General features: G+C 73.2%; 47 protein-coding genes and 3 tRNA genes (2 of these 50 cut by a window edge). 34 read left to right on the top strand and 16 right to left on the bottom strand.

Translation table 11 applies throughout. The annotated features are described in order from the left end of the window. Both AC5R91_RS11105 and AC5R91_RS11100 read right to left on the bottom strand, forming a co-directional pair. A protein-coding gene (locus AC5R91_RS11105) for a class I SAM-dependent methyltransferase (protein ID WP_495397943.1) crosses the window boundary here: on the bottom strand, positions 1-85 show its 5' portion. It extends 1868 nt beyond the left edge of the window; only the first 85 of its 1953 coding nucleotides appear in the window; it begins with the start codon at positions 83-85; its stop codon lies off the left edge, out of view. Positions 86-487: 402 nt separating this feature from the next. Beyond that, positions 488-558 (bottom strand) — tRNA-Gly (locus AC5R91_RS11100). A gap of 47 nt (positions 559-605) precedes the next feature. On the opposite strand from AC5R91_RS11100, the gene AC5R91_RS11095 reads away from it, so the two are divergent. The 5 genes from AC5R91_RS11095 (at position 606) to clpX (ending at position 5599) form a co-directional block, all read left to right on the top strand. Beyond that, positions 606-678: transfer RNA gene (locus AC5R91_RS11095), tRNA-Pro, on the top strand. Between the two features lie 55 nt (positions 679-733). Further along, entirely contained in the window at positions 734-2227 is a 1494-nt protein-coding gene (gene tig / locus AC5R91_RS11090) for a trigger factor (RefSeq protein WP_495397059.1), read from the top strand. 269 nt (positions 2228-2496) lie between these two features. After that, positions 2497-3138 carry an ATP-dependent Clp protease proteolytic subunit gene (locus tag AC5R91_RS11085; RefSeq protein ID WP_011603085.1) on the top strand — a complete coding sequence of 214 codons (642 nt, stop codon included), beginning with the start codon at positions 2497-2499 and terminating at the stop codon, positions 3136-3138. 55 nt (positions 3139-3193) lie between these two features. Then, positions 3194-3874, top strand: a complete 681-nt coding sequence (locus AC5R91_RS11080; protein WP_495397058.1) for an ATP-dependent Clp protease proteolytic subunit — start codon at positions 3194-3196, stop codon at positions 3872-3874. A 426-nt stretch (positions 3875-4300) separates the two neighbouring features. Continuing rightward, complete coding sequence (gene clpX / locus AC5R91_RS11075) at positions 4301-5599, top strand: ATP-dependent Clp protease ATP-binding subunit ClpX (protein WP_495397056.1); 1299 nt, start codon at positions 4301-4303, stop codon at positions 5597-5599. Positions 5600-5675: 76 nt separating this feature from the next. On the opposite strand, the gene AC5R91_RS11070 is transcribed toward clpX, so the two are convergent. Next, complete coding sequence (locus AC5R91_RS11070) at positions 5676-6968, bottom strand: bifunctional folylpolyglutamate synthase/dihydrofolate synthase (RefSeq protein WP_495397055.1); 1293 nt, start codon at positions 6966-6968, stop codon at positions 5676-5678. A 154-nt stretch (positions 6969-7122) separates the two neighbouring features. On the opposite strand from AC5R91_RS11070, the gene AC5R91_RS11065 reads away from it, so the two are divergent. The 10 genes from AC5R91_RS11065 (at position 7123) to AC5R91_RS11020 (ending at position 23598) form a co-directional block, all read left to right on the top strand. Then, positions 7123-8580: a folylpolyglutamate synthase/dihydrofolate synthase family protein gene (locus AC5R91_RS11065; RefSeq protein ID WP_495397054.1), complete on the top strand. Its 1458-nt coding sequence runs from the start codon at positions 7123-7125 to the stop codon at positions 8578-8580. A 103-nt stretch (positions 8581-8683) separates the two neighbouring features. After that, positions 8684-9097 (top strand): nucleoside-diphosphate kinase, encoded by a 414-nt coding sequence (gene ndk / locus AC5R91_RS11060; RefSeq protein WP_011603090.1) that lies wholly within the window; start codon positions 8684-8686, stop codon positions 9095-9097. Between the two features lie 603 nt (positions 9098-9700). Continuing rightward, positions 9701-10732 carry a rod shape-determining protein gene (locus AC5R91_RS11055; RefSeq protein ID WP_009739818.1) on the top strand — a complete coding sequence of 344 codons (1032 nt, stop codon included), beginning with the start codon at positions 9701-9703 and terminating at the stop codon, positions 10730-10732. 280 nt (positions 10733-11012) lie between these two features. Next, positions 11013-12038, top strand: a complete 1026-nt coding sequence (mreC, locus tag AC5R91_RS11050) for a rod shape-determining protein MreC (protein WP_495397053.1) — start codon at positions 11013-11015, stop codon at positions 12036-12038. A 6-nt stretch (positions 12039-12044) separates the two neighbouring features. After that, entirely contained in the window at positions 12045-12587 is a 543-nt protein-coding gene (gene mreD / locus AC5R91_RS11045; RefSeq protein WP_495397051.1) for a rod shape-determining protein MreD, read from the top strand. Beyond that, positions 12584-15040 (top strand): penicillin-binding protein 2, encoded by a 2457-nt coding sequence (gene mrdA / locus AC5R91_RS11040; RefSeq protein WP_495397050.1) that lies wholly within the window; start codon positions 12584-12586, stop codon positions 15038-15040. The genes mreD and mrdA overlap by 4 nt, the downstream gene beginning before the upstream one ends. 154 nt (positions 15041-15194) lie before the next feature. Continuing rightward, on the top strand, positions 15195-16430 hold the full coding sequence (gene rodA, locus AC5R91_RS11035; RefSeq protein ID WP_495397049.1) for a rod shape-determining protein RodA: 1236 nt from the start codon (positions 15195-15197) through the stop codon (positions 16428-16430). 83 nt (positions 16431-16513) lie between these two features. After that, positions 16514-18580 (top strand): TIGR03960 family B12-binding radical SAM protein, encoded by a 2067-nt coding sequence (locus AC5R91_RS11030; RefSeq protein WP_495397047.1) that lies wholly within the window; start codon positions 16514-16516, stop codon positions 18578-18580. Then, positions 18564-19325, top strand: coding sequence for a TIGR03936 family radical SAM-associated protein (locus AC5R91_RS11025; protein WP_495397046.1), 762 nt, complete (start codon positions 18564-18566; stop codon positions 19323-19325). The genes AC5R91_RS11030 and AC5R91_RS11025 overlap by 17 nt, the downstream gene beginning before the upstream one ends. A 115-nt stretch (positions 19326-19440) precedes the next feature. Further along, positions 19441-23598 (top strand): Rne/Rng family ribonuclease, encoded by a 4158-nt coding sequence (locus AC5R91_RS11020; protein ID WP_495397045.1) that lies wholly within the window; start codon positions 19441-19443, stop codon positions 23596-23598. 137 nt (positions 23599-23735) lie between these two features. On the opposite strand, the gene AC5R91_RS11015 is transcribed toward AC5R91_RS11020, so the two are convergent. Then, entirely contained in the window at positions 23736-24329 is a 594-nt protein-coding gene (locus AC5R91_RS11015; protein ID WP_495397044.1) for an MFS transporter, read from the bottom strand. 447 nt (positions 24330-24776) lie between these two features. Here AC5R91_RS11015 and rplU point away from each other — a divergent pair, with 447 nt between their 5' ends. From rplU to proB, 4 genes are all read left to right on the top strand, one after another. Further along, positions 24777-25094, top strand: a complete 318-nt coding sequence (rplU, locus tag AC5R91_RS11010; RefSeq protein WP_495397043.1) for a 50S ribosomal protein L21 — start codon at positions 24777-24779, stop codon at positions 25092-25094. A gap of 5 nt (positions 25095-25099) precedes the next feature. Next, on the top strand, positions 25100-25369 hold the full coding sequence (gene rpmA / locus AC5R91_RS11005) for a 50S ribosomal protein L27 (protein ID WP_009739808.1): 270 nt from the start codon (positions 25100-25102) through the stop codon (positions 25367-25369). A 220-nt stretch (positions 25370-25589) separates the two neighbouring features. Continuing rightward, a complete protein-coding gene (gene obgE / locus AC5R91_RS11000) occupies positions 25590-27236 on the top strand; it encodes a GTPase ObgE (protein WP_495397042.1) in 1647 nt (548 codons plus the stop codon). Between the two features lie 8 nt (positions 27237-27244). After that, positions 27245-28357 (top strand): glutamate 5-kinase, encoded by a 1113-nt coding sequence (proB, locus tag AC5R91_RS10995; protein WP_495397041.1) that lies wholly within the window; start codon positions 27245-27247, stop codon positions 28355-28357. 72 nt (positions 28358-28429) lie between these two features. Here the strand turns inward: proB and AC5R91_RS10990 are convergent, their stop codons facing one another. Next, positions 28430-31567, bottom strand: coding sequence for an AAA family ATPase (locus AC5R91_RS10990; RefSeq protein ID WP_495397040.1), 3138 nt, complete (start codon positions 31565-31567; stop codon positions 28430-28432). Continuing rightward, on the bottom strand, positions 31567-32802 hold the full coding sequence (locus tag AC5R91_RS10985) for an exonuclease SbcCD subunit D (protein ID WP_495397039.1): 1236 nt from the start codon (positions 32800-32802) through the stop codon (positions 31567-31569). The genes AC5R91_RS10990 and AC5R91_RS10985 overlap by 1 nt, the downstream gene beginning before the upstream one ends. A 193-nt stretch (positions 32803-32995) precedes the next feature. Here AC5R91_RS10985 and AC5R91_RS10980 point away from each other — a divergent pair, with 193 nt between their 5' ends. The 3 genes from AC5R91_RS10980 (at position 32996) to AC5R91_RS10970 (ending at position 36832) form a co-directional block, all read left to right on the top strand. After that, positions 32996-34255, top strand: coding sequence for a glutamate-5-semialdehyde dehydrogenase (locus tag AC5R91_RS10980; protein WP_495397038.1), 1260 nt, complete (start codon positions 32996-32998; stop codon positions 34253-34255). A 163-nt stretch (positions 34256-34418) separates the two neighbouring features. Next, on the top strand, positions 34419-35306 hold the full coding sequence (locus AC5R91_RS10975; RefSeq protein WP_495397037.1) for an AAA family ATPase: 888 nt from the start codon (positions 34419-34421) through the stop codon (positions 35304-35306). A 95-nt stretch (positions 35307-35401) separates the two neighbouring features. After that, entirely contained in the window at positions 35402-36832 is a 1431-nt protein-coding gene (locus AC5R91_RS10970) for a vWA domain-containing protein (protein WP_495397036.1), read from the top strand. A 44-nt stretch (positions 36833-36876) separates the two neighbouring features. Here the strand turns inward: AC5R91_RS10970 and AC5R91_RS10965 are convergent, their stop codons facing one another. Continuing rightward, positions 36877-38202, bottom strand: a complete 1326-nt coding sequence (locus AC5R91_RS10965; protein ID WP_495397035.1) for an acyltransferase family protein — start codon at positions 38200-38202, stop codon at positions 36877-36879. Positions 38203-38328: 126 nt separating this feature from the next. Further along, a complete protein-coding gene (gene pgm / locus AC5R91_RS10960; protein WP_495397034.1) occupies positions 38329-39996 on the bottom strand; it encodes a phosphoglucomutase (alpha-D-glucose-1,6-bisphosphate-dependent) in 1668 nt (555 codons plus the stop codon). Positions 39997-40310: 314 nt separating this feature from the next. On the opposite strand from pgm, the gene nadD reads away from it, so the two are divergent. From nadD to AC5R91_RS10940, 4 genes are all read left to right on the top strand, one after another. Further along, positions 40311-40883: a nicotinate-nucleotide adenylyltransferase gene (nadD, locus tag AC5R91_RS10955; RefSeq protein ID WP_495397942.1), complete on the top strand. Its 573-nt coding sequence runs from the start codon at positions 40311-40313 to the stop codon at positions 40881-40883. A gap of 196 nt (positions 40884-41079) precedes the next feature. Further along, positions 41080-41529: a ribosome silencing factor gene (gene rsfS / locus AC5R91_RS10950; RefSeq protein ID WP_495397033.1), complete on the top strand. Its 450-nt coding sequence runs from the start codon at positions 41080-41082 to the stop codon at positions 41527-41529. Then, complete coding sequence (locus AC5R91_RS10945; protein ID WP_495397032.1) at positions 41526-42227, top strand: histidine phosphatase family protein; 702 nt, start codon at positions 41526-41528, stop codon at positions 42225-42227. The genes rsfS and AC5R91_RS10945 overlap by 4 nt, the downstream gene beginning before the upstream one ends. A gap of 79 nt (positions 42228-42306) precedes the next feature. Further along, positions 42307-42380, top strand: a tRNA-Ala gene (locus AC5R91_RS10940). Between the two features lie 538 nt (positions 42381-42918). Here the strand turns inward: AC5R91_RS10940 and AC5R91_RS10935 are convergent. Both AC5R91_RS10935 and AC5R91_RS10930 read right to left on the bottom strand, forming a co-directional pair. Beyond that, the gene (locus tag AC5R91_RS10935) at positions 42919-43578 is read right to left on the bottom strand and encodes a tetratricopeptide repeat protein (RefSeq protein WP_495397031.1); all 660 of its coding nucleotides are present in this window, start codon (positions 43576-43578) and stop codon (positions 42919-42921) included. Between the two features lie 81 nt (positions 43579-43659). Next, entirely contained in the window at positions 43660-44109 is a 450-nt protein-coding gene (locus tag AC5R91_RS10930) for a MarR family winged helix-turn-helix transcriptional regulator (RefSeq protein WP_495397941.1), read from the bottom strand. 405 nt (positions 44110-44514) lie between these two features. On the opposite strand from AC5R91_RS10930, the gene AC5R91_RS10925 reads away from it, so the two are divergent. From AC5R91_RS10925 to nhaA, 5 genes are all read left to right on the top strand, one after another. Next, the gene (locus AC5R91_RS10925; RefSeq protein WP_495397030.1) at positions 44515-44892 is read left to right on the top strand and encodes a hypothetical protein; all 378 of its coding nucleotides are present in this window, start codon (positions 44515-44517) and stop codon (positions 44890-44892) included. A 200-nt stretch (positions 44893-45092) separates the two neighbouring features. Then, entirely contained in the window at positions 45093-45497 is a 405-nt protein-coding gene (locus AC5R91_RS10920; RefSeq protein WP_495397029.1) for a hypothetical protein, read from the top strand. Positions 45498-45877: 380 nt separating this feature from the next. Continuing rightward, a complete protein-coding gene (locus AC5R91_RS10915) occupies positions 45878-46192 on the top strand; it encodes a hypothetical protein (protein ID WP_495397028.1) in 315 nt (104 codons plus the stop codon). Between the two features lie 6 nt (positions 46193-46198). After that, the gene (locus tag AC5R91_RS10910) at positions 46199-46552 is read left to right on the top strand and encodes a hypothetical protein (RefSeq protein WP_495397027.1); all 354 of its coding nucleotides are present in this window, start codon (positions 46199-46201) and stop codon (positions 46550-46552) included. A gap of 126 nt (positions 46553-46678) precedes the next feature. Beyond that, positions 46679-47956, top strand: a complete 1278-nt coding sequence (gene nhaA, locus AC5R91_RS10905) for a Na+/H+ antiporter NhaA (protein ID WP_495397940.1) — start codon at positions 46679-46681, stop codon at positions 47954-47956. Here the strand turns inward: nhaA and AC5R91_RS10900 are convergent. The 6 genes from AC5R91_RS10900 to AC5R91_RS10875 all read right to left on the bottom strand — a co-directional run bounded on the left by AC5R91_RS10900 (position 47953) and on the right by AC5R91_RS10875 (position 56149). Further along, positions 47953-48942: an acyl-CoA thioesterase gene (locus AC5R91_RS10900; protein WP_495397026.1), complete on the bottom strand. Its 990-nt coding sequence runs from the start codon at positions 48940-48942 to the stop codon at positions 47953-47955. The genes nhaA and AC5R91_RS10900 overlap by 4 nt on opposite strands. A 161-nt stretch (positions 48943-49103) precedes the next feature. Next, the gene (locus AC5R91_RS10895; protein WP_011603123.1) at positions 49104-50603 is read right to left on the bottom strand and encodes a class I adenylate-forming enzyme family protein; all 1500 of its coding nucleotides are present in this window, start codon (positions 50601-50603) and stop codon (positions 49104-49106) included. 12 nt (positions 50604-50615) lie between these two features. After that, on the bottom strand, positions 50616-50930 hold the full coding sequence (locus AC5R91_RS10890; protein WP_011603124.1) for a hypothetical protein: 315 nt from the start codon (positions 50928-50930) through the stop codon (positions 50616-50618). A 735-nt stretch (positions 50931-51665) separates the two neighbouring features. Continuing rightward, entirely contained in the window at positions 51666-54260 is a 2595-nt protein-coding gene (locus AC5R91_RS10885; protein ID WP_495397025.1) for a sensor domain-containing protein, read from the bottom strand. 151 nt (positions 54261-54411) lie between these two features. Further along, positions 54412-55056, bottom strand: coding sequence for a TetR/AcrR family transcriptional regulator (locus tag AC5R91_RS10880; protein ID WP_495397024.1), 645 nt, complete (start codon positions 55054-55056; stop codon positions 54412-54414). Positions 55057-55126: 70 nt separating this feature from the next. Further along, positions 55127-56149, bottom strand: a complete 1023-nt coding sequence (locus AC5R91_RS10875) for an NADPH:quinone oxidoreductase family protein (protein ID WP_495397939.1) — start codon at positions 56147-56149, stop codon at positions 55127-55129. 118 nt (positions 56150-56267) lie between these two features. Between AC5R91_RS10875 and AC5R91_RS10870 the strand changes: the two genes are divergently transcribed. From AC5R91_RS10870 to AC5R91_RS10860, 3 genes are all read left to right on the top strand, one after another. Further along, on the top strand, positions 56268-56513 hold the full coding sequence (locus AC5R91_RS10870) for a DUF2630 family protein (RefSeq protein WP_041939026.1): 246 nt from the start codon (positions 56268-56270) through the stop codon (positions 56511-56513). A 108-nt stretch (positions 56514-56621) separates the two neighbouring features. Further along, positions 56622-57401 (top strand): SDR family oxidoreductase, encoded by a 780-nt coding sequence (locus AC5R91_RS10865; RefSeq protein WP_495397023.1) that lies wholly within the window; start codon positions 56622-56624, stop codon positions 57399-57401. Between the two features lie 22 nt (positions 57402-57423). Next, on the top strand, positions 57424-57671 hold the beginning of the coding sequence (locus tag AC5R91_RS10860; RefSeq protein ID WP_495397022.1) for a glycosyltransferase. 1090 nt of this gene lie beyond the right edge of the window; only the first 248 of its 1338 coding nucleotides appear in the window; it begins with the start codon at positions 57424-57426; its stop codon lies off the right edge, out of view.

The raw sequence follows: 57671 nt of genomic DNA, 5'->3' as shown, positions 1-57671 counted from the left end.
GGGCATGCAGCCGGGCGCGCAGCCGGACGGTGTTCAGCCCGATCCCGATCCCGACCGCCACCGGTAGCCAGCCGCGGCGCCTCATGACCATCTGTACTCCTTCGGGCGGTCCGGTGGTGGTCACGGGCCGGTGTCGGGGGGAAGCTCCCGAAAATACGCCCGGCCATCCGGCGCGCCTCGGCGAGACCCTCGATTGATCCGTCTGCGGACGATGACCGCCGACATCGTCCCCGGCCACGCGACATGCCGGCCGACATGCCGGCTCGGCATGTCGATGGGCGCGGGCCGAGCCGGCCCCGACGCCGACTCCGGCCGGGTGCGTGGGCGTGATCGTCGCCGAACCGGCGCGGGGGTCTCACGGGCGGGGGATCCGACCTCGGACACCCGCGGGCGGGTGGATTTGGTGGGGATCCAGGATTCGCCGTTCGCCGCGGCGCAGGGCGCCCGGCGCGATGCCGACCACAGCCGGGGTGGGGGGAGCCTGAAGAGCGGGTGACCGGGATCGAACCGGCATGGCCAGCTTGGAAGGCTGGGGCTCTGCCATTGAGCTACACCCGCGAGGTGATCGGTGCGAGCTTACCCCGTAAGATAAGCGAGCAACGCCTCGGGGCGTAGCGTAGTGGCTAGCGCGCCTGCTTTGGGTGCAGGAGATCGGGAGTTCGAGTCTCCCCGCCCCGACCGATAGCCTCGGCGTGTCACCCCGTCCAACGTCGTACCAGGAGACCGCCGCGCCGTGAAGGCCACCAAGGAGACCCTCAGCCCGACCCGGGTCAAGCTCACCGTCGAGGTGCCCTTCGACGAGCTCAAGCCCTCGCTCGACGCCACCTACCGCAAGCTGGCCCGCCAGGTCCGCGTCTCCGGCTTCCGGCCGGGCAAGGTTCCGCCGCGGATCCTCGACCAGCGCCTCGGTCGTGGCGTGATCCTGGACGAGGCGGTCCAGGAGGCGCTGCCGCAGCTCTACTCCGAGGCCGTGCAGGCCGAGGAGGTCGACGTGCTGTCGCGCCCCGAGGTGGACATCACCGAGTTCGCCGACGGCGGCCAGCTCGTGTTCACCGCCGAGGTGGACGTCCGTCCCGAGGTGGCGCTGCCGGAGTTCGCCGACCTGTCGGTCACGGTGGACGCCGTCGAGGTCACCGACGAGCAGGTCGAGGAGCAGCTCGGCGCACTACGCGACCGGTTCGCCCAGCTTCAGCCGGTCGAGCGGGCGGTGCAGACGGGCGACTTCGTCTCGCTCGACCTGTCCGCGCAGGCCGACGGCAAGCCGATCGAGGGCGCCGAGGCGACGGGGCTGTCCTACGAGGTCGGCAGCGGCAACCTCATCGAGGGTCTGGACGAGGCGATCGTCGGTGCCGCCGACGGCGAGTCCCGCACGTTCACCACGGAGCTGCTGGCGGGCGAGCAGGCGGGCCAGCAGGCCGAGGTGACCGCGACGGTGCGCGGGGTCAAGGAGAAGGAGCTCCCCGCCCTCGACGACGACTTCGCCACCACCGCCAGCGAGTTCGACACGCTCGACGACCTGCGCGCCGACGTGCGCAGCCGGCTGGAGCAGTCGCGGCGCACCGAGCAGGTCGGGCAGGCCCGGGAGAAGCTGCTGGAAAGCCTGCTGGAGCGGGTCGAGGTACCCGTCCCGGACTCCCTGCTCGTGGGCGAGATCGAGGCCCGGGAGCACCGGCTGTCCCACGAGCTGGAGAACATCGGCACTGACCGCGCGACCTACCTGGAGACGCTCGGCCAGTCCGCCGAGGAGTTCGACGCCGAGGTCCGCGAGACCGCGGGCAAGGCGATCCGCTCCCAGTTCATCCTCGACGCGGTCATCGACGCCGAGTCGATCGGCATCGACCAGGGCGAGCTCATGGAGCAGGTGATCTACCGCGCCCAGCGCTCGGGCCTGCAGCCCGACGTCTACGCCCAGCAGCTCGCCCAGGGCGAGGGGCTGCAGGCGCTGATGGCCGACGTCCTGCGGACCAAGGCGCTGTTCCTGCTGCTGGAGAACGCCAAGGTCGTCGACGGGGAGGGCAACCCGGTGGAGCTCGCGCTCCCGGCCCGCCCGGCGCCGGACGCCGACGAGGACGACGACCACGAGGGCCACGACCACGAGGGCCACGATCACGAGGGCCACGACCACGACCACGCCGACCATGACCACGCCGGTGGCGAGGCCGCGGCGGAGTCGGCCGAGGCACCGGCCGCGACCGCGGCGGGCGACAGCGGGGACCGCGACATCTGACCTTGCGGCAGACCGGGGCGGCTCGCGGCGCACCGATCTCGGCTCTCCAGGCGGCCCCCGGACTCGGTCCGGGGGCTGCCTGGCGTTACCGGCGGCCCTCGGGGGGCCCTCGCCGGAGACCGGCGGGCGGTGTCGCGCGGGCGTCCGGACTGGCCGGTCCTCACGCCCAGCGCGAACATCGAGCCTGAAGGGCGAGAACTTGCGCGTGTCACAGATAGTGTCGAGCCGGTCAATCAGCCGCCCCATGTGAGGAAGCCGAGGAGCTGACCGTGAGTAACCTCGCAGTTCCGCGCCTACCAGTTCCGGGTCCGGAGCTCCGTTCGCCCGGCCAGGGTGGACCCGCCTTCGACGACCAGGTGTTCAACCGCCTGCTGGCCAACCGGATCGTCTTCCTCGGATCGGTGGTCGAGGACTCGATCGCCAACGCGATCTGCGCGCAGCTACTGCTGCTCAACGCGGAGGACCCGACCCGGGACATCTTCCTCTACATCAACTCGCCGGGTGGGTCCGTGAGCGCCGGTATGGCGATCTACGACACCATGCAGTTCGTCGAGAACGATGTCGCGACGGTGTCGCTCGGCCTCGCCGCGTCGATGGGCCAGTTCCTGCTCTGCGCCGGGGCGCCGGGCAAGCGCTACTCGTTGCCGCACGCGCGGATCATGATGCACCAGCCGTCGGGAGGGATCGGGGGTACCGCCTCCGACATCGCCATCCAGGCGGAGCAGATGCTCTACACCAAGCGGATGATGCAGGAGCGCATCGCGTTCCACACCGGGCAGCCGATCGAGCAGATCGAGCGCGACTCCGACCGGGACCGGTGGTTCACCGCCGAGGAGGCCAAGGACTACGGGTTCGTCGACCACGTGGTCCAGCAGGCCCGCCAGGTTCCCAGCGAGGGGCCGGTGAGCTGAGCGGGCAGCCCGCTCACCGGACCGAACCCGTCATCCGTCCCCGGAGGCAGCCATCATGTTCCACGAGACGCTCTACCAGCAGATGAGGTCTGAGCAGGCCCGCCAGGCCGCCGGCCAGCCGCAGGGCCGCTACGTCCTGCCGAACATCATCGAGAAGACCTCCCGCGGCGAGTACGGCATGGACCCGTACTCGAAGCTGCTCAAGGAGCGGATCGTCTTCCTCGGCGTGCAGATCGACGATGTGTCGGCGAACGACGTGATGGCGCAGTTGCTGTTCCTGGAGTCGGAGGATCCGGACCGGGACATCTCGATCTACATCAATTCGCCGGGTGGGTCGTTCACGTCGTTGACGGCGATCTACGACACGATGCAGTTCGTGCGGCCGGACATCTCGACGATCTGCATGGGGCAGGCGGCGTCGGCGGCGGCCGTGCTGCTGGCGGCGGGGACGCCGGGTAAGCGGTTCGCGCTGGAGAACAGCCGGATCCTGATCCACCAGCCCTCGGCGCAGGGGGAGGGCCAGTCCAGCGACATCGAGATCCAGGCCCGCGAGATCCTGCGGATGCGTGCGCTGCTGGAGCGGATGCTTGCCACCCACACCGGCAAGAAGGAAGAGGACATCCGCAAGGACATCGAGCGGGACAAGATCTTCAGCGCCGACGAGGCCAAGGAGTACGGCCTGATCGACGAGGTCATCAAGACCCGCAAGTCCTCGCGGCTCGCCACCACGCGCTAGCGGCGGGTCCCGGACGCGTGCTGGACGACGGGCGCTCACCGGCCTCCCGGCGCGGGCCGGGGCGCCGGTCGGGCGCCTCGCGCGCCCACCGGCCGAGGCCTCGCGCGGCGCGATGCCGCGCGAGGTCGGCGGCGTGGCGCGGGGCGGTCGGGGGCCGGTTCGCGCGACGCGCCGACAGGTCGAATGCGGTCAGCGTCTCGACGTCCGTGACGCGTTGGCCTTATGGGACTGCGCGGACGCGCGAGGACGGCCATGGTGACCGTAGGCTGACCGGTATGAGCCGAGCGATAGGGCACTCACCGGGCCGCTCGGCGGGGTACCGTCCCCACGGGGATGGTTGCAGGCAGACACGCGACGACCGGGCGGTGTCAACCGCCCCTGACACGCAGGCGACACCATCGTCTGGACGAAGGGACTGAGTCCTCGGTGGCACGCATCGGTGATGGCGGTGACCTGCTCAAGTGCTCGTTCTGCGGTAAGTCGCAGAAGCAGGTGAAAAAGCTCATCGCCGGCCCTGGCGTCTACATCTGTGACGAGTGCATCGATCTGTGTAACGAGATCATCGAGGAGGAGCTCTCCGAGTCCTCCGAGCTGAAGTGGGACGAGCTCCCCAAGCCCCGCGAGATCTACGAGTTCCTCGACAGCTACGTCGTGGGGCAGGAGACGGCGAAGAAGACCCTCTCCGTCGCGGTCTACAACCACTACAAGCGGGTGCAGGCCGGTGGCTCGGGCGGGGGCGGCGGCGCCGAGGGCGGCAAGGCTGAGGTCGAGCTCGCCAAGAGCAACATCCTGCTGCTCGGCCCGACCGGGTGCGGCAAGACGCTGCTGGCCCAGACGCTGGCGCGGATGCTCAACGTCCCGTTCGCCATCGCCGACGCGACCGCGCTGACCGAGGCGGGCTACGTCGGCGAGGACGTCGAGAACATTCTGCTCAAGCTGATCCAGGCCGCCGACTATGACGTCAAAAAGGCCGAAACCGGGATTATCTATATCGACGAGGTCGACAAGATCGCCCGTAAGTCGGAGAATCCCAGCATCACCCGGGACGTGTCCGGCGAGGGCGTCCAGCAGGCCCTGCTGAAGATCCTGGAAGGGACCACCGCGAGCGTGCCGCCGCAGGGCGGTCGCAAGCACCCGCACCAGGAGTTCATCCAGATCGACACGACGAACGTCCTGTTCATCGTGGGCGGGGCCTTCGCCGGGCTGGACCGGATCATCGAGTCGCGGATCGGCAAGAAGTCGCTGGGCTTCCGTGCCGTGCTGCACGGCAAGGACGACCCGGACGCCTCCGACGTCTTCGGCGACATCATGCCCGAGGATCTGCTCAAGTACGGCATGATCCCGGAGTTCATCGGCCGGCTGCCGGTCATCACCAGCGTGTCCAACCTGGACCGCGAGGCGCTGATCCGGATCCTCACCGAGCCGAAGAACGCCCTGGTCCGGCAGTACAAGCGGCTGTTCGAGCTGGACAGCGTCGATCTCGACTTCACCTCCGACGCGCTGGAGGCCATCGCCGACCAGGCGATCCTGCGCGGCACCGGCGCCCGCGGCCTGCGGGCGATCATGGAGGAGGTGCTGCTGTCGGTGATGTACGACATCCCGAGCCGCAAGGACGTCGCTCGAGTCGTCGTCACCCGCGAGGTCGTCCTGGAGCACGTCAACCCCACGCTCGTGCCGCGGGACGTCGCCTCGAAGCGGGCGCCCCGCCAGGAGAAGTCTGCCTGAGGCCGTAGCCGGGCCGGGGCGGGACGGGACTCCAGCGCCCGCCCCGCCCCGTCCCGGCTCCGGATCAGCCCGGCGACTACCCCGCCAGCGCCCGCCGCGCCTCGGTGAGGTGGTAGAACGACCCGGTCACCAGGATCGCCCCGGTCGTCCCCGCCCGCCGCCGGGCGAGCCGCACCGCGGCCGCGATCCCGGGGACGCTCTGCGCGGGGATCGCCCACCGCCGCGCCGCCGCAGCGACCTGCTCGGCCGGGATCGCCCGCGGGGACGCCGGTTCGCAGCAGATCAGCGAGTCGATCCGCTGACCGCGCAGCTCCGCCAGGGTGGCGGCGAAGTCGTGGCCGCGCAGCGCGCCGTAGACGACCGTCCAACGCCGTGCCGGGAACTCCTCGGTGAGCGAGCGGGCCAGCGCCGCCGCCGCCGCCGGGTTGTGGGCGCCGTCGAGCACGCGCAACGGTGCCGTCCCGACGATCTCCAGCCGGCCGGGCGCCCGCACCGAGCCGAGGCCGGCCCGGACCGCCTCGGCGGGCAGCGGCCGGCCGAGGAACGCCTCCACCGCCGCCAGCGCGCACGCGGCGTTCGCCTCCTGGTAGGCGCCGTGCAGCGACAGCAGGACGTCGTCGTAGCGACCGGCGGGGGTGCGCAGGTCGCCGCGGCGGCCGGCGGGGTCGGGACGGCCGCCGGACATGGCGAAGTCGCGGCCGAGGCGCAGGACCCGGGCCGCCGGCGTCCGCGTGAAGACGTCGTCGAAACGGGCGTCGACCTCGCCGAGCACGAGGTCCGCGCCGGGCTTGACGATGCCGGCCTTCTCCCGGGCCACCCCGGCCAGGCTCCCCGCGTAGTCGAGATGGTCCGCGCCGATGCCGGTGACGACCGCGACGCGGCCGTCGGCGATGTTCGTGGCGTCCCACCGGCCGAGCAGCCCGACCTCGACCACCGCGGCGTCGACGGCCTGGTCGGCGAACCAGTGGAACGCCGCGGCCGTCAGCAGCTCGAAGAAGGTCGGGCGGTCCGCCATCGGCGCGGCCGCGTCCACCGCGGCGCCGACGCAGCGGGCGAACTCGCCGTCGTCGATCGGCCGGCCGTCGACGACCAGCCGCTCGTTCGTCCGTTCCAGGTGTGGGCTGGTGTACTGGCCGACGCGCAGGCCCGCGGCGCCGAGCAGGGCCGAGGTGATCCGCGCCGTCGACGTCTTCCCGTTCGTGCCGGTCAGATGGATCATCGCGCCCCGGTTCTGCGGGTCGCCGAGCCGGCGGGCCAGCTCTCGCATCCGGTCCAGGCTCGGCACCGGCGGCTCGGCCGTGATCGCCTGCTTCTCCAGGTCCACCGAGCTGGCCAGGGCGGCGCATGCCGCGTCGTAGGTCCACGTCACCTGCTGTTCCCGCCTCCTTCACCCGCGCTCGACAGTAGCGACTCGCGCAACCCGGACGAGTTGGCTGTGCGGCCGGCGACAGTCGACGGGCAGGTCGGTGGGCCGCCGGGGTGCCCGGGGACGGCCGGTCGTCCGGACTCGTAGGATCGGGGCCGTGACAGGCGCCGCGGCGAACGCCGGCACCACCTCGACGTCCGGCGATGCCGCCTGGGCGGGTCCTGCGCGGTTTGCGGCCGCGCACGCGCAGCGCGCCGCCGTCGCGGTTCCGCCGGGACTGGCCCGGCTGCGCCGCCTGCTGGACCTGCTCGGTCAGCCGCAGCGGGCCTTCCCCAGCATCGTGGTCGCGGGGTCCGTCGGGAAGAGCTCCACCGTGGCCGCCATCACCGCGCTGCTCGACTCGTTCGGCCTCCGCGCGGGCTCCCTGCGGTCGCCCGGCTGGCTCGGCAGCGCCCAGCAGGTGGGCCTGACCGGCGCGGCGATCTCGCCCGAAGTGCTCGAGGCCGCCTTCGCCGACATCGCGCCGTACCTGCCACTGATCGAGGACGACGGCCAGCTGAGCGCCTTCGAGCTGCTCGCGGCCGTCGCCTTCGCCGCGTTCGCGGACGCCCCGGTCGACGTGGCCGTCGTCGAGTCGGGCTGGGACGGCTCCGCGGAGCTCGGCGACCTGGCCGACCTGCTCGACGCGCCGGTGGCCGCGATCACCCCGGTGACGGCCGTCGGCGCGGACGGCGTCGCCGGGGTGAGCCCGCTCGACGCCTTTGACACCGCCGACGCCGTCGACGCCGCCGTGCTCGCCGGCGACACTGACGCCGCCGAGGCGGAGCTCGCCCGGATCGCCGCTCGGGTCGGCTCGGCCATCCGGGCGGACACCCTCGTCGTGCTCGCCCAGCAGGTCCTGCCGGTCGCGCAGGCGTTGCTACGGCGGGCCGCCGGCAGCGGGGCGACGGTGGCCCGGGAGGGCATGGAGTTCGGCGTGCTCGGCCGCCGCATCGCCGTCGGCGGGCAGATGGTCACGCTGAAGGGGCTCGGTGGCACGTATGACGAGCTCTTCCTGCCTCTGCACGGCGCCCATCAGGCGCACGACGCCGCCGTCGCGCTCGCCGCCGTCGAGGCGTTCCTGGGCGGTGGTCGCGGCGCCCTCGACCTCGACGCGGTCCGGGCGGGCCTTGCCCAGGTGGACGCCCGGGGCCGGCTGGAGGTCGTGCGCCGATCACCGACGATCGTGCTCGACGTCGCCCAGGACCCCCTCGGCGCGGCGGCCCTCGCGGGCGCGCTCGACGAGGCGTTCAGCTTCGACGTACTCGTCGGCGTGGTCGCCGTCGACGGCGACGAGGCGCTCGCCGCCCGGATCCTGGCCGCGCTCGAACCGGTCCTCGCCACCGTGGTCGTCACGACCGGGGCGACGGCGGCGGCGCTGGGCGTCGACGATCTCGCGGCCGTGGCGACGGGCGTGTTCGGCGCCGACCGGGTCGAGATCGCCCCCCGGCTCGACGACGCGGTCGACGACGCGGTCCGGCTCGCCGAGGAGGACGCGGACCTGGGCGGAGCCGGCGTGCTGGTGACTGGTTCGGCCCCCGTTGTGGGTCGGGCGCGGGCGTTGCTGCGGTCCTGAGTTGGCCCGGTTCGGCCATGGTGATGGCGCGGGCACCCTGTAAGTTGACACCGGGCCCGCGGGCCCGTCGAGACGACGAAGTCGATGATCGAGAAGGAGTACCGTGTCCGCCGAGCGCACCCTCATCCTGGTCAAGCCCGATGGCGTCAGCCGTGGCCTCGTCGGTGAGGTGGTCGGCCGGCTGGAGCGCAAGGGGCTCACCCTGGTGGCCCTGGAGCTGCGCACGCTGGAGCGCTCCGTCGCCGAGACGCACTACGGCGAGCACGCCAGCAAGCCCTTCTTCGGTGAGCTGGTCGACTTCATCGTCTCCGGCCCGCTGGTCGCGCTGGTCGCCGAGGGCCCGCGGGCCGTCGAGGCATCGCGTGGGCTGATCGGCGCCACCGACCCGGTGAAGGCCGCGCCAGGCTCGCTGCGCGGCGACTACGCGCTGGAGATCGGCCAGAACCTCGTGCACGGCTCCGACTCGCCGGAGTCCGCCAAGCGCGAGATCGACCTGTTCTTCCCCGGCCTGAGCTGACCTGCGTGAGCTCGTCAGTCCCCACCCGTCCGGCGGGTGCGGACTGACGGGCGCCCATCCTTACTAGCACGGATGGGTGAGTGGTCGCGGCGTGGTCCCGGGCGGACCGGACCGCGCCGTGCGCTCACCGGATTCGGGTGAGTTCCCGGGCGCCGCGCGGCCCCCGGATCCTCTCGTCCGCGGAGCCGTAAACCGGAGTTTGCCGATCGCGGCCTGCCATTTCGCGCCTGCATTGCGTTCTTGGCCGCCCGTCGGGGCCTCGTTGAGGCGCGTTGCGTACCGGGACTGTTACCCATTGATGCCCGCTGGGTCGATCTGACCCAAGGGTGACACGAGCCGCCCCGCGACCGGCCGGGGCGGCGGGGGGCTGCCCGGCGGTCTACCCTTCAAGTACTTGCCCGGAGCGTGTCCGGTGGGTCGCAGTGACCGGCTGTGACGGTCGGTTGCCGCGGTCGTTTCCGCGTGGGGCGCTCCGGGTCGTCCTGCCCGATCTACGAACCCTGTACGTGTTCCACGCGCTTCTCCGGCTCCCTGGCTGGCCGTGCCGTCGGCCGCGCCGGAGGCGGCCAGGACCGCATCCCCCGGGAAGGTCGGTACCCGACGATGTCCAGTTCGCTGTCGTTCCTCGGTCGTGACATGGCCGTCGATCTCGGTACCGCCAACACCCTGGTGTACGTGCGCGGCCGCGGGATCGTCCTCAACGAGCCGAGCGTGGTTGCCATCAACACCACGACCTCGGGCATCCTCGCGGTCGGTACGGACGCCAAGCGGATGATCGGCCGGACCCCCGGGAACGTGGTGGCCGTGCGCCCGTTGAAGGACGGCGTCATCGCCGACTTCGAGACGACCGAGCGGATGCTGCGGTACTTCATCCAGAAGGTGCACCGGCGGCGCCACTTCGCCAAGCCTCGCCTGGTGGTCTGCGTGCCGTCGGGGATCACCGGGGTGGAGCAGCGGGCCGTCAAGGACGCCGGTTACCAGGCCGGCGCCCGCAAGGTGTACATCATCGAGGAGCCGATGGCCGCCGCCATCGGGGCGGGCCTGCCGGTGCACGAGCCGACCGGCAACATGGTCGTCGACATCGGCGGCGGAACGACCGAGGTCGCCGTGATCTCGCTGGGGGGCATCGTCACCAGCCAGTCGATCCGTACCGCGGGCGACGAGCTGGACGTCGCGATCATCTCCTACGTGAAGAAGGAGTACTCGCTGATGCTCGGCGAGCGCACCGCCGAGGAGATCAAGATGGCGATCGGTTCGGCGCACAAGGTGCCTGACGAGCCCAGCGCCGAGATCCGCGGGCGCGACCTCGTCACCGGCCTGCCCAAGACGATCGTGGTGACCGCGGAGGAGATCCGCAAGGCGATCGAGGAGCCGGTCAACGCCGTGATCGACGCGGTGAAGGTGACGCTGGACCGCTGCCCGCCGGAGTTGTCCGGCGACATCATGGACCGCGGCATCGTCCTGACCGGCGGCGGTGCCCTGCTGCGCGGGCTCGATGAGCGGCTGCGGCACGAGACCGGCATGCCCATCCACATCGCCGAGAATCCGCTGCACTCGGTGGCCATGGGCTCGGGCAAGTGCGTCGAGGAGTTCGAGGCGCTTCAGCAGGTACTGATCTCGGAGCCGCGGCGGTAGCGGGCCGCGGCCGCAACCCCCGGCGCGCCCGCTCCCGGGCGGTGTCCGGGACGTCCCCGCCAGTGGGGAATTTCGTGTCAGATCCGGGAACGTCGCGACGATGTGGATCGTCCGACCACAGCGACGGACCGCGCGCGGCGGCCGGCTCCGGCCGTCGCCACCGGCCCGTCGCCACCCGGCCGGTGCCGTGCCCGCCCCGCGGTGAGCGGGCAGGTGCCCCGTGCCGCCCGGCGCCTGCCGTGCGGCGGCGCGGGGCCTGAGAGCTTGTTCGGAGGCTGCTGTGGGGCGTGACACGAGGCGATCCCGCCTGGTGATCGTCGCCCTGCTCATCGCCGCCTTCACCCTGATCACCCTCGACTACAAGACCGGCCGCTCCGCCAGCGGAGCCCGGGGTGTCGTCCACTCGGTCCTCGGTGGCGTCGAGGACGGCGTGACCGCGGTGACCCGGCCGATCGGCCGGACCGCCTCGTCGCTGGGCCACCCGAACCGGTACCACGACCGCGCCGACCGGCTGGCCCAGGAGAACGCCGGGCTGCGTCGCCAGCTCGCCGACAATGCCGAGATCGGCCGGATGTCCAAGCAGCTCGGCGATCTGCGGCTGATCGCGGACAAGGGCCAGTACTCGATCGTGCCGGCCAAGGTCATCGCGGTCGGCGACGTGAGCGGCACGGACTGGACCGTCACCATCAACGCCGGCCGGGACGACGGCGTCGACGTCGACAAGACCGTCCTCAACGCCGACGGGCTCGTCGGCACGATCTCCTCCGCCACGGCACACACCGCCGTGGTCCGCCTCGCCTGCGATCCGGGCAGCCGGGTCGGCGCCCGCCTGGAACGCACCCAGTTGCTCGGCGCCGTGGCGGGCGGCCAGGGGCCGAGCACGTTGACCTTCACCCTGTACGACGCCTCCTACCGGGTGCAGAAGGGCGACCGGCTGGTGACCTTCGGCAGCATGGACTACGTCGCCGGCGTGCCGATCGGCGTCGTCACCAAGGTCACCGACGTCGGCGGGCTGTCCCGGACGGCGGAGGTCAAGCCGTACGTGTCGGTCGGGACGCTCGACCTCGTCGGCGTGGTCGTCGGCCGGCCGGCGGCCGACCCGGGCGACCGCCTGCTGGCGCCGCAGTCGGTGCCGACCCAGCCGGCACCGACCCCGCCGGCCGCCCAGCCACCCGCCTCCGGAACGACCGCCTCCGGCACGGCCACTCCCGGCACGGCCACTCCCGGCACGGCCACTCCCGGTGCGGCCACTCCCGGAACGGCCACTTTCGGCGCCGTCCGCCCCGGCCAGGGCGGGACGGGCTGAGCCGGCATGTGGGACATCGCCGGCTCCGCGGACACCCTGCGCGCCCGCAGCTTCGTCGCCGCGATCACGCTGCTGTCGGTCGCGCTCGTCGTGCAGGTCTCGATCGTCGCCCGGTTGGGCCTGCCCGGCGGCCGGCTGGATCTCGTGCTCATCCTGCTGGCGGCGATCTCGCTGATTGAAGGACCGCTGGTCGGGGCGGTCAGTGGGTTCGTGGTCGGGGTGTTGGCCGATCTGGCGTCAAGTCACGTTCTCGGCCAGTCTGCTCTCGTTATGTGTCTGGTCGGTTACGCTGTCGGCCTGGTGATGGATGCGGCGGAGCGGTCGGTGGCGGTGCCCCTCGCGGCGATCGCCGGGGCCTGCGTGGCGGGCACCCTGGGCTACGCGGCGACGACCTCGATCTTCGGCGAGGCGGCGCTGACCGGCGGTGAGGCGGTCGGCCGCGCGCTGGCCGCCGGCGTCTACGCGGTGCTGCTCACCCCGTTCCTGTTCCCGCTGCTGGCCGCGGGCTCCCGGCGGTTGTCCGGCCGCCCCCGGCGGGGCGGCCGATGAACGACCGGATGCGCATCCGCGTCCTGCTGCTGCGTGTGCTGGTGCTGTCGCTGCTCGCGACCCTGGGTGCGCGGCTGTGGGTGCTGCAGATCCTTGACGGGGACCACTACCGCCAGGTCGCCGAGACGAACCGGGTGCGCGAGGTGGTGACCCCCGCGACCCGCGGGATGATTCTCGACGACCGCGGCCAGCCCCTGGTCCGCAACCGCACCTCGCTGGTCATCTCGGTGAACCGGTCCGCGACGGACCGGCAGGCCGACCAGGGCAAGGCGGTCCTCGCCCGGCTCGCTGGCGTGATCAACACGCCGGCCGACGAGCTGACCCGGCGGATCAGGTTCTGCACCGCCCAGGTGAAGCCGCCGTGCTGGAACGGCTCGCCCTACCAGCCGGTCCCGGTCGCCAAGGACGTCAGCCCCCAGCAGGCGCTCGCCGTCATCGAACATCCGGACCGCTTCCCGGGCGTGTCGGCAGATCTGCAGGCCGTGCGCGAGTACCCGCACGGCTCACTGGCAGCCCACGAGCTCGGGTACCTCGCCCCGGTCACCCAGGACCAGCTCGACAAGCAGGGCGACGAGAAGGGCTACCACCTCAACAGCCTGATCGGCGTCGCCGGCCTGGAGAGCACGTACGACGACGAGCTGCGCGGCACCGACGGGGTGGAGCGCCTGGAGGTGGACCGGTTCGGCCGGGTGGCCGGCACCGCGTCGACCACCGCGCCGATCAGCGGCGACCACCTTGTGCTCAACCTCGACCTCGGCGTCCAGCAGGCGACCGAGCAGGCGCTGCAGGACACGATCAACCAGCTCGGCGGCGGCAACCGGACCGCGTCGGCGGTCGTCCTCGACGTGCGCACCGGCGGCGTCGTCGCGATGGCCAGCCTGCCCTCGTACAACCCGTCGGTGTTCGTCGGCGGCGTCTCCGAGCAGGACTACCGGGCCCTGTCGGACCCCGCCAACGGCATCCCCCTGCTCTCGCGGGCCTACCAGGGCTCGGGCGCGGCCGGCTCGACCTTCAAGGTCGTCTCCACCGCCGTCGCGATGCAGAACCTGGGCGCCAAGGGCGACCAGCACTTCGACTGTGCCCCGTCGCTGCAGATCGGCGACCAGGTCTTCCACAACTTCGACGGCGAGTCGGCCGGGCCGATCACCCTGCACCAGGCGCTGGTCATCTCCTGCGACGTCATCTTCGACCAGTTCGCCTACGACTCGTGGCTCGCCGACGGCGGCCTGCGCAACGGCCGCGGGCCCTACTCGCCGCCGAAGGAGTACTTCGTCCGGATGGCCCAGGCCATGGGCTTCGGCAAGGCCACCGGCCTGGACCTGCCCGGGGAGGCCAAGGGGTCCGTGGTCGACCGCGCCGGCGCGAAGGCGATCTGGGCGGAGCTGAAGGACTCCTACTGCCGGCGGGCGAAGAACGGCTACCCGGAGGAGTCCGACCCGGTCAAGGCGGAGCGGTTCCGCAAGTACGCGGCCGAGGCGTGCGTGGACGGCTACCTCTACAACGCCGGCGCGGCCACCCAGTTCGCGATCGGCCAGGGGCAGTACCTGTCGCTGAGCCCGCTGCAGCTCGCCACGGCCTACGCCGCGATCGCCAACGGCGGCACCCTGTGGAAGCCCACCCTGGCCAAGGCGGCGGTCGCCTCGGACGGCCGGGTGGTGCAGACCTTCCCGCCGCGCAAGGCCGGGACGCTGCCGGTCTCCCCGGAGATCCTCGCCTACATCCGCAGCGGCCTGGCCGGCGTCACCACCGAGGGCGGCGGCACGGCGACCGGCGTCTTCGGGGACTGGCCGAGCACCATCGTCCCGATCGCCGCCAAGACCGGCACCGCCGAGGTCGAGGGCAAGGGGGACACCTCCTGGTTCGCCTCCTTCGCCCCGGCCAACGACCCGCGCTTCGCCGTCGTGGTGACGATCCCGGACTCCGGCACCGGCGCCGAGTACGCCGCTCCGGTCGCCAAGCGGATCTACCAGGCCATCTACGGCGTCGGCCAGGCGGCGGCGATGCCGGGCGGCCAGCCTCCGGGCGCCCTGCCGAAGATCAACCGGGACGGGACGATCGCGGCGACGTCCGCCGGGGATCGGTTCCCGTCGATCACCCCATCCCCAACAGGGGCCGCCGGGTCGACCACGTCGCCGACCGCGCTGACGTCGCCGGCGTCGCTGTCGGTCCCGGCGTCGCGGGCGGTGCCGGCGACCGGGACCGTTGTGGCGGCGCCGGTGTCGGCGCCCGGACGGGGGCCCGTCGCCGGACCACCGGCCGGCGGCCCGCTCGCGGTGCTGCCCGCGCTGTCGACGACCGCCGACGCCGCCCGCACCGGCCCCGCGCTGGCGACCGGTGCGACCGGCCCGGCCGCCTGGCACCCGGCGCCCGGGAGTGCGGGGCCGCCCGTCGCCGTCGGCGTCCTGTCATCGGCGCCGAGCCGAGCCCCGCCCGCGGGCACCGCGCGCCTGTGACCCGTGCCGCCGGACCGCCCGGCGCCGGCGTGGTCCCGGGTGCGCGCCGACGGCTGGGCGGCGTCGGTCCGGGTGATGGCCGTCGGGGTGTCGTGCGACAGGGCGATGTCCGCGTGGGCGATGTCCGGGAGGGTGATGGATGGGAGGAGGCGTTGTGAACCAGGAGGCGGGGCCGACCGCACTGCGTTCGTCCCCGGTACCTGTCCGAGGGCGGATCGGGCAGCTGCGGGACCGCGCATCCGGGCGCCACTCGCCGTTGCGGCGGCTCGACTGGACGCTGCAGCTCTGCGTCATCGGCCTGTCCGTCGTGGGTGCGCTGCTGGTGTGGTCGGCGACCCGCCAGCGCCTCGGCGAGGCCGGCGGCGATCCGCAGACGTTTCTCAAGCGCCATCTGCTGAACCTCGCCATCGGGCTGGTGCTCGGCGCGGTCGCGACCGTGGTCGACTACCGGGTGCTGCGCGCGTACGCGCCGTTCGTCTACCTCGGCTCGCTCGTCGGGCTCGTGGCGGTACTGCTGTTCGGGTCGACGATCAACGGCGCGCACTCGTGGATCGTGCTGCCCGCCGGCTTCCAGCTCCAGCCGTCGGAGTTCGCCAAGGTGGCGCTGGTCGTCGGCGCGGCGATGATCCTGGGGGAGCAGCACGAGGACCGCCACACCGGGATCCGGCGCAGCGCCCCCGGTCACGGCGACGTCCTGCTCGTGCTCGGGCTGACCGTGGTCCCGATCGCACTGATCATGCTCCAGCCGGACTTCGGCACGGTCATGGTGCTGGTCTTCACCACCCTCGGCATGCTGGCGGTCAGTGGGGCGCCGCGGCGGTGGGTGCTGGGGCTGATCCTGTGCGGGGTGCTGTTCGGCGGCGCGATCCTGCAGTTCCACCTGCTCCAGCCGTACCAGGAGGCCCGGCTCACCTCGTTCGTCTCCGAGAACAAGGCATCCTCCGGCACCGGCTACAACGTCGCCCAGGCCATGATCGCGATCGCCAACGGCGGCGTGACCGGCCGCGGTCTGCTGCACGGCCAGCAGACCCAGGGGCAGTTCGTCCCCGAGCAGCAGACCGACTTCGTGTTCAGCGTGGCCGGCGAGGAGCTGGGCTATCTCGGGGCGGGCGGGATCATCGTGCTGCTCGGCGTGGTGCTGTGGCGGGCGCTGTCGATCGGTTTTGCCTCCCAGGACTCCTTCGGCGCGCTGATCGCGACCGGTGTGGTCTGTTGGTTCACCTTCCAGTCGTTCGTCAACATCGGCATGTGCCTGGGAATCATGCCGGTCACCGGCCTGCCGCTGCCGTTCCTGTCGTACGGCGGTTCGTCGATGTTCGCCAACATGATCGCTGTCGGCCTGCTCCAGAACGTCCGCCTACGCTCGCGCTCCGATCCCTACGCGTCGTAGCCGCCGTTCGGCCTTCTTCGTCCGGAGGTCCGGCGAACGCGCGGGTCCGTGCTGGGGTGCCGCCGTGCCGTAGGCTCGCCTGCATGTCCGGACAGTCGCTGTTCGCTCGCCTGGAGCCGCTGCTCCCGCGGGTGCGAAGGCCCGTGCAGTATGTCGGCGGCGAGGGGAACTCCATCGTCAAACCCTGGGACGCCGCCGCGGTGCGCTGGGCCCTGATGTATCCGGACGCCTACGAGGTCGGCCTGCCCAACCAGGGGCTGCAGATCCTCTACGAGATCCTCAACGAGCAGCCGGACGTGCTCGCCGAGCGGACCTACTCGGTGTGGCCCGACCTGGAGGCGCTGCTGCGCGAGCACGGCCTGCCGCAGTTCACGGTGGACGGCCACCGGCCGGTCGGCGACTTCGACGTGCTCGGCGTCAGCTTCTCCACCGAGCTCGGCTACACCAACATGCTCACCGCGCTCGACCTCGCCGGGATCCCCCTGTACGCCGAGCGCCGCGGTGAGTCCGACCCGCTGGTCGTCGCGGGCGGGCACGCCGCGTTCAACCCGGAGCCCATCGCCGGGTTCGTCGACGCCGTGGTGCTCGGCGACGGCGAGCAGGCGGTGCTCGGCATCACCGACGTGATCCGCGCCTGGAAGGCGGCCGGCGCCCCCGGCGGGCGCACCGAGCTGCTCGCCCGGCTCGCCCGCCGACGGCTGGTCTACGTGCCGGCGTTCTACGACGTCGCCTACCGGCCCGACGGCCGCATCCAGGCGGTCACCGCCAACCGCGACGACATCCCGGCCCGGCCGACCAAGCACACGCTGTCCGACCTCGACTCCTGGCCGTACCCGAAGGCGCCGCTGGTCCCGCTCGCCGAGACGGTGCACGAGCGGATGAGCGTGGAGATCTTCCGCGGCTGCACCCGGGGCTGCCGGTTCTGCCAGGCCGGGATGATCACGAGGCCGGTGCGGGAGCGGAACATCGAGACCATCGGCGCCATGGTCGACGTGGGGCTGCGGGCCACCGGCTTCAACGAGGTCGGCCTGTTGTCGCTGTCCAGCGCCGACCACACCGAGATCGGCGAGATCGCGACCGGTCTCGCCGACCGGTACGAGGGCGAGAAGGTCTCGCTGAGCCTGCCCTCGACGCGGGTGGACGCCTTCAACGTCACCCTGGCGAACGAGTTCTCCCGCAACGGCCGGCGCAGCGGGCTGACGTTCGCCCCGGAGGGCGGCTCGGAGCGGCTGCGCAAGGTCATCAACAAGATGGTCAGCGCCGAGGACCTGGTGCGCACCGTCAGCACCGCCTACGCCCACGGCTGGCGCCAGGTGAAGCTCTACTTCATGTGCGGCCTGCCGACCGAGACCGACCAGGACGTGCTGGAGATCGCCGATCTCGCCCGGGAGGTGATCCGGGCCGGCCGCCGCGCCAGCGGCCATCGCGACATCCGCTGCACGGTCTCGATCGGCGGCTTCGTCCCGAAGCCGCACACCCCGTTCCAGTGGGCGGGTCAGGCGTCGCACGAGGTCACCGACGCGCGGCTGAAGCTGCTGCGGGACACCGTACGGGCCGACAAGGAGATCGCTCGCGCCGTCGGGTTCCGCTACCACGACGGCCGTCCCGGCATCATCGAGGGCCTGCTGGCCCGCGGCGACCGCCGCGTCGGCGCGGTGATCGAGCGGGTCTGGCGCGAGGGAGGTCGGTTCGACGGCTGGAACGAACACTTCTCGTTCGACCGCTGGGAGTCGGCGTGCGCCGCCGAGCTCGAACCGCTCGGGATCTCCCTCGACTGGTTCACGACCCGTGAGCGGGACGAGCGCGAGGTGCTCGCCTGGGACCATCTCGACGCGGGCCTCGACCGCGACTGGCTGTGGGCCGACTGGCAGGAGGCGCTGCGCGAGACCGAGCTCGACGACTGCCGGTGGACCCCCTGCTACGACTGCGGCGTCTGCCCCACGATGGGGACGGACACCCAGATCGGACCGACCGGTCGATCGTTGCTGCCGGTGGTGGGCGTGTCGGCGAGTTCGCCGGTGGTCACCGCCCCGGTTGCGGCCGAGGTCGCGGAGGCCGCCGAGGCTGGCAGCGGCGCCGGCGCCGGCGACGGGCCGGCCGGCGACTTCCGGCTCGACCCCGCGGCGGTGGGTAGTGGCACGCCGGCCTGAGGGGCCGCCGCCCCCGCCGGTGGTCCAACGGGTCCGCCTGCGCTTCGCGAAGCGGGGCAGGCTGCGATTCCTGTCACATCGAGATGTGGCCCGTACCTTCGAACGAGGGCTGCGTCGGGCGGCGGTGCCGATGGCGTACTCGGCGGGCTTCAGCCCGCACCCCCGGATCTCCTGGGTGGGCGCCGCGCCCACCGGTGCCGCGAGTGAGGCCGAGTACGTCGAGCTGGCGCTGGCCGCGACGGTGGAGCCGACGCGGTTGCAGGCCGCCCTGGACGCGGCGTTGCCGCCCGGGCTGGACGTGGTGGGCGCCGCGGAGGCCGAGGGAGCCGGGCTCGCGGAGCGGATCGACGCCTCCCGGTGGGTGGTGCGGCTGCCGGGGGTCGCGGAGCCCGAGTTGCGCGACGCGGTGGCCGAACTGTTGCGCCGTGACGTCGTTGAGGTCGAGCGTGCGACCAAGGACGGCCGGCGCCGGTTCGATGTGCGTGCGGCCATGGTCTTGGCCGTTTGTCGTGCAGGGAACGACACGTGTGCGATACTGGAGATGGTCGTGCGGCACACGACGCCCGCTGTGCGACCAGACGACGTGCTGACCGCCCTTGGCGTGGTAGCCGGTCTGCGCCCGTCGGTGCCGCCCGAGCCAACCCGGCTGGAGCAGGGCCGACTGCGCGAGGATAGGACGCTGGCGGACCCGCTGGCGCCGGACCGCAACGACGCTGGCCGGCTAGCAGGTCGGTCATCAGCGTGATGCAGGGCGTCGCAGGCTTTCCCGGCAGCACCCGAGCCGGACCGAGACATTGGCTTCTGCGCGGCCGCGACTGCACCAGGCAGCGCGCCCGGGAGCCCGAGAGGCTTCTTAACCCGTGCCCGACGATGATCTGACCACCCAGACCGAATCCGAATCCACCCGCCCGGCGCCGCGTCGGCGCAGGGCCGCAGGGCGGGCCGCCGGTCCGCCCCCCGAGCACCCGGACGGGTCCGCTCTCGACGGCGCCGTGGCAACCGCCGCTCCGAGCGTGACCAACGACGCGGCCGGCCCCCCGGCCTCCGCGGCCGTTTCCGGTGAGGACACCGCCCCGCCCGGGGAGCCGCCCTCGACCGACGCGCCGGCCACCACCCGGCGGCGGACGAGGACCACCTCCACGACGCGTACCCGCGCGACCAGGGCGAAGGCGGACGACGCGAGCGATGCGGCCGCGGCTCAGGGGGCTGTCACGGCCGATCCGGCCGTCTCCGCCGCCGTCCCGCCTGTCGACCTCTCCACGGCGTCAGCCGCCTCGCCCGCCGACGCCGCCTCGCCCGCCGACGCCGCCACGGCTGTCGGTGACGGCGCGGCCGAGGGCGCCGAGCCCCCGGCGCCGGCCCGGCGTACCCGTGCAACCCGCAGCCGCCGCGCCGTCCGTGACGTCGCCGCGGCGGAGATCCCGACCCCCGTCGAATCCGTGACCGGTGCCGACGCGACAGCGGCAGGATCGTCTGCCGCCGCCGGCACCACGCCGGCCCCGGCCGTCGCCGCGGGCACCGCCACCGCCACCGCCACCGCTGCCAGCACCGAGTCCGGCTCGGTGTCGGCCCCGATCTCGCCTGTCGCCGGGGCGCCGTCCGGGGAGACCGCGGCTGCTGCGCCCGTCGAGGAGACGCCCAAGCCCAAGCGGACCCGTGCCCGCCGGGCCACGTCCGGCCCGGTGACGGCACCGGCCGCACCCCCCGCCGCCGCGGAGGCCTCCGCCTCTGTCACGGAACCCTCTGTCACGGAACCCTCTGTCACGGAACCCTCTGCCACCGAGGCCCCTGCCACCGAGCCGGCCGCCGTCGAGGCCTCTGCCACGGAGCCGTCCGCCGTCGAGCCGGCGCCGGTCGTCGCCGCGCCCACCGAGGCCGGGGGCGGCGAGCCCACCAGGACTCGAGCCACGCGTACCCGGACCACCAGGCGTCGCGCGACGGCCGCCAAGGGCGCGCCCGCCGAGGCCGCCTCCGGTTCCGCGCCGGCAGTCGAGGTGTCGGCCGCCGGATCTTCGGCCGCCGACGTTCCCCCCGGCCTGGCCCCGGCGAGCCCCGGCCCGGCCCCGGCGAGCGAGGTTGCGGCCGGCGAGGTTCCCTCGGCCGCCGTCGCCGAGCCGGCCGCGGTCGCTCAATCGTCGGCCGGTGCCGAACCGTCCGTCGTCGACGCCGCCGTCGCCCAGCCGTCCGGCGTCTCCGAGGCGCCGGCCACGGGCACGCCGCTCGGCTCGACTCCCGTCTCCGCACCCGCCGCAGGTCAGGAACCCGCCGCAGGTCAGGCAACCGCCGAGGGCGAGCAGGCGCAGCCCGAACCGGCTGCCGCCGAATCGGCGCCGGCCGGCGCCCGCACCCGGACGAGGACCCGGCGGGTCACCGCACCGACCTGGGCCGGCATCGGCGACGAGTCGCCCGCCGAGCCCGTCTCCCGCCTGGCGGCTCGCCGCCCGGTGGCGATGGTGACCTTCCAGGCGCCAGAGCCGGCGGCTGCCGAGGCGCGCTGGCGGCGCGCCGACGTCGCGGACGAGGTGGGATCCGCCGCCGAATCGGCGCCGACCGCCGCCGCCGCGCGGCCCGCCGAGCCGGAGCTTGCCGACGAGGACACCGACACCGACACCATCGCCGAGGAACTCGCCGCCGTCGACGAGGACGGGGAGTTCGACGAGGACGACCAGGGCGGCGGGTCGGGTTCCACTCGCCGCCGCCGCCGTGGCCGCCGGGGTCGTGGCCGGGCCCGCGGAGACGAGGACGGCACCGAGACCGACGTCGAGGACGGCGTCGGCGAGACCGACGAGGCCCCGCACGCCGCGGTGGCCGCGGACGCCACCGATCGTCCCGGGCGCGGTGGCGAGCTGGAGCCGGCCGCCGCGGACGGCGGCGAGGCGGCGGATCGCGCCGACGACGGCGACGACGAGGACGAGGACGATCGTGCGGGCGGTTCCCGCCGGCGCCGCCGGCGGCGTCGGCGTGCGGGCGGCGACGAGCCGGCGGTGGTCGACGACCCGCCGAACACGGTCGTCCACGTGCGGGAGATCCGCCGGGACGAGGACCTGGTCCGCGGCCTGAGCGGCTCGACCCGGCTGGAGGCCAAGCGGCAGCGGCGGCGGGAGGGCCGGGACAGCGGTCGGCGCCGCCCGCCGATCGTCACCGAGGCCGAGTTCCTCGCCCGCCGCGAGGCGGTCGAGCGTCGCATGATCGTGCGTCACGCCGGCGACCGCACCCAGATCGCCGTCCTTGAGGACGACGTGCTCGTCGAACACTTCGTCACCCGGGCGAGCTCCGCGTCGTACGCGGGCAACGTCTACCTCGGCCGGGTGCAGAACGTGCTGGCCAGCATGGAGGCGGCGTTCGTCGACATCGGTAAGGGCCGCAACGCCGTCCTGTACGCCGGCGAGGTCAACTACGACGCCTCCGGGCTCGACGGCCGTCCCCGCAAGATCGAGCAGGTGCTCAAGTCGGGGCAGTCGGTCCTGGTCCAGGTCTCCAAGGACCCGATCGGCCACAAGGGCGCCCGGCTCACCAGCCAGATCAGCCTGCCGGGCCGCTACCTCGTGTACGTCCCGGACGGTCAGAACGCCGGCATCAGCCGCAAGCTGCCCGACACCGAGCGGGCGCGACTCAAGAGCATCCTCAAGAAGATCACACCCGAGGACGGCGGCGTCATCGTGCGTACCGCCGCCGAGGGCGCCAGCGAGGCCGAGCTCGAACGCGACATCGAACGGCTCGCCGCGCAGTGGGAGGACATCCAGCGGCGAGCCAAGAAGGCCTCGGCGCCGTCCCTGCTCTACGGCGAGCCGGACCTCGTCGTGCGGGTGATCCGCGACATCTTCAACGAGGACTTCACCGAGCTGGTCGTCCAGGGCTCCGGCGAGGCCGCGACGATCGAGGAGTACATCGACGCGGTCGCCCCCGACCTGCGCCCGCGCATCCGCCGCTACACCGGGTCCGGGGACGTCTTCGTCGACTACCGGGTGGACGAGCAGCTCGCCAAGGCGCTGGACCGCAAGGTCTGGCTGCCGTCGGGCGGGTCGCTGGTCATCGACCGCACCGAGGCGATGACGGTCATCGACGTCAACACCGGCAAGTTCACCGGCAAGGGCGGGAACCTCGAGGAGACCGTCACCAAGAACAACCTGGAGGCCGCCGAGGAGATCGTCCGTCAGCTCCGGCTGCGGGACATCGGCGGGATCATCGTCATCGACTTCATCGACATGGTCCTGGAGAGCAACCGGGAGCTGGTCCTGCGCCGGCTCACCGAGTGCCTCGGCCGGGACCGCACGCGGCACCAGGTCGCGGAGGTGACGAGCCTCGGCCTGGTCCAGATGACCCGCAAGCGGGTGGGCCAGGGCCTGCTGGAGGCATACAGCGAGCCGTGCGTGCACTGCAACGGCCGTGGCGTGCTCATCCACCTCAACGGCGGCGGGCACGCCCACCCGGCGGCCGGTTCGGCCGCTGCCGGGTCCGGCGCCGGCCAGTCCGAACCGGCTGCGGTCGGGTCCGGATCCGGTGGGTCGGGCCGGCGCTCGCGCGGCGCCGCCACCCGGGCTGCCGGCGGCCCCGCGCTCGTCGCGGCCGCCTCGGTCGGCGCTCCCGCCGAAGCCGCCGAGGTGGGTGGCGCCGTGTCGGCGGCGGATCTCGTCCAGCCGGCCGCGGTGGACGACGACGCCGGCATGGCGGCCGGCGCTGCCGGGGGCGCCCCGGACTCGCCGTCGGCACCCGCCGGCGCGGTGGCGGACGCTGCCGCTGCCGGGCCGATCGTGGCAGTGAACGGCAACGGCCATGTTCCCGCGGAGGCGGTTGCGGTGGCCGCCCCGACGGCCCCCCTCGCCCAGACCGGCGGCGGGGACCAGGCACCGCCCGTGTACGCGAACTCCGACGACCCGGACAGCCTCGCCACCACCGACAGCGGTGTGGCCGCCGGCAAGCCCGTCCGGAGCCGGCGGCGCCGGGCATCCCGTCCGGTGTCGAAGCCGGCCGAGTCGATGGAGTCCGTGCCGCCGTCGGTCGAGTCCACCGGCACCTGACCGGCCGGCCGCCGCTCGGCGCGCCGCCGCCGAGCGGGCACGGTCGCGCGAGCCCAGGTAGGTCGCCCGTCCCCTCCGGATCCCACCGGGGGGGGGGAGGGGCGGCGGCCACCTGCGTCGCGGCCGGCGCGTCAGCCTCAGGCGGCGGTCGGACCGGCCGGAGTCTGGGACGTGGCCGGGCCGGAGCGGACGAACCCGCGGCCCGGGTTCTCCCGCATCAGCAGATCCAGGGTGGCCCGGGAGCGGGACAGCGCGACCTCGACGGCCTGATGGGCCCGCCCCGCGTCGCCCATCTGCAACGCGTACGACGCGATCGTCAGCGACTGGACGAGATCGTCCTGATCGGCGAGGTCGGGACTCATCCACTGGCGCGGCGAGCCGTCCTGCCCCGCGTCCCCACCCACCGGCTGCGTCACGGGCACACCCCAGGCGGCCGGATCCCGGCGCCGCAGCGCGATCCACCCCGCCGCCAGCGCGGTCCCCACCAGCCAGCAGGCGCCCGCCCAGGGCGGCACACCGGCGAAGGCGGTGAGGGCCAGGCCGACCACCACCAGCGCTGCCAGCGCGCCGGTCGCGGCCGGCACCGTGCCCGGAACCGAGCCGTGGCGGCGGGCCGCCTCGGCCGCTGGGCGGCATGCCACGGCGAGCGCCATGGCGGTCCCGGCCCCCGCGGTCCAGACGAGCAGTTGCCAGACCATCCCCATCACCCCCGACGCGACGATGTCTCCCACGATGTTGTCTCCGGCGTCGTAGCCTCACGATCCATCGTGGAACTGCGCCATGCGGACGATCCATGCTTCTCCTTCCCCGGCCCGCTCCACCATGGCCCGTCCGGGTCATCCAGAGATATGGCCCGCATGCGGGGGGACGGCGGGGTGCGACCGGGGTGACCGGTCCGCCTCGGATCCGGCCGGACCCAGGCGGGAGATGCCGACCTCGCCGTCTCCGTCGGCCCGTCCGGCGCCCGGCGGGCACCACCGGTGCGGCTCCCGATCGTCACCCCCGCGGCGATGACCTGTAAGGTGGAGTCCGCGCGTTCATCCGGACTGGGCCCGGCCCACCGGAAGAGCCGCCCGACGGCTGCTGTGCGGCCGTCGGCGGCAGGGGGCGCACCCAAAGCTCCGTGGGGAACGTGGTTCCGTGCGGTCACAGCGGTTCAACAACAGCAGGGAGATCTGGTGTACGCGGTCGTTGCCAGCGGCGGCAAGCAGCACAGGGTCGCCGTCGGCGATGTCGTCGACGTCGAGCTCCTTTCCGGAGAGCCGGGCGCGGCCGTGAACCTTCCGGCGCTCCTGCTCGTCGACGGCGACTCGGTCACCCACGAAGCCGGCGCGCTCGCGTCCGTCGAGGTGACCGCCGAGGTGGTCGGCGTCGTCAAGGGTCCGAAGATCCGGATCCACAAGTTCAAGAACAAGACCGGCTACCACAAGCGTCAGGGTCACCGCCAGAAGCTGACGCGTCTCAAGGTGACCGGCATCGAGACCGGGAAGGCCTGAGCGAGATGGCGCATAAGAAGGGCGCGAGCTCCTCGCGCAACGGTCGGGACTCCAACGCCCAGCGGCTGGGCGTGAAGCGCTTCGGCGGCCAGTTCGTCAAGGCCGGCGAGATCATCGTTCGCCAGCGCGGCACCCACTTCCACCCCGGTGAGCTGGTCGGCCGAGGCAAGGACGACACGCTGTTCGCGCTGTCGGCCGGTCACGTGCAGTTCGGCCACCGGCGTGGCCGCCGCGTCGTGAACGTGGTCGAGCAGGTGGCGGCGCCCGCGGCCTGACTCGACCGGACGGCGGATGCCGACCGGCTTAGCCAGGCCTGGCTAAGCCGTCACGGCGCTCGCCGTCCCCGATGCCAAGCACACAGCCGCGCGCATCATCCCGCCTGGGTTTGGTGCGCGCGGTTTTGGCATGTATGTGCCGTGGCACGGGACAAGGCGGGCCGCCGGCTGACGACGGTCCGCAGACCGTACGAAATGAACCAGGGGAGAGGGGGCAGCGATGCCGACCTTCGTCGACCGGGTGGTGTTGCACGCGGCGGCCGGCGACGGTGGCCACGGCTGCGCCTCCATCCACCGGGAGAAGTTCAAGCCGCTGGGCGGTCCGGACGGCGGTGACGGCGGCCGCGGCGGCGACGTCCGCCTCGTCGTGGACCCGAGCGTGACCACCCTGCTCGACTTCCACTTCCATCCGCACCAGCGGGCCTCGCGCGGCCGACCCGGCCAGGGTTCGAACCGCAGCGGCGCGGACGGGGAGGACCTCATCCTCCCCGTGCCCGACGGCACGGTGGTCCTCACCGGCGACGGTGAGCAGCTCATCGACCTGGTCGGGGCGGGCAGCGCGTTCGTGCTCGCCCGCGGCGGGCGCGGTGGTCGGGGGAACGCGGCGCTGGCCTCCGCCCGCCGCAAGGCCCCCGGATTCGCCGAGCTCGGCGAGCCGGGCGAGTTGCTCGACGCCGTCCTGGAGCTCAAGACGGTGGCCGACGTCGCGCTCGTCGGATTCCCCAGCGCGGGGAAGTCGTCCCTGGTGTCGGTGCTGAGCGCCGCCAAGCCCAAGATCGCCGACTATCCGTTCACCACCCTCGTGCCCAACCTCGGAGTGGCCCAGGCGGGGGATCATCCGCCGTACACGGTGGCGGATGTCCCGGGCCTCATCCCCGGGGCGAGCGAGGGGCGCGGCCTGGGCCTGGAGTTCCTCCGGCACATCGAGCGCTGCTCGCTGATCGTGCACGTGCTGGACTGCGCGACCCTCGAGCCGGGACGCGACCCGCTGTCCGATCTCGACGTCATCGAGGCCGAGCTCGCGGCGTACTCCGCCGACCTGTCCGACCGTCCCCGGCTCGTCGTCCTCAACAAGATCGACGTGCCCGACGCCGCCGACCTCGCCGACCTGGTCACCGCCGACCTGCGGGCCCGCGGGCTCGACGTGTTCGCGGTGAGTAGCGCCACCCGGCGGGGAGTGCATGCGCTGTCGCTGGCGTTGGCGGAGCGGGTCGCGGCGCTGCGGGCTGCGGCGCCGAGCCGGACCGCGACCCGCGTCGTGCTGCGTCCGCGGGCGGTGAACGAACCCGACTTCGCCGTGACGTCGCACGGCGATGGTTTCCTCATCACCGGGGCGAAGCCGCAGCGGTGGGTGCGCCAGACCGACTTCACCAACGACGAGGCCATCGGCTTCCTCGCCGACCGGCTCGCCCGGCTCGGGGTGGAGAAGGAGCTCGCCCGCCTCGGCGCGACCGCGGGCGTCGAGGTCACGATCGGCGACGTCACCTTCGACTGGGAGCCGACCCTGAGCGGCGGTGGACTGGGCGGGGTCGAAGTTCTGGGCGGCGGCGGACTGGGCGGCGGCGACGCCGTGGATCGTCTCGGCGCCGACGAGCCGGGCGCGGATGTCCAGGCCGCGACGGCGGGGGAGCGCAACCCGGGCGTCCCGACGGTCATGCCGCCGCGTCCCGCGGGTCGCGCGGCCGCCGTGGCGGCGTCCCTGGGGCCCCGTGGCAGCGACGACCGGCTCAGCGGCTCGGTCCGGCTCACCCGGGCCGAACGGATGGCCCGGGCACGGCGCGCCCGCCTGGCCGACGCCGACATCGAGGCCGCGGGCGCCGCGGGCGCCGACGCCCGGACGGGCGGCGCCGTCGACGCGGACGCGTAGGCGCCGACATGCGGGCGTTCGTGGCCGACGCGCAGCGGGTCGTCGTCAAGGTCGGGTCGTCCTCGCTGACGACGGCCGCGGGCGGACTCGACGTCGCCCGCCTGGAGGGGCTCGTGTCCGCGCTGCTGCCCAGGGCCGGGCAGCTCGTGCTCGTCTCCTCCGGGGCGATCGCCGCCGGTCTCGCCCCGCTGGGGTTGGCCCGCCGGCCGCGTGACCTCGCCACCCAGCAGGCCGCGGCCAGCGTGGGGCAGAGCTCCCTGGTCCACAGCTACGCCGCGGCCTTCGGCCGGGCTGGCTACCGCGTCGGCCAGGTGCTGTTGACCGCCACCGACGTCATCCGCCGCACCCACTACCGCAACGCGCGTACCGCGCTCGACCGGCTCCTCGAGCTCGGCGTCGTTCCGATCGTCAACGAGAACGACGCGGTGGCGACCCAGGAGATCCGCTTCGGCGACAACGACCGCCTCGCCGCGATCGTCGCCCACCTGGTGTCTGCCGACCTGCTGGTGCTGCTGTCGGACGTGGACGGCCTCTACGACGCCAACCCTCGCCACGGGCCGGCGAACCTGCTGCGCGAGGTCCGCTCGGACGCGGATCTCGCCGGGCTCACCGCCCGCGGGACGGGCACCGCCGGTGTCGGCGTCGGCGGCATGGCCACCAAGATCGAGGCTGCCCGCATGGCCGCGTCCGGTGGAGTCACCGCGATCATCACCTCGGCGGTGAACGCCGCGCCCGTGCTGCGCGGCGAGGAGGTCGGGACGGTGTTCCATCCCACCGGCCCGCGCCGGGCCTCCCGGCTGCTGTGGCTGGCGCACGCCACCGCGCCGGAGGGGCTGCTGCGCCTGGACGACGGGGCCGTCGCGGCAGTCGTGCGGCGGCGGGCGTCGTTGCTGCCCGCCGGGGTCACCGGCGTCGAGGGCGACTTCGCCGCGGGCGATCCCGTCGATCTCGTCGATCCCGACGGGCGTCCGGTGGCCAGGGGGCTGGTGGCGTTCGACGCGGCGGAGCTGCCGGCGATGCTGGGGCGGTCCACCGCCGAGCTCGCCGCCGAACTGGGCCCCTCCTACGAACGGGAGATCGTGCACCGGGACGACCTCGTCCTGCTGCTGCCGACCCGCTGATCTCTGCGCGGCCTCGCCGCCAGGGCCGCTTCGGCCGCCGCCAGGGCCGCTCCGGCGGGGCGGCGGGGCGGGTCAGGGAGTGGTCTCGACCCGGCTGCCGTTCGCGCCCTTGACGACCCGGATCTGGTTCGGGATGCGCTGGCGCAGGTCGGCGACGTGGCTGACGACCCCGACGAGCCGTCCGCCGGAGCGCAGCTCGTCGAGGACGGTCATCACCTCGTCCAGGCTGTCGGGATCCAGCGTCCCGAAGCCCTCGTCGATGAACAGCGCGTCCATCCGCCGTCCGCCGGCCTCGGCGGTCACGACGTCGGCGAGCCCGAGTGCCAGCGACAGCGCTGCCTGGAATGTCTCGCCGCCGGACAGTGTCCTGGTGTTGCGTCGGCGGCCCGTCCACGCGTCCTCGACGAGCAGGCCCAACCCAGCCCGCCGGCGCCGGTCTCGCCGCTCCTCGGTGTCGTGGACGAGGGTGAAGCGCCCGGCGCTCATCACGGTGAACCGCCGGCTCGCCGCGGCCGCCACCTCCTCCAGCCGGGCCGCGAGCACGAAGCTCGACAGCGGCATTCCCTCGGTGTTGCCGCCGCGGCCCGCGGCGAGCTCGGCGAGCTGATGCAGCTCGTCGGCCTCGGCGCGCAGGGGACCCAGCGCGGTGAGATCCGCGGCGAAGGTGGTCTGGAGGGCGGCGAGCTCGGTGGCCCGCCCGCTCGCCCGCGCGAGCGACGCGACGGCCGACTCGTGCGCCTGCCGAGCCGCCTCGGCGGCCGCTTCGTGCTCGGCGAGGGGCACGGTGGTGTCGGGGTCGACGGCGAGATCGTCGCCGGCCAGTGCCGCGGCGACCGCGGCGGTCTCCTCCCGGTACGCCTGGACCTCCTGCTCGGCGGTCCGGAGCCAGGCGTCCTCGCGGACGGCAGCGGCGGCGTCGTCCAGGTCGGTGAACCCGGCCTGGCGGACGAGATCGAGTGCGGTGAGGCCGGCCCGGACGTGCTCCGCGCGGGCCCGCTCGGCCGCCAGCTCCGCCTCGTGCGTGGCCTCCTGGTCGGCGGCGAGCGCCGTCACCGCGTCCAGCCGGGCCGTCAGGGCCTCGGCGTCGCGCAGGTCGGCGGGTACCGCGGCGAGCCGCGTCGCGGCCAGCCGGCGCATCTGCGAAGCGCGCAGCCGGGCGGCCTGCTCGCTGGACTGCGCCGCGGCCAGGCGGGCGGCGGCGTCCTTCTCCTCCTCGTACCCGGCGAGCAGGGCAGCCTCGGCGGGGGACAGGTCCGCGGCGGCCCGGGTGCGGGCCGCCACCAGGTCGTCCACGCCGGCGACGAGCTCCTCGAGCCGGCGCGCCGCCGCGGGCGCCCGGTCGTCGAGCAACTCGACGAGATCGAAGCGCCGCACCTGGGCCAGCGGGTCGGGCGGGGGCGGGTCGTCCTCGCGCGGGCCTGGCGGGCCAGTCGGGCCTGTCGGGGCGGTCGGGCCTGTCGGGGCGGTCGGGTTCGAGGGGTCGGACGGCTCGCGGGCCAGCTCGGCATGCAGCGTGCGGACCTGCGTCTCCCACCGGTCGGCGGCGCGCAGTGCGGCCGCCGCGTCGTCCGTGAGCCGGTCCGCCTCCTGCTCGGCAGCGGTCTCCTCGTCCTTGCTCACATGATCGGCGCGGACCTCGGCCGGATCGGGGTGTTCGAACGCGCCGCAGACCGGACAGGGCGTGTCGTCGACGAGTGCCGCGGCGAGTTCCGCGGTGATCGCGTCGAAGCGCTGCCGGCGTACGTCCCCGGCGTGCGCTCGGGCCGCGGCGGCGCGATCCCGGGCGGTCTCGGCATCCCGGCGGGCGCGGTGCTGCTCGGCGACGGCGTCGGCCAGCTCCCGGGTCCACCGGGCCCGTTCGGTCAGAGCCGGCAGCGCGGCGCCGGCCCGGCGTGCGGTCGTCACCCGGGCCTCGGCTGCCGCCCGGACCGCCGGCAGCTCCGCGTCGAGCCGGCCGGCGAGTGCCTCGGCGTCGCGTCGATGCTCCTCGGCCTCGAGCTCTGCCTCCTGCGCGGTCCGGTCGTCGTCCTCCGCCTCCGCCCGGGTCCGCGCCAGTCCCTCCAACCGGCCGATCTCGACGTGGGCGAGCCGGACGAGTCCGGCGAGCTCCTCGACGCAGGGGGGCTCGCTCGGGCCCTCGCCCGGGTCGGCACGGAGCAGACCCGGAGGGTGACCGGCCAGGCGCTGCCAGGCCGCGTCCGCCGCCACGCGGGACTGCTGGGCGGCGGCGGTGCGCCGGCGCAGCTCGGTCAGCGCGGGGGTGACGACCGCGGCCCGTCGAGCCGCATCGGCGTCGGCGGCGAGCAGGTCGACGGCGACTCGGCGATCGTCCAGCTCGTCGCGGCGCGCCGTGAGCGCCCGGCGCCGGTCGACGCGGCGCACGAGGTCGCGGGCGTCGGCGAGCGCGGCGTCGGCGGCGGTGCGGGCCTGCCCGGCGGCCTGGTGTGCCGCCTCGGCCTCGGCCGCCGACGCGTCCGCCCGGCGGGCCAGCTCGGTGGCCCAGCCGGGATCGTCCGTCGGGTCGGCGGGCTCGGTCACCCCGGCGACCTGGGCGATCCGCGCGGCCACCCGACCGAGCTCGACCGTGGCGACCGCCAGCCCGTCCCGGCCGCTCTTGGCCCGGTCGCGCAGCCACTGCTCGGTGAACTCGAAGCGGCTGACGTGGAACAGCGTCTTGAGCAACTTCTCCCGCTCGTCGTGCCCGGCCTGGAGGAAGTCGGCGAACCGTCCCTGCGGCAGAATGATGACCTGGAAGAACTGGTCGTGGGTCATCCCCAGCAGCAGGCCGATCTCGTGCCCGACGTCCTGCGGCCGGGTGGCGATGGTGTCCCAGCCGTCGGCGGTGTGCCGGTCCAGCCGGGCGGTGGGATGGGCCCGGGTGGTGCCGCCGCCGCGCCTGGGCCGGTCCCACGCCGGGCTGCGGGTGATCCGGAAGCGCCCGGCCGAGACCGAGAACTCCAGGCTCACCTCCGGTCGGACCGAGGCGTCGGCGTGGTGGGACCGCAGGTCCGGGCCACCGGCGATCTTCCCGCGCATGCCGGGGACCTCGCCGAACAGCGCGAAGCCGATCGCGTCGAGCAGCGTCGTCTTGCCCCCGCCGGTCTCGCCGCACAGCAGCAACAGGCCGCCGCCGCTCACCCGGTCGACGTCGACGTCGACCCGGCCCGGGAAGGCTCCGAACGCCTCCAGCCGCAGTCGGTGGGGCCGCATCAGGCCGCCTCCTCGGCGATTCGGGCCGCGTCGAGGGCCTCGGTGAGCAGCGTCTGTTCCCGCGGCGACGGATCGCTGCGCACGTGCGCCACGAACGCCGTGGCGATCTCCAGGTCGCTCCGGCCGCGGGTCCGTTCGCCGAAGCTGCGCTCGTCGGCCGCGCCGGCCGGTGGTTCGTGGGCGAGGCGCAGCGCGTGGGGGAAGCGTCGTTGCAACGTCGCCATCGCGTCACCCGGCCGCACCGGGTCGGTCAGCACCGCCGAGACGAAGTCCCGTTCGTGGGCGGCGAAGGGCGCGGCGGTCAGCAGCTCGTGCAGGGTGCCGCGCAGCACCGCCATCCGCCGTTCGGTGGGCACCTCCACGCTCCGGACCGCCCGGACCCCGTCGAGACCGATGTCCACCAGCAGGGAGGTCTTGCGGTCGGCGGCCTCCGAGAAGGAGAAGGCCAGCGGCGAGCCGCTGTAACGCACCGCGGGCGTGATCGCCTGGGGACGGTGGAGATGACCGAGCGCGGTGTACGTGATGCCGTCGAACAGGCTCGACGGCACGTTGCCGACCCCGCCGACGGAGATGTCGCGTTCGCTGTCGCTGCCCGCGCCACCGGTGACCCAGGCATGCGCGAGGACGACGCTGCGGGCGCCCGGGTGGCCACCGAGGTCGGCCCGCACGGCACGCATCGCGCGGCGCATCGTCGCCGCCTGCGAGTACCCCGCCGTGGCAGCCGCGTCGGTCAGGTCCAGGCCGACCGGGTCCAGGCCGACCGGGTCCAGGCCGACCGGGTCCGCGCCGGTGGGGGGCTCGGCCTGCGCCGCGGGCAGCAGCGCGTTCGCGGTCGCCGGTTCCAGATAGGGGATCGCGTAGATCCGCACGGGGCCGGCGGCGTCCTCGACGACGACGGGGACGCCCACCGCGGCCGGGTCCGTCCTGATCCGGATCCGCGGGTCGAGCAGGCCGGCCTTGTCCCCCAGGCGGCGCGCGGCATCGTGGTTGCCGCTGATGGCCACGACCCGGGTGCCCGCGTCGCGCAGCCGCGAAAGCGCCTCGTCGAACAGTTCCAGCGCGCGCACCGGCGGGATGGCGCGGTCATGCACGTCGCCGCCGACGAGGACCACGTCGACGGACTCCGCCCGAACGACCTCGACGAGATGGTCGACGAACGCGGCCTGGGCCGGCAACAGGTCATGGCCGTGCAGGCCGCGGCCGAGATGCCAGTCGGAGGTGTGCAGGGCGAGCATGCGAGCACGGTAGGCAGGCGCCCGCGGCCGATCGGCACGGGGGTCCGGCGTGGTCGTGGCATCGGGCCGTCGGGCAGCCAGAACGCCCGAATCGTCACCCGGTCGGCGCGGGCGGCCGCGAGTGCCGCCCGGCGCCGGTAGCCTCAGAACAGTGGGCTGCGCCGCGGCGCCCGCACTTACGGAGGATCCGAAAATGATCACCTCTGCGGAGGCTGTCCGAGACGTGGCAGTACGCGCGAAGGCGGCGGCGGCCCTGCTGGCCCCGGTCAGCCGCGGGAAGAAGGACCGGGTGCTGCTCGCGATGGCCGAGGCGCTCCTCGCCCGGTCCGCGGGGATCCTCGCCGCCAACGCCGAGGATGTCGCGGCGGCGCAGGCGGCGGGAACGCCCGGTGCCATGGTCGACCGGCTCACCCTCACCGAGGCCCGCCTGGCGGGCATGGCCGACGGGCTGCGTCAGGTCGCCACGCTGGACGACCCGGTCGGCGAGGTCGTGCGCGGGCGGGTGCTGCCCAACGGCATGGAGCTGCGGCAGGTCCGCGTCCCGCTCGGCGTCGTGGGGATCATCTACGAGGCGCGGCCGAACGTCACCGTGGACGCCGCGGGGCTGTGCCTCAAGAGCGGCAACGCGGTACTGCTGCGCGGCAGCGCCTCCGCGGTGCGATCCAACACCGCCCTGGTGGAGGTCCTGCGCGACGTCGCGGCGGCGGGCGGCCTGCCGGCCGACGCGGTTCAGCTCGTCCCCGGCCTCGACCACGACTCCGTCAAGCACCTGATGCGCCTGCGGGGGCTCGTCGACGTGCTCATCCCCCGGGGTGGGGCCGGGCTCATCCGGGCGGTGGTGGAGGAGTCGACCGTGCCGGTCATCGAGACCGGGGTCGGCAACTGCCACGTCTACGTCGACGTCGACGCCGATCTCGACCAGGCGCTCGCGATCACCGTCAACGCCAAGACCCACCGGGTCTCGGTCTGCAACTCGGCGGAGACGCTGCTGGTGCACCGCGCCGTGGCGGAGCGGTTCCTGCCGCGGGTCCTGGCCGCGCTGCACGACGCGGGTGTCGCCGTGCACGGCGACGAGGCCGTGTGCGCGGCGGACCCGCGCGCCGTGCCCGCCACCGAGGACGACTGGGCCGCCGAGTACCTGTCGCTCGACATGGCCGTGCGCGTCGTGGACTCGCTCGACGACGCGGTGGCGCACATCCGCCGCTGGGGCAGCGGGCACACCGAGGCGATCGTCACCCGCTCGCTCGGCGCCTCCCGGCGCTTCATCACGAGCTGCGACTCGGCGGCGGTGATGGTGAACGCCTCGACCCGGTTCACCGACGGGGAGCGGTTCGGCATGGGCGCCGAGATCGGCATCTCCACCCAGAAGCTGCACGCGCGGGGGCCGATGGGCCTGCCCGAGCTGACCTCGACGACGTGGGTCGGCGTCGGCGACGGTCACCTCGTGAGCTGACCGATCCCGGCGGCGGCCGGGGGTGCCGCGGTCCCGGTACGCACGCACGGCGTTCGCCCGTCAGGGCCGGACCAAAGCCGCGGGCGGGGCGTAGTCGCCCGTCTGGGGCTTCATCCTGGCACTATGGACGTGGCGATGCTTGACACGGGGACGGAAGGTGGCCATGTCGCTTCAGGAACACGCTTTCGCCGACGTCGCGGACGTGCGGGAACGCCTCCGCGGGACCGGATACCTCGCGGACGAGGCGATCGCCACCACGGTCTTCCTCGCCGACCGGCTGCGTAAGCCGCTGCTCGTGGAGGGTCCGGCGGGGGTCGGCAAGACCGAGCTCGCCAAGGCCCTGGCCACCTCCGTCGGCGCCGAGCTGATCCGCCTGCAGTGCTACGAGGGCCTCGACGAGGCCCGCGCGTTGTACGAGTGGAACTACAAGAAGCAGCTTCTGCGCATCCAGGCCGGTTCCGGTGACGGCGGCACGGAGGGCTGGCAGCAGGCCCACGACGACATCTTCAGCGAGGAGTTCCTGCTGTCCCGGCCGCTGCTCACGGCGATCCGTCGCGAGGAGCCGACGGTGCTGCTCATCGACGAGACCGACAAGGCCGACGTCGAGGTGGAGGGCCTGCTGCTGGAGGTGCTGTCGGACTTCCAGGTGACGATCCCCGAACTCGGGACGATCAGCGCGACCCAGCGCCCGTTCGTCATCCTCACCTCGAACGCGACCAGGGAGCTGTCCGAGGCGCTCAAGCGGCGCTGCCTCTACCTGAACCTGGACTATCCCTCGGCCGAGCGGGAGAAGGAGATCGTGCTCTCCCGGGTTCCGGACCTGCCGGAGAAGCTCGCCGAGTCGCTGGTCCGGATCGTGCGCGCGCTGCGCGCGATGGAGCTGAAGAAGGCGCCGTCCATCGCCGAGACCATCGACTGGGCGCAGACGATCCTCGCTCTCGGTTTCGACACCTTCGACGAGGCGGCCGTCGCCTCCACCCTCGGCGTGGTGCTCAAGCACGCCAGCGACCAGGCCCGCGCCATCGGCCACCTCAAGCTCACCGCGAACTGACCTGCGCGAAGAACTGACCTGCGCGAACCGACTACCGCCGAACCACAACCGCGGCGGCCATCGCCACGGCCGCCCGTCCACAAGGGGGCGCCGGCATGAGCCTGCTGGACCGCACCGTCGAGTTCACCGCCGCCCTACGCCGGGCCGGTGTTCCGGTCAGCAGCGCCGAGACGGTGGACGCAGCCCGCGCCGTCGGGGCCCTGGGCTGGGCCGACCGCGACGCCGTGCGGGCGTCGTTCGCCGCGACCCTGTGCAAGCGGCCGGTGTACCGGGCCGCCTTCGACACGCTGTTCGACCTGTACTTCCCGCCGCGCATCGGCGACGGTGTCTCGCTGGACGACCTCGCCGACGACCCGACGGCCACGGGCGACGGCGCGGCCGGCGACGGCGAGCCGGATCCCGGCGACCTGACGCCGGAGGAGCTCGAGGCGCTGCGGCAGGCGCTGCGCGACAAGCTGCTCGACGCCCTGCGTGACGGCGACGACGAGGCACTGCGTCAGCTCGCCCGGCAGGCGGTGAGCGCGTTCGGATCGGCGCGGGGCAGTGCCGGCCGGTCCTGGTTCCTGTACCGGGTGCTGCGCGCCATGTCCGCGGAGACGCTCATCTCCGACCTGCTCTCGGCGCTGCTGGGCGACTCCGAACGTGGCGGCCTCGCCGAGCGGGCCGCCCGGCAGACGATCACCGACCGGATCCGCGAGTTCGAGGAGCTGGTGGGCGCGGAGGTGCGGCGCCGGATGGCCGAGGAACGCGGCATCGAGGCCGTCGAGCGCAGCGCGGTCAAGCCGCTCAGCGACCAGGTCGAGTTCCTGCGCGCCTCCCAGCGCGACCTCGTCGAGCTGCGCCGGCAGGTCTACCCGCTCGCCCGCCGCCTCGCGACCCGGCTGACCGCGCGGCGCCGCCTCGGCCGCACCGGCCGGCTGGACTTCCGGCGCACCGTCCGCGCGTCGCTGGCCACCGGTGGCGTGCCGGTGGACACCAAGCACCGTCCGCACAAGCCGCACAAGCCCGAGCTCGTCGTGCTGTGCGACGTCTCCGGTTCGGTGTCGTCGTTCGCGCACTTCACCCTGATGCTGACCCACGCGCTGCGCGAGCAGTTCGCGAAGGTCCGCGCGTTCGCCTTCATCGACACCACGGACGAGGTGACCCGCTACCTGCGCGGCCTCGACCTCGGCGACATGATGGCGCGGATCTCCGGTGAGGCCGACCTCGTCTGGTTCGACGGGCACAGCGACTACGGCCACGCCATCGAGGTCTTCGCCGAGAAGTACCCGGAGGCGGTGGGGCCGAAGACGTCGCTGCTCATTCTCGGCGACGCGCGCAACAACTACCGGCCGACGTCGGCGACGGTGTTCCGGCGGCTGTGCGCGCAGGCCCGGCACTCCTACTGGCTCAACCCGGAGCCGCGCACCTACTGGGGTTCCGGCGACTCGGCGACCGACGTCTACGCCGAGCTGGTCGACGAGATGGTCGAATGCCGCAACATCGACCAGCTCCAGGTCTTCATCGAGCGCCTCCTGCCCTCCTGACCCGCTCGCCTGGGGTTGCCGGGCGCCGGTCGGGACCGGATCGCTCAGTCGGCGGGGGCAGGCGCGACGCTGCCGACCGGGCTTGCGGGGATGGCGGTCGCCGGCATGACGGCGCCGGGGACGGGCGAGACGCCCGTGCCGGCGAGCGCCTCGGTGCGTCGGCGCGGGACGCGGCCCGTTCCCGGGTTCGTCCAGGCGGGCCGGCGCCGCTGCACCGGCCGTTCGACGAAGTAGTACGACGCGCTCGCCAGACCCATGCTGATGACGAGCGCCACGCCCGCCGCGGGCACCCGCCCGACCCGTGGCATCAGCTTGTCCAGGGCCGTCCCGGTGACCGGGAAGTGCCACAGGTAGAAGCTGTAGGAGATCCGGCCGATCCAGCTCATCACCCGGGTACTGAGAAAACGGGCGAGCCAGGCCGGATGCTGCTGGTCCGCGGCGAGGACGGCGACGGCGGCGATCGCGGCGACCACCGTGTAGCCCCCGTAGGCCAGCCAGTTCGGCCGGCCGTGCAGGTCCGGGCCGAACACGAACAGGGCGACCAGGGCCATCAGCGCCGCCGGACCCAGCCGGGCGACGTCACGCAGGACCGCCGCCTGGCGGGGGCCGCGGGCGCTCCAGCCCAGCGCCGGGGGCGCGACAGCCTGATGCCGCCACACCCCGAGCAGGCAGCCGACCAGCAGCGAGTCGACGCGAGCGTCGGGCCCGAAGTAGATCCGCAGGTTCTCCTGACCGTCCACGATGAGGATCTCCCGCCAGATCACCACGACCAGGATCGCGCTGATCAGCAGGGTCGGCAGCCGGCGCCGCAGCCGCGAACGGCCGCAGATCACCACCAGCGCCAGCGGCCAGAGCAGGTAGAACTGCTCCTCCATGGACAGCGTCCAGGTGTGGCCGAACCACGAGTCGCCGCCGGGTGGGTCGAACGTCCGCTGAATGTTCGCCACGTAGAACACCGAGGCCAGGCCGTTCCAGAGGAACTGGACCTGGTCGCTGTGGTCCTTGAGTAGCAGCACCAGCGGCACGCCGACGACGGCGAAGACGTAGAAGGCGGGAAGCAGCCGGAATGCGCGCCGTCCCCAGAAGGCGCGCAGCGAGATCCGGCCGGTGCGGTCGCGTTCGGCGAGGAGCAGGCCGGTGATGAGGAAGCCGCTGAGAACGAGGAACAGGTCGACGCCCAGATACCCGCCCGGTAGCAGGCCCATGTGATGGACGAAGACGGCCAGCACGGCGATGGCCCGCAGCCCGTCGAGGGCGGGATTATGCGGTTTCGCCGGCGCGGGCGGTAAGGCGGCGCACGCACCGGCCCCCGCGCTTCCCGGGGCCGCAGACGTGCTGTCCGCCGCGGCGTTCTCGGGTGTGGGTGTCACGGTTTCCCCCCAAAGATCCACACTGCGAGTGCGCTGAGCACCGTTGCACGGTAGTCGCCCGGCGAGGGGGGACGCGGGCACCTTCGCCCGATCGGTACCCGACGAGGTCGAGGGGGTCGACTGGGGTCAGCCGCGGGCGAGGGCCGCGTCCACGATCACCTGTGCCTGGGCGATCACCTCGTCGAGGTGCTCCGGCCCGCGGAAGCTCTCTGCGTAGATCTTGTAGACGTCCTCGGTGCCGGACGGGCGGGCCGCGAACCAGGCGTCGCCGGTGACGACCTTCACCCCGCCGATCGCCGCGCCGTTGCCGGGCGCCTGCGACAGCGCGGCGGTCACCGGGGAGCCGGCCAGCGTGGTCGCGTCCAGGCTCGCCGGAGTGAGGGCCGCCAGGATCTTCTTCTGCGCCGCCGTGGCGGGCGCGTCGACCCGCCGGTACGCCGGCGCGCCGTGCAGTTCGGTCAGCTCCCGGTACAGCACCCCGGGGTCCCGGCCGGTGACCGCCGTCATCTCCGCGGCGAGCAGACAGGCGATGAGGCCATCCTTGTCCGTCGTCCACACCCCGCCGCCGCGGCGCAGGAACGACGCGCCCGCGCTCTCCTCCCCGCCGAATCCGAGGGTGCCGTCGGTGAGGCCGTCGACGAACCACTTGAAGCCGACCGGTACCTCGACAACGGTGCGGCCGATGCCAGCACCGACCCGATCGATCATGCTCGAGCTCACCAGTGTCTTGCCGATCGCCGTGCCCGCGGGCCAGTCGGCGCGGTGGCCGAACAGGTAGGCGATCGCCGCGGACAGGTAATGGTTCGGGTTCAGCAGCCCGGTGCCCGGGGTGACGATGCCGTGCCGGTCGGCGTCGGCATCGTTGGCCACCGCCACGTCGAAGGAACCGGCGAGGCGTAGCAGGGAGGCCATCGCGTAGGGCGACGACGGATCCATCCGGATCTTGCCGTCCCAGTCCGTCGTCATGAACGAGAAGGTCGGGTCGACGGTGGTGTTGACCACCTCCAGGTCGAGCTTGTACCGCTCGGCGATCGCCTGCCAGTAGACCAGGCTCGCACCGCCGAGCGGATCGACACCGATGCGGACGCCGGCCCCCCGGATCGCGTCGAGGTCGACGACGTCGCCCAGGTCGGCGACGTACGCGCCGACGTAGTCGTGCACCACCGCGGCCGCCCGCGCCTGCGCGTAGGGCACCCGGGCGACGCCGGCGAGACCGGCTTCGAGCAGGGCGTTCGCCCGGTCCTGGATGACCTTGGTGGCGGCGGTGTCGGCCGGTCCACCGTGGGTCGGGTTGTACTTGAAGCCGCCGTCGGCAGGCGGGTTGTGCGACGGCGTCACCACGATCCCGTCGGCGAGCCCACGGACGGCTGTCGCGCCCGCCGCGGCGGCGCCACGGTCACGGTTGTGCCCCAGGATGGCGTGCGAGATCACCGGGGTCGGCGTCGCCTCGCCGTCCGGCGCGATGCGCACCGCCACGCCGTTCGCGACGAGCACCTCCAGGGCGCTGGCCAGCGCCGGGGCGGACAGGGCGTGGGTGTCGATCCCCAGGAACAGCGGGCCGTCGACGCCCGCCGCCGTCCGGAAGTCGCAGATCGCCTGGGTGGTGGCGAGGATGTGGTCGGCGTTGAAGGAGCCGCGCAGCGCCGATCCGCGGTGCCCGGAAGTCCCGAACGACACCCGCTGAGCGGGATCCGCGGGATCGGGATGGACGTCCTGATACGCCGCGAGCAGGGCGTCGACGTCGATGAGATCCTCGGGGGCGGCGGGCTGCCCCGCGCGTGGGCTGATCGGCATGGGCGGCGCCTCCTCGCGGTGGGACGGGGGTGGCCGGCGGCCTGCCGTCAGCCTAGCCGGGTCCTCCCCCGCGGGGCTGGTTCGTCCCGGCTCGGCGGCCCCGGCAGGCGGTCGCCGGGGTGAGGTCGCCGGGGTGAGGTCCGCCGGCGTGGGGTCCGCCGGCGTGGGGTCGAGGTGTGATCCGGCCCGGCGGCGCGCGGTATGGGGTGCGGGGTCGCTGGTGGGAGGCTTTGTGGGACATCTCCCGTCCGGCCGGGCGCCGCGGGCGCGTGCCGGTCCTGCAGCGTTACTGTCCCGTCGTGCGTCTCGGTGTGATGGGTGGGACCTTCGATCCCGTCCACAACGGGCACCTCGTCGCCGCGAGCGAGGTGGCCGCCCTGTTCGACCTCGACGAGGTCGTGTTCGTGCCGAGCGGTCAGCCCTGGCAGAAGGTCCACCGCGTGGTCTCGGACCCGGAGGACCGCTACCTGATGACCTTCCTCGCCACCGCGGAGAACCCGCAGTTCACCGTCAGCCGGGTCGAGATTGACCGGGGTGGGGCGACCTACACCATCGACACCCTGCGTGATCTGCGCGGAGCCCGGCCGGATGACGAGCTGTTCTTCATCACCGGCGCCGACGCGCTCGCCCAGATCTTCACCTGGCGGGATCATCGCGAGCTGTTCGAGCTGGCTCACTTCGTCGGCGTCAGCCGCCCCGGCTACCAGCTCGCCCTGGACGCGGCGCTACCGGCGAACTCGGTGAGCCTGCTGGAGGTGCCGGCGCTGGCGATCTCGTCCTCCGACATCCGCCAGCGGGTCGGACGCGGCGCCCCGATCTGGTACCTCACGCCGGACGGCGTGGTGCGCTACATCGCCAAGCGGCACCTCTACCAGTCGACGGCCTGATCCGCTCCCGCCATCGGACCGGCCCGAACCGTGGCCGGTGCGGCGATATCACGGTTTTCGGGCCGTCGCCGGCCTGATGGGTGCCCTGCCCGGGCGGGGATGTGTCACGCTGGACTCAGCCGCCCGACCACGGGCGGCGCGCGGGGCGACCGGTGGTGGCCGTCCCGCGAACGTCGCGACCCTGGAGACCCTCAGCGTGACCGCTTCCCCGCGAGCTGTCGAACTCGCCCTCGCCGCCGCGCAGGCGGCGGCCGACAAGCTCGGCCACGACCTGCTCATCCTCGACGTGAGCGAGCGGCTGGCCATCACCGACTGCTTCGTCATCGCCTCCGCAGGCAACGAGCGGCAGGTCAAGGGCATCGTCGACGAGGTGGAGGAGAAGCTGCGCCGGCTCGGGGCCAAGCCCGTCCGGCGCGAGGGAGAGCGGGAGGGCCACTGGGTCCTGCTCGACTTCGTCGACGTCGTCGTGCACGTCCAGCGGGACGAGGAGCGCGTCTTCTACGCCCTGGAACGGCTGTGGAAGGACTGCCCGGTGATTCCGTTCACCGACGCCACCGTCGGGGTCGGTGCCGGTGCGGGAACCTCGGTGCCCGGGTCCTCCCCGGCGGCCGGCCCGCTCGGTGGCGGCTCGGCGAACGCTCTGTGAGGCTGCTGCTCTGGCGGCACGGTCGGACCACCTGGAACGATGTCGGTCGCTTCCAGGGGCACGCGGACCCGCCCCTGGACGCCACCGGACGGGCCCAGGTCGCCGCCGTGGCTCCGATCATCCGGGCGATGCGCCCGGACCTGGTCGTCTCGTCCGATCTGCAACGCTGCCGGGACACCGCGGCCGGGCTCGACCTGCCGTTCCGCTCCGACGCGCGGCTGCGCGAGATCGATCTCGGGCTGTGGTCCGGCCTGACCGGCGCCGAGGCGGCCGACCGCTTCCCCGAAGAGGACCGGGCCTGGCGCCGCGGCGACGACGTTCGCCGCGGTGGCGGCGAGACCTACCGGGAGGTCGCCCGGCGCGCCGGGGAGGTCTTCGACGAGATCCGCGCCGAAGGGCGGCCGTCCGGGCCGGACGGGCTCGTCGTGTTCGTGCTGCACGGCGGCACGGCGCGCTCGCTGATCGGCCACGTGCTCGGCCTGCCGCCGGAGCTGTGGTGGCACTTCGGGCCGCTGGCGAACTGCCGGTGGTCGGTCCTCCGCCTTGTCGAGGACGGGTACCGGCTCGCCGAGCACAACGCGGGTCCGCTGCTGACTGGTAAGGTCGGCATCGCCGGATCGGGTCTGTCCGAGTCCCTCCTGCCGAGCCAGGGGGCCCCGACGGAGTCCGACACGGAGCCTGTACACTTGCCGAAGTAGCCCACCAGGCGCGGCGGTATCGGTGCCAGGGGGGCAACACACCGAGGTTCGCTCGGTCTGATATAAATGAACAGCAGTTGGGGCTGTGGCGCAGTCTGGTAGCGCATCACACTGGCAGTGTGAGGGTCAGGGGTTCGAATCCCCTCAGCTCCACGAGACTTTGGGCGTCTTGTTTTCTCCCTTTGGGGGGAGAAACGGGGCGTCTCTTTATTTTTCCGGGGGGGCCGAGCCCCCCCGACCCCCCCACGAACTTGCCCGTGGTCGGGGGTGACGGAGAGTGGTGCGCCAGGGGCGGGTGTGGGGCTTGGGCTGGGGAAGATGGCTGTGGCCATTGGGGGACTCAACCAGGATCGGAGTCAAGACCACGAGCCCGAGCGCGTCCCAATCTTGACCTGGTGATCGGCGGCTGAAGCCGCCCGCCCTGACGAGGGTGGGGAGCACTGCCTCGCGTCGGCGGGTTGCTGGCAGGGGGGCGGTCTGACCCCGGCGTCGCCGTATCCTGAGGGTGACTTCCGCACGTGGGGCGAGAAGAGGTCGCGATGGTAGATGAGTCGGCACCGGGCACCCACCTCCAGAACCTGCGTCAGCGACGTGGCCTGACCCAGGAAGCGCTTGCGGACGCGGCTGGAGTCCGGTGTTTCCAAAAATTCGCTATGGCCAATATATTTGACCCGGTTCGAACTAGAGATCCTCAGAGAATCTCGAAAGTACCAGCATCGGCCAGCGCCTCGCGTAGAACGGCTGCTTCCGCGGCACGGCCATGCTGGGCGAGAAGATCGGCCAGATCTTCTGGCGGCTGTATGGTCGGGCTAGCGGCAGCGCGGGCCTGCAGTAACGTAATTGCCTCATGGGCGCGACCGCCGGCGGAGAGTGACCGGGCCAACTGCCTCGCCGAAAGATTGTCGCCCGCCGCGGCGCGCGATCGCAGGATCTCGACCTGACCGTGCTCGGCTAGTAATTCAGCTAGTCGTCCGGACGCGTAGATCTCTGTGCGCATCGCCTTGAAACTGTTTCGACGGCCGAAGCGTCGCTGTAAAAGAGCGATCGCCTGGTCAAACCGGCCGCTGGCAGCGAAAAGTTCGGCCAGTAGCACCGCCGCCTGTACGTCTCCGGATTTTGCCCGGAACTGCAGCTCGTCGAGGTGGCCTCGCTCGACGAGCAGCGCGGCCAAGCGAAAGGCCGCGAAAGGCTCCCCGCTGTGGGCGAGCGCCCGGAGCCGGTCTACCTGCCCCTGCTCGGCGAGCAAATCCGCCAACCGCATCTTGGCGAGGAGGTTCTTCGACAGCGCGCGTGACTCCAGGATGGTGATTGCTTCGCCGGTGCGGTTTGCCTCGATGAGAAGCTCCGCCAATCGTACGGCTGCGTCCGCGTCGCCGGCAGCGGGACTGAGGTCGGGCCGCCGGGAGGTGAGATTTCTCCGGGCGACCTGACCTCAGGGAAGGTCGCTGTTACCGCCCAGGTTGGCGATCATACGCCGCAGAACGTTGAGCGCCGCCACGTACTCGGCCGTTTCGATGCCTTCATGCATCTGTTCGTGAGCGCGTGCGTTGCGATCCCCTGCACGGAGCCGCCCGGCCTCCCCGGCCTCGGTCAGCGTCAGAATCCGAGCGTCTTCCTTCATCCATCCGCGGGCGACCAGGTCGTCGAAGACACCGTCGAAATCGATCCCGAGGTCGTCGAAAGAGACCAGCCGTTCAGCGAGCTTCGCGCGGCTCCACGTGCCGGGTGCACCAGCGACATGGTTGAGCGTCCACCAATGCGGCTGGGTGAGATCTTCCACGGCCAGCTCCGCGCGGATGCGTCCAACTACTCTGCGGTATGCCTCGCCACTCCAGTAGCCAACGGGCTGGGAGGCAAGCTCCTCCTGGGAGTACTCCTTCATGATCACGTCGACGCGCTCCTCCTGGCAGACCGAACGGACGAGAGCACGGTAAAATCTCAAGTGGACTTGAGGTCAAGGAGCCTCTGTGACAAGGGATGCTGCCCGGACACGCTCTCGGGCAACCGACCTCACAAACCAACGGCCCCGGAACATCGACCTGGCTTGCCCAACCGCGGTTCGGGTGAATCGTCCGCCGGGTTCAGCAGCACGCTCTGGCCCACCCACGGCCCGTCCACGTCCCAATGGACGGGCCGTTCCAGCAGACCACCCTGACGAGCGACAGCAACGAGCCCAACTCGTCGTCACGGACGTGTAGTCGATGCATTGTCGCAGTTCAGAGCCGATATCCGAGCTTCTGCGGTCGGTAAAGCGGCCAACCAGCGGCGACCGCACCAGGCGCTGGACATGGCGGTCCCCGCGAGCCTGTTCCGCCCCAACGGGCCAACCCGCCTCGACACCGCCACGTCCGCCCAGGAGCCGGAGCCCGCACCGTCCTCGCTGGTGATCGGGGTGATCGAACCGCCGCCCGGTCCGATCAGCGACGGCGCCGCCGTCGAGTTCGAGGTCCGGATTCCTCCCGCGGGCAACATCACGATCCGTTCGGAACGCCAGTACGTCTCGCTGCACCACAGCATGGCCGGGCGCACCGTCACCGTCTGGGCCGACCTACGCAGCATCCACCTCAGCTACGACGGACACGTAATCCGCACCGTCCGGCTGACGACCCCGACGAGCGCGTCCGACGGTGCGCGACGCGACTTGCCCGACCGTCGGTATCCCTAGGTGCCCGTATCAACACAAGGAGTTGCTTGAGGGTGATGCCGGTTGCCGCCGCGTGATCCGTCATCAACCTCCAGCACCTACTGATCCCTACGTCTGCCCGCCCGCACCCGATCGCAACCGCCCACGCCGATGGGGCATGCTCGGCTGGCTGGCCCCGCGATCCGGTCGGCCAGGCATTCCCGCTGGACTAGCCTGTCCGCATGGCCACCCTCCAGCACCGGCGCCTGCGCGTCGCCTGGGTGGCCTTGCTGCTGCTCGGCCTCATCGCCGCCAGCGGCGTCGGCGGACGGCCGGCGCGCCTGCAGGCGGCCGAACGGGTGCTGCCGGCGGTCACGGCGATTGCCGTCCCGGCCGGTCCCGAGGAGACCACGACCCCCCGCCAGGATGTGCGCATCCTGGTGACAGGGCCCTGGTCGCCGGGCCATCCCACCACCTTCGTCCTCGCCGCGGCCGCCGTGGCCCTCGCCCTTCCCCGGTTCGGCCGCTGGCGAGGCATGGCGCACCGCGGCCGCCGTTGCGACGGCCCCGCCGAACACCAGGCCGCCCGCGGCCCGCCGCGGCCCTCCCGCCCACTTCCGAGGTGGGCAGGCTCCGGGACCGCCTGACATCCGCAAGGCCCGTGGGTTCGCCGCGCGGCGATCGCGTGGCCTGTAGCGCGGCTGTCCGGCGTCGTGACGACGCCTGTGCCGCGGCTGTCCGGCGCTCGCGCGGCTGATGCCGCGAGGTTCGTGCCGGGATCGGTTCGTGCCGGGATCGGCCGGTTCGGCCGGTTCGGCCGGTGCGGAACGCTGTCGCCGGCGCCTGCCCTGTCACGTGCGCTCGGTCGCACCGCCGGTCCGTGCTTGTGGTCCGCATCCCCGTTCCAGGACATCTGGCCGCTGGATGCGGCGCCGGTGACGTGCGGTGGCGGCAGACGAGCTGCCTCGGAGTTCGGGCTTTCGGAGACTGCCCGTCGTAAGACGATCATCGACCGAAGGGGCGACCCGTGGATTCCGGGTTCGAATGGGATCGCATACTTCTCGCCGTCGCGCTGTTGGCCGCGATGTTTCTCCTGCCCGCCCTGGTGATCTGGCGTGACCAGGTCCGGGATCGACACCGCTTCGGGGCGCAGGCGCTGTCCCGCCCCGTCCGGTATGGACTCGACGGCCAGAGCTACCGGGAGGGGACGGCGCCCGCGGCCGCTCCCGAGTGGGCCGTGCGGGATGGGGCCGCGCGGCAGCGGGCCGAGGCTGTTGCCCCCGACGGGGTGGCGCATGAGACGCCCGCGCCGCCGGCGGTGTCGGGAGGGCGTGGCCGGTGACCGGCAGTGGCTAGCGCGTCAGGCGGGCCGCCGCCGAGGACGGTGCTGATCCTGCTGCGCGGCGCCCTGGGATCGGCCACCGTCGTCGCCCTGCTCGCCGCGCAGTTCGGTGAGGGCTGGGGGACCCTCGCCCCGATCGCGCTGCCCGCGGTGCTGGTCGGGCCGATGCTGCCCTGGCGGGCGGCCGCCCGCCTGGCCGGGTTCACGGTGGTGGCCGCGGTGCTGGTCGGCTGGGTGCAGGCGGTGAGCGTGGGGGAGGACTGCCGGTGGCGCTGCGGCCATCCGGCGCTGCTCGCGATGGTCAGCGTCGGGGCGGCGACCGTGCGGGGGTGGGCCGCCGGGCGGCACGCCGCCGGATGAGCGGCGCCGGATGAGCGGCGCCGGACTAGACTTGATCGCGGTGTGCCGGGAAGTCTGGTCGGCGGTGATCCACCCGACCCCGGACGCTGGGAGACCGTTCTGAACCCGCCGACGCGACGTGCCCGCCTGTTCGCCCGCGGCTCCTGGGCGGAGACCCGGCGGATCGCGGTGATCCTGCGCGACGAGACGATCGGCGGGGCGCTGCTGCTCGCCGCCACCGTCCTGGCCCTCGGCTGGGCGAACTCACCCTGGTCGGGCAGCTACGATGCGCTGCTGGCCACCGACTTCGGTCCGGCGGCGCTGCACCTGGACCTCTCGGTCCGCGAGTGGGCGGCCGACGGGCTGCTGGCCGTCTTCTTCTTCGTCGCCGGTCTCGAACTCAAGCGTGAGTTCGTCGCCGGGGACCTGCGCGACCCGAGCCGGGCGGCGGTGCCGGTGGCCGCCGCCGTGGGCGGAGTCGCCGTCCCGGCCGTGTTGTACTCGCTGCTGAACCTGCACAGCGGGGCGTTGCGGGGATGGGCGATCCCGACCGCCACCGACATCGCCTTCGCCCTGTCGGTGCTCGCGGTCGTCGGCAGGAGCCTGCCCACGGCGCTGCGTACCTTCCTGCTGACCCTCGCCGTGGTCGACGACCTGCTGGCGATCGCGATCATCGCCGTCGCCTACACGGCTGAGCTGTCCGCGGTGCCGCTGGTCGTCGCCGTCGTCCCGTGGGCGGCGTTCACGGTGCTGGTGCAGCGCCGAGTGCGGGCGTGGTGGCTGCTGCTGCCGCTCGCGGTGCTCACCTGGGCGCTCGTGCACGCCTCCGGGGTGCACGCCACGGTCGCCGGGGTGCTGCTCGGCTTCGCGGTGCCGGTGGCGCGCAGCGAGGGGGGCGGGGGACCGCAGGCGGGCCCGGGACTTGCGGAACACTTCGAGCACCGGTGGCGGCCGGTGTCGGCGGGCGTCGCCGTGCCGGTCTTCGCCTTCTGCTCGGCGGGGGTGACCGTCGGTGGGTTCGGGGGCCTCGCCGACGCGCTGTCCGACCGGGCCGCCCTCGGTGTCGTCGTCGGCCTGGTCGTCGGCAAGGCGGTCGGGATCTTCGCGACGACCTGGCTCGTCGCCCGGTTCACCGGGGCGAGCCTCGACAGTGGCCTGGCCTGGGTCGACGTCGCGGGGCTCGCGCTACTCGGCGGGATCGGTTTCACGGTGTCGCTGCTCATCGGAGAGTTGGCGTTCGGGTTCGGCAGCGCCCGCGACGATCACGTCAAGGTGGGGGTGCTGACCGCCTCGATCATCGCCGCCCTGCTGGCGACGGTGGTGCTGCGGCTGCGCAACCGCGCCTACGCCCGGATCCACCAGCTCGAGACCACTGACGACGACCGCGACGGCGTCCCGGACGTCTACCAGGCGGAGCAGCCCTAACGCGTCGGTGGGCGCTGTTCGCCGACTGCGCCCGCCGGCGGGCGGATGAAACCCTGCTGGGCGGTCGTCGCGACCAGGGTGCCGTCCCGCCGGAAGATCTTGCCGGTCGAGTACCCGCGTCCGGCGGAGGCGGTCGGGGAGTGCTGGTCGTGCAGCAGCCACTCGTCGGCCCGGAACGGGCGGTGGAACCAGATCGCATGGTCGAGGCTGGCGAACGACACCCCCGGGCTGGCCGACGCGATCCCGTGCGGCCGCAGGGAGGTGGCCAGCAGGTACAGATCGGACGCATAGGTGATCGCCTGCAGGTGGACGCGGGGATCGTCCCCCAGCGCGGACCTGACCCGGAACCAGACCTGCTGGCTGGGGGGATACGCCCGCGGCGCGAGCGGGGACACGACGCTGACCGGCCGGAAGTCCAGCACCGCGAAGTGCGGGGGCAACGGGCCGTCGAACCCCCAGGCGGCGAGATGGCTGGGCAGGTCGGCGACCGTCTCGGGGTCGGGCACGTCGGGCGGGGCCGGATCGGCGTGGTCGAGCCCTTCCCGGGGGGTGGTGAACGACGCCATCACCTCGAACAGCCGGCGGTCGTGCTGGCGGGCGACCACGCGGCGCACCGCCGACGAGCGGCCGTCGCGCAGACGCTCGACGTGGTAGCTCACCGGGATGTCCGGGTCGCCGGACTGCAGGAAGTAGCCGTGCAGCGAGTGCGCCGGGAAGTCCGCGGTCTGCTGGGCCGCCGCGAGTGCCTGGCCGGCGAGCTGCCCGCCGAAGATGCCGGTGCGGGCGCGCGCACCCCGAGCGCCGACGAACACGTCCGGCTCGGACTCCCGGACCCCGAGGACGTCCTGCAGCGGCAGGGCGAGATCCGCGCCCGCGCCGGCCGACGTGGCGCCGGCCGACGTGGCGCCGGCCGACGTGGCGCCGGCTGCGGTGGCGCTGAGCGCCGGCTCCCCTACGGGGCCGGGGCCAGTGGGAACGACGGTCATGGTCAGCTCATCCTCGCCTCGTCCTCGCCGGCGCGCGGCACCGCACGGCGGCCGGTCGCGGCATGCCCGATCCCGGCGGGCGGGACGCGCCCCGGGCGCCGCACGCCGCGTCCCGCGCCCGCCGGTCGCAGCCGGCCGGCGGGCGCGCGATGCGGAACCGATCAGGTGAAGGCCTCGGACAGCTCGGTCCGAAGCACCCGGCGCAGCAGCTTGCCGCTCTCGTTGAACGGCAGCTCCTCGCGGAACTGGATGTGGTCGGGGGTCCGGCTGGAGCGCAGCCGGGTGCGGACGTGCGCCTTGAGGTCCTCCTCCGTCACCCCGCCAGAGGTGACGACGGCGGCGACGACCTGCTCGCCCCACTCCTTGTTCGGGATCCCGACGACCGCGGCCTCGAGCACGCCCGGGTGCTCCAGCAGCACCGCCTCGATCTCGCCCGGCGACAGGTTCTCGCCGCCGCGCACGATCACGTCGTCGAGCCGGCCGTGGACGAACAGGTACCCGGCCTCGTCGAGGTGGCCCTCGTCGCGGGTCGGGAACCAGCCGTCGGAGTCCAGCGTCGTGCCTCGGCCGAGGTATTCGCCGGAGACCTGGCCGCCGCGCACGTAGATCTCTCCGCGTTCGCCCACCGGCACCTCGATGCCGACCGCGTCGCGGATCGACACCTCGAGCGTCGGCAGCGGCTTGCCGACGGAGGCGAGCCGGGCGCGGACCGCCGGGTCGTCGCTGGCGAACGCCGCCTGATGGTCGTCGGGACCCAGCACCGCGATGGTGCTGGAGGTCTCGGTCAGGCCGTAGGCGTTGACGAAGCCGACGTTCGGCAGCAGACCGACCGCGCGCTCGATGACCGGCAGGGGCATCGGGCCGCCGCCGTAGGACAGCGAGCGCAGCGACGGCAGACCCAGGCCATCGGCCTCCACGATGTCCAGGATGCGGCCGAGCATCGTCGGGACGACCATCGCGTGGGTGATCGACTCCTCCCGGACGATGGTGACCCAGGCGGTCGGGTCGAACGCCTCGAGCTGGACCACCCGGCGCCCGGAGTAGGTCGACGACAACACCGCCGAGATGCCCGCGATGTGGTAGGGCGGCACGCTGACGATCGCGGCCTCGTCCTCGGCCGAGCCGGCGTACTCGACGGTGGAGATGATGTACTCGGTCAGGTTGCTGTGCCGCAGCACGGCGGCCTTCGGCTCGCCGGTGGTGCCGCTGGTGAACAGCAGGACGGCGATGTCGTCGGCGTCGCCGCCCCAGCCGTCCTTCTCCTTGCCCTCGGGGTCCTCGGCGAGCGCCAGGGCCTCGGCCCGGCTGAGGAACTCGACGCCGTCGACCGGCCCGACCCGCTCGACGACACCCTCACCCACGATGATCGTCGCCGGGGCGGTGCGGGCGACGATGGCGCGCAACTGCGGATCCGCCAGGCGGTAGTTGATCGGCACGAACGGCTTGCCGGCGATCGCCGAGCCGAACAGGGTCAGGGGAACCGCGGGGGAGTTCAGGTCGATCAGCCCGACCCGCTCGCCCGGCCGCGCCTCGAGCGCGGCGCCCAGGCGCCGGGCCCGGCTGGCCAGCTCGGCGAAGGTCAGACCGGAGGCCAACGGGCCGAGCGCGACCCGGTCGGCCATCCCGTCCGCGGCCATTTCGAGAAGCATCCCGAGGTGCATCGTGGCTACCCGTCAGTCAGAGGAGGGCAGGGGCTTGGCGTCCTTCTGGGCGAGGATGACCTCCCCGATGGACAGGGAACCGGTGCCGCCCTTGGTGCACAGCAGCTCGAGGCCGGTGTCGGTGTCGGCGAACCGCTTGCCCAGCGGCGTGCCGGCGGAGAACGCGGGGTCCAGAGTGAGCCCGGTGGGGGCCTCGGTGCCGATCGCCACGACCGGATGGCCGCCGCACCGCAGATCGATCGGTCCCTTCGCGGGTTTCACCACGATGATCTCCGTCTGGTCGACGGCGGACCGGTAGCGGGTACCGGGCTTGGTGACAAGGCTCACGTTCTCGACCTCCTCGCTCGCGCGTGTTCCTCTCGCAGAGCGGAGGGAGTCACGCCTTTCCTGATTTCTACTGCCCGGGGGGATCAGGCGCCACCGCCCCGGGTGGGAGCGACATCGCCACCCGTACGTGGATCGAGGGTGAACGCCGACGGGCCCCGACGGGATCCTGCCCGCGGCCGTCGGCCCAGCGCCGCCGGCCGAACGCGCCCATGCCAGCCGCCGGAACCGCCGCCGGGGCGACTGCCCGCACGCGGCGGCGCCTCACCTAAGCATACGAGGCTACCTCGATTTCTAACAACGATGTCACCTGACGCCGGGTGTGGGCAGGCCCCGTTTGCGGGTGTACGTCCACGGCGTGATCCCGGTCGTGTCGGAACCCGCCGTACATCTCATGTGCGAAGTTAGATGTTTCATCGCTCATTGAACCTCAGATTCGGACACGGGGCAGCCGATGCGCCGGGGGCCGGCCGGAACGGCCGTCACCTGCTGCCCGGTCCGCTTCTGGCCGCTGGTGAAGGGGCCGTCGGGCCGCCGCGGTGCGCGGACACACCCGCCGGACGCCGGGCCGGCGCCGAGGGTGATCCCGTGGACCCGTCGGTTGCGATGTCCTCGGCGCTCGCCGCAGCGGCGGTCGCCGCGGGCGACCAGGGGACGCCGGGTGGCTCGCGGCGGCTCGCGACCGAGGCGGGTCTGACGGCGCCGTCACCAATCCGCAGGGGTGGTGGTCGCCGGCCGTCACTGCTCGGAGTCGGCCGCCGCGGGGTCGTCACCGTCCGGGAGACGGAGCCGCGGGGTGGCGGCGGTGCCCGGCTCATCCCCGCGTCCGGCCAGCCGCGGCAGGCGCGGCGTGCTCGGACCGATCACCGGGCCGAGGAAGAGGTCGCAGCGCAGCGCCCGCAGCGTGTCCAACTGGGAGGCCGTCCCGATGTCGCCGGCCATCGCCCGGATGCCGAGCTCGTGGGCGAAGTGCATGAGGGCACCCGAGGCGGCGTGGCGCACCGGGCTGCGGTCGACGCCGTCGACGAACGTTCCGTTGAGCCGGATGTAGCCGAAGGGCACCCGGTTCATGGCGGCGGCCATCGTCCGGGCCGACCCGTAGTCGTCGACGCAGAGGTCGACTCCCAGCCGCCGCAGCTCGCCGAAGGCGGCCGCCAGCGCCATCTCGTCGTCGACGACCTCCCGCTCGGTGATCTGGAGGCACAGCCGGTAGCGGAGGTCCGCGCCGGTGGCGGCCAGCAGCACGTCCAGCTCGGGAATGAACCGCGCTTCGACGAGGCAGCGACTGGAGATGGTCACGGTCAGCAGTGGTGGCGGCGCGCCGCCAGTGCGCTCGTCCGCCCACCCGGCGGCGGCCCGGCAGGCCCGGCCCACGGCCCAGCGGTCGATCGGCACCCGCAGGCCGACGTGCGCGGGATCGGGCAGGAACTGCACGGGCGGCACCAGACCCCGGCGCGGATGTCGCCAGTGCGGCAGCGCCTCCGCGCCGGCCACCTCCCGGTCGATGTCCTGGATCGGCTGGTAGCGCATGACCAGCTCGTCGGCGGACACGGCCCGGCGCAGCTCGTCGTTCTCGGTGATCTGGGCCATCAGCCGGGTGCGCATCACCTCGTCGAACGCCAGCCGCCGCCCCGGCCCGCGGCGTTTCGCGGCGTACATCGCGATGTCGGCGGCGTTGAGCAGATCCTCGCCGTCTGCGGTGTCCGGCCCGGACAGGGCGATGCCGACGCTGGCCGACAGCAGGACGGTGCGTTCGCGCAGCATGCAGGGCGTGTCCAGGGTGGCGAGCACCCGGTCGGCGATCGCCTCGATGGCGGCGGGGGAGTCGACGTCCTCGCAGAGCACGGCGAACTCGTCGCCGGAGAGCCGCCCGACGACGTCGGCGGGCCGCACGGCGTGCTCGAGCCGGTCCGCCGTCAGCCGCAGCAGGTGGTCGCCGGCCTGGTGGCCCAGGGTGTCGTTGACCGTCTTGAAGCCGTCGAGGTCGATGAACAGCACGCCGATGCGGGTCCCGTCCCCCCGCGCCCGCCGCAGCGCCCGGTCCAGCCGGTCGAGCAGCGCCGTCCGGTTGGGCAGCCCGGTGAGTCCGTCGTGCAGGGACTGACGGCGGATCTCGTCCTCCATCCGGAAGCGCATCGCCGCCGCTCCCAGCACGGCGCCGACCGAGCGGACGAACTGCACATCCTGCTCGCTGAACGCCGGTGCGGGTGGGAAGCGGCTCACCTCGATGACCGCCGATGGCCGATCACCTCGGCCGGTCGCGATGACGAGCTCGTGAGTGCCCGTGACGGTCCCGGAGGGGGGCTGCGGCGGGCACCATGCGCCGTCGGTCCCGCCGCCGGCTCGGGTCAGGTCGGCGGCGGATCCGGTGGTGTGGGGGGATCTTGTGGTGTGCGGGGATCCGGTGGTGCGGGGGGATGCGGTGTCGTGGGGGGATGCGGTGGCGGGGAAGACGTCGGCGAGGGTGCGGGTGCGCCGGCCGGTGTCGTCGAGTTCGTGGATCCGGACGGTTCCAGCCGCGAGATGTTCGGCGAGAATCCGGGCGGCCCGGGTCCACATCGAGGCGGCGTCGAGGCTCTCCAGCGCCTGCTGGCCCAGGTCGGCGACCATGGCCTGCTCGACCGAGCGGGTCCGCAGGGTGGCCAGCGCCTGCTGGTGTTCGGTGACGTCCGTCGCGACGCAGGTCAGGTAGCTCACCTCGCCCTCGGGTCCCTCGATCGGCATGAGATGCAGGTCGAAGCAGCGGCCGAACGCCTCGATGACGGTGTGCAGGGGACGCCCGTTGAGCGCGGCCTGCAGCAGGCCGAGGGCGTCGGGCAGGTCCGCGAAGAGCGTGAACACCGAGACGTCGGGATGCTCGGCGAGACGCGACAGCGTCGCGTCCATGAGGCCCTCACTGGCGAGCACGAACCCCGACCGGTCCACCAGGAACATCGACACCGGCGTGTTGTCCAGGATGAGGCGCAGCCGGTCGTTCGCGGTGATCTCGTCGGAGACGTCCTGGAGCTGGCTGAGGATCTCCCGTCCCGCCGGTCCGGGCACCGTCGCCGAGGTGACGAGGACGTGCACGGTGCTGTGGTCCGGGCGCCACAGGCGGACCAGCCGCCGGGACGGCGGGTCGTGCCGGCCGGGCCGGTGGATCTCCTCGTGCCACAGCGCGCGCTCCTCGGGCACGGTGACGTCCTGCCAGTACGTGCCGACCAGCTCCTCCTCGGAACGCCCGAGCAGGTCGCAGGCCGCCGCGTTGGCACGGCGCAGCCGGCCGGTGCGAAGATCCGTCACGGTCACGGCGAGGTTCAGGAGCTCGAAGAGGTCCGGACGCTCCTGTACCAAGACTCCTCACCCACCCCGTGCGGCCCGACCCACCCCGTGCGGCCCGGTCTTGTCCATACCCGGGCGGCCGCGCCCCATGCGGTGCCGGCACCAGCGAATGGTGACGGAAAGTAGTCTCCTGGTCCGGAGTGGGCGGGAGGCGGTCGTGGCGTCAGCGGGCGTCGACCGGCGCCCGCACGCCGGCCAGGCAGTAGGCGGCGACCTCCTCCGCCCGCGACGACCGCTCGTGGCGACCCCAGAGCACGTCCTGCACGGCGCCGGACAGCGTGATGGCGAGCAGCCGCGCCTTGTCCCGCGGGTGCTCCACGCCCATCTCGGCCAGCGGGCCGGCCGCCAGCCCGGCGATCATGTCCAGCGAGGCCCGGGCGGCGCTGCCGGCGATGTCCCGCGATCGCTCCGACTGTGCCAGCACGGCCCGTGTCGCCGCGCCGATGACGGGGTCCGTCGCCTGGCGGAGGAAGCCCGCGATCATCGCCCGGAGCCGGCCTTCCGGGGAGGTCTCCCGGTCCATCAGGTGCCGCAGGTAGGACTCGGCCCGCCGCATCCCGTCCTCCACGATCGCGGCGACCAGATCGTCCTTGCTGGCGAAGTACCGGTAGAACGCCCTGTTGGACAACCCCGCGGCCGCGACGATGTCCGCGACGCGCACCGCCTCCGACGTGCCGCGGTCGATCAGCAGGGTGAGTCCCATGTCGAGCAGCCGCCGCACCTGCGCCTGCGCGACCTCGTCGGGCTGGCCGAGCGGGCCGGTCCGGTCGACCGGGGCGGACTGTGCAGCGACGGCCGAGTCAGCCATCGGTCTCACCCATCGGTCTCACCCATCGATCTCGGCCACCCGACTCGGCCGTCCGTCCCAGCCGCCGATCTCAGTCATCGACGTTGGTGCCGACGCTGGTGCCGTCGCCGGTGTCATCGCCGGCCGTCATCTCCAGGACGACCTTGCCGATCGCCTGCCGCGCGGCGACGTGGGTCAGGGCGGCACCGGTGGCGGCCAGCGGGAAGCGCGCGCCGATGAGCGGGGCGACCCGGCCGGTGCCGAGCAGCTCGGCGAGCTCGGCCCGGTCCCGCGCCGCGAGCTCCGGCTCGAACCGGGGGAAGGTGCGCAGCTCGAAGCCGCGCACGATCATACCCTTCAACAGCAGCAGGTTGAGGGGGATGCGGGGGATCTCCCCGCTGGCGTAGCCGACGGTGACGAACCGCCCGCCCCAGCCCAGGGTGCGCAGCGCCGCCTCGGCGAAGCGTCCGCCGACGGGGTCGATGACCACGTCCGCGCCGCCGGCCGCCGCCCGGATCGCGTCGCGTAACGGCGTGCGCTCGTAGTCGATCAGGTGCTCGGCGCCGCGCTCCTTGCAGGCCGCGAGCTTCTCCGGGCTGGACGCCGCGGCGATCACCCGCGCGCCGAGCAGCGCGCCCAGCTCCACCGTCGCGAGCCCGACGCCGCCGGCGGCGCCCAGCACGACCAGCCGCTCCCCGGGCGCGATGTCCGCGATCGAGCGCAGCGCGTGGTAGGCGGTGAGGTGGCAGACCCAGCTCGCCGCGGCGGTGGCGAGATCCACCCCGGCCGGCACCGGGATGAGCGACTCCGCCGGGGCGGCGACGTACTCGGCGAACGCGCCGCTCATCGTCGCGCCGGCCACCCGGTCACCGACCCGGACGCCCGTCACCTGCGGCCCGACGCCGACGACGACCCCCGCGAACTCGCTGCCGGGGGTGAACGGCGGCGGTACCGGCACCTGGTAACGGCCCGCGGCGATGAGCACGTCCGGCAGGTTCACCGCCGCCGCGTGCACCCTGATCAACGCCTCGCCCGGCCCCGGCTCGGGCCTGGGCGCCGGCTCGGTCGTGATCTCGTCCGGCGTGCCCAGTCGATGGCAGACCGCGGCTCGCATCATCGCGATTCCCACGCGGACAGTATGTCAGGTCACATCCCGAGAATCACGTTCCGCGAAGATCCTCCGCCCTGCGGTCCGGTCCCACGGCCCAGGGCCGGCGTGATTGAGTGGTCGGGTGGACGACGAGCGGATCTACGCCCAGGTCAGCGCCCTCGTGGCCGAGGAGCACGAGCTGCGGGGCCGTCGCGCCCGCGGCGAGATCGACGCCGAGACCGAGCACGAGCGCCTCGAACGCCTGGAGCAGGCGCTGGACCAGTGCTGGGACCTGCTGCGCCGCCGCCGCGCCCGGCGCGACGCCGGCCAGGACCCGCAGGGCGCCGAGCCGGGCAGCGTCTCCCAGGTCGAGCATTACCTGCAGTAGGACGGCGGAGCCTTTCAGCGGGGGGCGGCCGGGCCTGGAGTGGGACGGCCGGCCCGGAGTAGGACGGCCGGGCCTGGAGCGGGGCGGTCGGCCTGGAGTGGGGAGCGGATGGATCTGCAGCTTGCGGGCCGGGTCGTGCTGGTGACCGGCGGCTCGGACGGCCTCGGCGCCGCCCTGGTGCGGATGCTGGCCGCCGAGGGGGCCAAGGTGGCCTTCTGTGGCCGGAACGAGGCGCGGCTGCGGTCGGTCGCCGAGGCGGCGGGCGGTGCTGGCGGGGAGGTCCTGCCGGTGGTCGCCGACGTCCGCGAACCGGCCGACCTCGAGCGGTTCGTCGCCGCCGCCACCGACCGGTGGGACGCCGTCCACGCCCTGGTCAACAACGCCGGGGCCAGCTCCGCGGGGCCGTTCGAGGGCCAGAGCGACGAGGCCTGGCAGGGCGACTTCGACCTGAAGTTGCACGCGGCGGTCCGGGCATCCCGGCTCGTCCTGCCGCACCTGCGCCGGGCGGGCGGCGGGAGCATCGTGAACTCGCTGTCGATCAGCGCCCGCGCGCCGGGCGCGGGCTCCATGCCGACGTCGGTGACCCGGGCCGCCGGCCTCGCGCTCACCAAGGCCCTGTCCAAGGAGTTCGGCCCGGACAACGTGCGGGTCAACGCCGTACTCATCGGCCTGGTCGAGAGCGGTCAGTGGGACCGGGCCGCGGCCGCGCAGGGCATCGGGGTCGACGAGCTCTACACGCGGATGGGTCGCGACTCCGGCATCCCGCTGGGCCGGGTGGGCGGCGCCCAGGAGTTCGCCGACCTCGTCGCCTTCCTGGTCTCCGCGCGGGCCGCCTACATCACCGGCACAGCCGTCAACCTCGACGGCGGCCTGAGCCCGGTGGCCTGACAGCCCGAAAGGTGACCTTCCCGTGGCCCGTTTCCTGTTCGCCACCACTCCCGGCGTGGGCCACACCGCCCCGGCGTACCCGGTCGCCAGAACCCTGGTGGGGCGTGGCCACAGCGTCCGGTGGTACGCCGGTTCGGCTTTCGCCGACGCCATCACGGCCACCGGCGCCACCTTTCACCCCATCGGCGAGCACCACAACGACTTCAGCGTCCTCGACCTGAACGAGCGGTTCCCCGGCCACCAGAAACGGACCGGACTGCGCAAGCTCCA

The organism is Frankia sp. BMG5.60 (genome assembly GCF_059428125.1).
Note: the sequence above shows the minus strand (reverse complement) of the source record. Positions and strands in the feature narration are given on the sequence as shown.

Excerpts from the sequence above, each read along its gene's own strand:
- AC5R91_RS10990 (WP_495397040.1), bottom strand. The coding sequence starts at position 31,567 with ATGCGGCCCCACCGACTGCGGCTGGAGGCGTTCGGAGCCTTCCCGGGC.
- AC5R91_RS10975 (WP_495397037.1), top strand. The coding sequence starts at position 34,419 with ATGTCGCTTCAGGAACACGCTTTCGCCGACGTCGCGGACGTGCGGGAA.
- proB (WP_495397041.1), top strand. The coding sequence starts at position 27,245 with ATGCGGGCGTTCGTGGCCGACGCGCAGCGGGTCGTCGTCAAGGTCGGG.
- AC5R91_RS11080 (WP_495397058.1), top strand. The coding sequence starts at position 3,194 with ATGTTCCACGAGACGCTCTACCAGCAGATGAGGTCTGAGCAGGCCCGC.
- AC5R91_RS11030 (WP_495397047.1), top strand. The coding sequence starts at position 16,514 with ATGTCCGGACAGTCGCTGTTCGCTCGCCTGGAGCCGCTGCTCCCGCGG.
- AC5R91_RS10880 (WP_495397024.1), bottom strand. The coding sequence starts at position 55,056 with ATGGCTGACTCGGCCGTCGCTGCACAGTCCGCCCCGGTCGACCGGACC.
- rpmA (WP_009739808.1), top strand. The coding sequence starts at position 25,100 with ATGGCGCATAAGAAGGGCGCGAGCTCCTCGCGCAACGGTCGGGACTCC.
- obgE (WP_495397042.1), top strand. The coding sequence starts at position 25,590 with ATGCCGACCTTCGTCGACCGGGTGGTGTTGCACGCGGCGGCCGGCGAC.
- AC5R91_RS10930 (WP_495397941.1), bottom strand. The coding sequence starts at position 44,109 with ATGAAGGAGTACTCCCAGGAGGAGCTTGCCTCCCAGCCCGTTGGCTAC.
- AC5R91_RS10985 (WP_495397039.1), bottom strand. The coding sequence starts at position 32,802 with ATGCTCGCCCTGCACACCTCCGACTGGCATCTCGGCCGCGGCCTGCAC.
- AC5R91_RS10970 (WP_495397036.1), top strand. The coding sequence starts at position 35,402 with ATGAGCCTGCTGGACCGCACCGTCGAGTTCACCGCCGCCCTACGCCGG.
- AC5R91_RS11055 (WP_009739818.1), top strand. The coding sequence starts at position 9,701 with ATGTCCAGTTCGCTGTCGTTCCTCGGTCGTGACATGGCCGTCGATCTC.
- mrdA (WP_495397050.1), top strand. The coding sequence starts at position 12,584 with ATGAACGACCGGATGCGCATCCGCGTCCTGCTGCTGCGTGTGCTGGTG.
- AC5R91_RS10925 (WP_495397030.1), top strand. The coding sequence starts at position 44,515 with ATGGCGGTCCCCGCGAGCCTGTTCCGCCCCAACGGGCCAACCCGCCTC.
- AC5R91_RS10980 (WP_495397038.1), top strand. The coding sequence starts at position 32,996 with ATGATCACCTCTGCGGAGGCTGTCCGAGACGTGGCAGTACGCGCGAAG.
- nadD (WP_495397942.1), top strand. The coding sequence starts at position 40,311 with ATGGGTGGGACCTTCGATCCCGTCCACAACGGGCACCTCGTCGCCGCG.
- AC5R91_RS10875 (WP_495397939.1), bottom strand. The coding sequence starts at position 56,149 with ATGCGAGCCGCGGTCTGCCATCGACTGGGCACGCCGGACGAGATCACG.
- AC5R91_RS10895 (WP_011603123.1), bottom strand. The coding sequence starts at position 50,603 with ATGCACCTCGGGATGCTTCTCGAAATGGCCGCGGACGGGATGGCCGAC.
- AC5R91_RS10920 (WP_495397029.1), top strand. The coding sequence starts at position 45,093 with ATGGCCACCCTCCAGCACCGGCGCCTGCGCGTCGCCTGGGTGGCCTTG.
- pgm (WP_495397034.1), bottom strand. The coding sequence starts at position 39,996 with ATGCCGATCAGCCCACGCGCGGGGCAGCCCGCCGCCCCCGAGGATCTC.
- AC5R91_RS10900 (WP_495397026.1), bottom strand. The coding sequence starts at position 48,942 with ATGACCGTCGTTCCCACTGGCCCCGGCCCCGTAGGGGAGCCGGCGCTC.
- AC5R91_RS10865 (WP_495397023.1), top strand. The coding sequence starts at position 56,622 with ATGGATCTGCAGCTTGCGGGCCGGGTCGTGCTGGTGACCGGCGGCTCG.
- mreD (WP_495397051.1), top strand. The coding sequence starts at position 12,045 with ATGTGGGACATCGCCGGCTCCGCGGACACCCTGCGCGCCCGCAGCTTC.